A 56,397-nucleotide genomic window follows, 5' to 3' on the forward strand; every position below is an offset into this window, starting at 1 on the left:
AGGGGGTAAACGACACAAAAAACGCACCACCATGAAGCATTCTCTGCTCCCAGTTATTCACTGCCCCTGACATCAATTACAAAATATAGGGACCGACACATGACTCCTCTGCGATCACTCTTCGCTGCGTTGCTGTTGCCACTGTGCGCCACTGCTGCCCACGCCCAGGACTGGAAAGAAATCCGGTTTGGCGTGTTCCCCGAATACCCGCCCTTCGAATCTGTCGCCGCCGACGGCAGCCTGCAAGGGTTCGATATCGAACTGGGCAACGCTATCTGCGCCAAGCTCGAAGTGAAATGCACCTGGGTGCACAACGAATTCGACGGCATGATCCCGGCCCTGCGTGCGCGCAAGTTCGACGCGATCATGTCCTCCATGGCCGTGACCCCGGCTCGTGAGAAAGTCATCGACTTCACCGACCGCCTGTTCCTCAGCCCCACCTCGGTGATCACCCGCAAAAACGCCACCTTCGGTGACACCCCCGAGTCGCTGAACGGCAAGCACGTTGGCGTGCTGCAAGGCTCGTTGCAGGAAGCCTATGCCCGCGCACACCTGGCCAAGCTCGGTGCACAGATCAAGGCATACCAGTCCCAGGAACAGAACTACGCCGACCTGCAAAACGGCCGCCTCGACGCCACCCTGACGGACAAGCTCGAAGCCCAGCTCAACTTCCTGTCCAAGCCCGAAGGCGCCGACTTCAAGACCGGCCCGGCCTTCAAGGACCCGACCCTGCCTCTGGACATCGCCATGGGCCTGCGCAAAAACGACCAGGCGTTGCGTGAGCTGATCAACAAGGGCATCGCCGCCGTCCAGGCCGATGGCACTTACGCACAGATCCAGAAGAAATACTTTGGCGATCAGGACATCTACAACGAGTAACCGGCAACCCGTGCCCCTGTGGGAGCGGGCTTGTTGTGACGAGGGAGCTAGCTCCCGCTGGGGTGCGAAGCGCCCCCAAAAAGCCGGCGCCAGCTGCGCTGTCGAACGGGAGCAAGCTCCCTCGCCACAACAAGCCAGCTCCCACAGTAAATCCGTGCACTCCTTCGAGATCTTCCCCATGAACGACCTCCTCAACCTGCAAGGCTACGGCCCCATGCTGGCCCAGGGTGCCTGGATGACGCTCAAGCTGGCGTTCCTCGCCCTGGCCCTGAGCCTTACCCTGGGCCTGGTCGCCGCGGGCGCCAAACTCTCCAGCGCCAAATGGCTGCGCGTGCCGGCCACGCTCTACACCACGTTGATCCGCAGCGTGCCGGACTTGGTGCTGATCCTGTTGATCTTCTACAGCCTGCAACTGTGGCTCAACGACCTGACCGAAGCGTTCGGCTGGGACTACGTTGAAATCGACCCGTTTACCGCCGGAGTGATCACCCTGGGCTTTATTTACGGCGCGTATTTCACCGAAAACTTCCGAGGCGCGATCCTCAGTGTGCCGGCCGGCCAACTGGAAGCCGCCACCGCCTACGGCTTGAGCCGCTGGCAGCGCTTTCACCTGGTGCTGTTCCCGCAACTGATGCGCTTTGCCCTGCCGGGCCTGGGCAATAACTGGCTGGTGCTGCTCAAGTCCACGGCGCTGGTGTCAATCATCGGCCTGTCAGACCTGGTCAAGGCCGCGCAGAACGCCGGCAAGTCCACCAGCGAGCCGCTGTACTTCCTGATCCTCGCGGGCCTGGTGTACCTGGTGATTACCACCCTCTCCAACCGCATCTTCAAGCGCCTGGAACGGCGCTATAACCTGGGCATCAAGGGGATGGCGCGATGATCGAACTGTTCCAGCAATACGGCCTGGCCTACCTGTTCAGCGATGGCAGCGGCTTGTCCGGTGTCGCCATGACCTTGTGGCTGTTCATTATCTCGGTAGTGCTGGGCTTTGGCCTGTCGATCCCACTGGCGCTGGCACGCGTCTCAGAGCATTTCTGGCTGCGCTGGCCGGTGGAGGTTTACACCTACCTGTTCCGTGGCACGCCCCTGTATATCCAACTGCTGATTTGCTACACCGGGCTGTACAGCCTGGAAGTGGTGCAGGACAACGCCCTGCTCAACCAGTTTTTCCGCAATGCGCTGAACTGCACACTGTTGGCGTTTGTGCTCAACACCTGCGCCTACACCGTGGAAATCTTCGCCGGGGCAATCCGCAACATTCCCCATGGCGAGATCGAAGCGGCACGCGCCTATGGCCTGCACGGCTGGCGGCTGAACCTGTTTGTGATCGTGCCCGCCGCATTGCGTCGCGCCCTGCCGGCCTACAGCAATGAAATGATCCTGATGCTGCACGCCACGTCACTGGCGTTTACCGCCACCGTCGCCGACATCCTCAAGGTCGCCCGCGATGCCAATGCCGAGACGTTCCTGACCTTCCAGGCCTTCGGCATCGCCGCCCTGCTCTACATGCTGCTGTCCTTTGCACTGGTGGGCCTGTTCAGGCTGGCCGAACGTCGCTGGATGCGCTTTCTTGTTCCTACCCGAGGCTAACCCATGAATCAGTCCGCGCAGGCCCTGGCCGCTTATCCAATGGATATACCCGTCGGCAAAACCGCCACGGCGGCCATCAAGCTGCAAGTCGAAGGTATCCATAAACGCTACGGCGAACACGAAGTGCTCAAGGGCGTGTCCCTCAACGCACGCCAGGGCGATGTGATCAGCTTGATCGGCGCCAGCGGCTCGGGCAAAAGCACGATGCTGCGGTGCATCAACTTTCTGGAACAGCCTGACGCCGGGGTGATCACCCTGGACGGCATCAGCATCGAAATGCAACCAGGCCGCGCCGGCACCCGTGCGCCGCACCAGGCGCAACTGCAAAACCTGCGCACGCGCCTGGCCATGGTGTTCCAGCACTTCAACCTGTGGAGCCACATGACCGTGCTGGAAAACATCACCATGGCCCCGCGCCGGGTGCTGAACGTGAGCGCCGCCGAAGCCGAGAAACGTGCGCGGCTGTACCTGGACAAGGTCGGCCTGCCGAGCCGCGTGGCGGACCAATACCCGGCGTTCCTGTCCGGTGGCCAGCAGCAGCGCGTGGCCATTGCGCGGGCGCTGGCAATGGAACCGGAGATTATCCTGTTCGATGAACCCACCTCGGCCCTGGACCCGGAACTTGTAGGAGAAGTGCTCAAAGTCATACAGACGTTGGCCGAGGAAGGTCGTACCATGCTGATGGTCACCCACGAAATGGGCTTTGCCCGCCAGGTGTCCAGCCAAGTGCTGTTCCTGCACCAGGGCCGAGTCGAAGAACACGGCGGCGCCGAGATCCTCGACCATCCCACCAGCGAACGCTTGCAGCAATTTCTTTCCAACCGTTTGAAGTGAACTCATGGATACCAAGGCCCACGGACCCCATTCTTCCCCTACGCTGGATCGCATCGACGAAGCGATCATCGACGTACTCAGGCATCAGGGGCGTATTACCTACGAAAAGCTCTCGTCGCTGGTACACCTCACCCCCAGGCCCTGCCTGGAACGGGTGCGCAAGCTGGAACGACGCGGGGTGATCCGTGGGTATGGGGCGATCATCGATGTGCAGATGGTCTCACCGGGGCTGTCACTGCTGGTGCTGGTGGCCTTGTCCAACCAAAGCGGGCGCTCGGCGCAAAAGGCCTTCGAAGCCTGCGTGAAAGCCTGCCCGCAGGTATTCGAATGCCAGTTGATCAGCGGGCCATTCGACTACAGCCTGCGCATGCGCTGCCGGGATATGGAACATTACCGGGTGCTGACCGAGACCTGGTTGAACAATGATGAGTTGCACATTGATAAGCTGGTGGCGCATCCGGAGTTGGCGGTGGTCAAGAACACCGCGACCGAACTGGCCTGAACCAGCTAGCTCGTTCCCACGCTCTGCGTGGGAATGCATCCAATGACGCTCCGCGTCACAACTTCAAGAGCAGACGCGGAGCGTCCAGGGGTGGCATTCCCACGCAGAGCGTGGGAACGATCAATCAGTCACCCCACATCTGACGGGTCGACCGCTATCGCAGGCAAGCCAGCTCCCACATTGACCGGGTTTGCAATTCTTTTGCCTGGCTTGGCACCCACCAGCTTCGCCTGCCCATCCTTCTGCTTGCCCATACGCGCCTCGCTGATCAGCCCCGGGATCAACTTGCCCTCCGGCAAATTCTTCCAGAAGCGGCTGGGCAAATGCCCTTCCATCACCTTGGGATTCAGCCGCGCCGGGTTGAAGATGTGGCTGTAGTAGGTCAACCACATCGCACTGTGGGGATCTTCAACATTCTGCGCCAGTTGCTGCCAGGCCTCGGGGCACTGGCGCTGATGAATCAATTGCTCGCCGTCGTAATACACCCCGTCCAGGGGCGTGGCGATCATCCAGCGATGGCGACCCATGCGCCCGATAAAATGCTCGCTGGCGCTCTTGAGAATGTCATGGGCCGGCTCATGCCAGGCCACGTACTCCGGCAGTTCCGGCCCTGCCTCGGCCGGCAGCGCGATGAAGCGCACAAACGCGTGCAAGTGGTGGGCCTCCCGGCTGACTTGCTTGATGCGCCGCTGCAACTCGCTGCCAAGCTTGTCACCTGCCAGCATGGCCGTGCGATCACCGTGGCTGACCCGCCATAGTACTTCATACAACAGGCTCCAGCGCTGATCACCTTGATAACAGGCAGCGGACTCCAACAATTGCAACAACGCCTTGGGTATGCGCGCCTGAAACGGCCCCATCCCTGGTGGGATAGGTTCATCGGTAGCGAACAGGTCCGCCGCCTGCACCTCGCCCCAGCTGACCTGGCTGGGGTCGACCTGATGGCTGAGCAACCAGCGGGCCTGTTCGCGCCAGGTGCTGAACAGGTTGTCGCACTCCAGGCTGATCATCCCCACAACCCCATCTGTTGCGGCTGCGGACGGTCCCGCAATTGTTCGCGCAACAACACACTGGTGCTGTCGGCCTGTTGCGGGTGGTAGTCGCTGGTGATGAAAAACGGCTTGGCCTTGGCCAGCACGCAGCGCATGCGCGCCAGGTCTTCGAAGCGGATCTTGCGCTCACGGCGCAGGTCGACCAGGCGCTGGGTGGTGCGCAGGCCGATGCCGGGGATACGTGCGATCAGGGTCGGCTCGGCGCGGTTGAGGTCCAGGGGGAACACCTCGCGATGCTCCAGGGCCCACGCCAGCTTGGGGTCGATATCCAGTGCCAGGTCACCGGGGCCGGCGAACAGCTCATTGGCGCTGAAACCGTAGCTGCGCAGCAGGAAATCAGCCTGGTACAAGCGGTGCTCGCGCATCAAGGGCGGCGCGGCCAGGGGTACGCTTTTCGGGCTGTTGGGGATGGGGCTGAACGCCGAGTAATACACGCGGCGCAGCTTGAAATTACCGTACAACGCCTCGGCACCGTGCAGGATGGTGCTGTCGTCGGTGTCGTCGGCACCGACGATCATCTGCGTGCTCTGCCCGGCCGGGGCAAACCGTGGCGCACGGGGTTCGTTGAGCACCGTCTGTTCGCCGGTGTAGATGGTCTGCATGGCCTGCTTGATCGAGCCGATCTGCTTCTCGGGCGCCAGGGTCTGCAGGCTGGCGTCGGTGGGCAGTTCGATATTCACACTGAGGCGATCGGCATAACGGCCAGCCTCGGCGATCAGGGCCGGGTCGGCATCGGGGATGGTCTTGAGGTGGATATAACCGCGAAAGTCATGCTCTTCGCGCAGCAGTTTGGCGACCCGCACCAGTTGCTCCATGGTGTAGTCCGACGAACGGATGATGCCGGAACTGAGGAACAGCCCACTGACGCAATTGCGCTTGTAGAAATCCAGGGTCAGGGTGACCACCTCCTCCGGGCTGAAGCGCGCACGGGGCACGTCGCTGGAGCGGCGGTTGACGCAGTATTGGCAGTCGTAGAGGCAGAAGTTGGTGAGCAACACCTTGAGCAACGACACGCAACGGCCATCGGGCGTGTAGCTGTGGCAGATGCCCATGCCATTGGTGGAACCCAGCCCCGCCTTGCCCTCGGAACTGCGCTTGGGCGCGCCACTGCTGGCGCAGGACGCATCGTACTTGGCGGCGTCGGCGAGGATGCTGAGTTTTTCGATCAACTGCATGGAGGGCTACCGATACTGGTTTTTTGTACAGTACCAATAGCCACACTTTGTCACAAGTGCCGTCTGTAGGAGCAAGCTCTGGCCACAATAAGCGGATCGGTCAGCTGGCGGTGGCCAGGAGCAGGTCCTGCACCGAACGCGCCTTGCCACGGTGATGGTCCAGCGCATACAACGACGCCGCAATCTCATCCGCCCGAATCGGCAACACCGACAGCAAGGTATCGCTCAAGCCATGGCTGGCCTGGCTGAAGCCCTGGATGTAGATGCCAGCCTTGCAGCGCTCGTCGGTGACGATGCGGTAGTCGCGGGCCACTTCAAAGTCGCCCATGTAGGCTTGCAGCGGCGCCAGCAGTTCACGGTGCATCTGGCGCTCGTAGCCGGTGGCCAGGATTACCGCGTCGTAATGGTTGAGGCTGGTTTCGCCGGTGGCGGTATTGCGCAGGGCCAGTTCGATGCCCAGCGGGCCGGCGGTGGCCTTCTCCACTACGGTCAGGGTGCGGAACGCCTGGCGGGCGATGCCGGAGACTTTCTGGCGGTAGAAAATCCCGTAGATGCGCTCGATCAGGTCCAGGTCCACCACCGAGTAGTTGGTGTTCTGGTACTCGGCGACCAAACGCTCACGCTCGGCACCGACTTGCTGGAACACCAGGTCAGTAAAGGCCGGCGAGAACACTTCGTTGACGAACGGGCTGTCGTCGGCCGGCTTGAGCGCCGAGCCGCGCAGGATCATGTCGACCTGCACCGACGGGAAGCTGTCATTGAGGTCGATAAAGGCTTCGGCCGCGCTCTGGCCACCGCCGATCACGGCGATGCGCATCGGCTTGCCGTCTACGCACGGCTGGCTGGCCATGCGCTCCAGGTACTGGGAATGGTGAAACACCCGGCTATCGCCCTTGAGCGCCTTGAATGCCTCGGGGATGCGCGGTGTGCCGCCGGCGCTGACCACCACCGAACGGGTGGTGCGCACATGCTGCTCGCCCTGGGCATCACGGGAGATCACGCGCAACGCCTCGACCTGCTGCTGATGCAGGATCGGCTCGATGGCCAGCACTTCCTCGCCGTAGTTGGCCTGGGCCTGGAACTGCCCCGCCACCCAGCGCAGGTAGTCGTTGTACTCCATGCGGCAGGGATAGAAGGTGCCCAGGTTGATGAAGTCCACCAAGCGTTCGTGGGCCTTGAGGTAGTTGACGAAGGAGTACGGGCTGGTGGGGTTGCGCAGGGTCACCAGGTCCTTGAGGAAGGAAATCTGCAGTTCGCTCTGGGTCACCAGGGTATTGCCGTGCCAGCGGTAGTCGGCTTGTTTGTCGAGAAACAGCACGTCCAGCTTGCCCTGGGCCTTTTCACGCTCCTGCAGGGCGATGGCCAGCGCCAGGTTCGAAGGGCCGAAACCGATCCCGATCAGGTCATGAACCGCGGGCGAAGCAATTGCCTGTGTCATTCCAGTGTCCTCTGGATAAGCCCCATGGCGGTGGGGCGGGAATACCTTCATGGCCTGAACAACAGGCCGTGTGTTGATAGGAAACGAGGACAGTGAAATAAAATTTAACTAACAGCCGATCAGTGCGCTTCCCACTCGCGCATGCGCACCCGGCAGTGCTTCATCGCATTGACGATGTGTTTTTCCACCAGGCTGCGGGAAATGCACAGGCGTTCGGCGATTTGCACGTGGGACAGGCCTTCGAGTTTGCGCAACAGGAAACTGTCGCGACAGGCCGCCGGCAACTCGGCCAAGGCGCGCTCGAGCATCTCCAGGCGCTGGCCCTGGTGGTGGCTGGTGTGGGGGGAACAGGCGGCGAAGCGCTCTTCGCTGTCTAGCACCTCAAGAGGCTCGGACTGACGCAAGGCATTACGCCGATGGCCGTCGATCACCAGGTTCAGTGCCGTGCGGTAAAGAAACGCGCGAGGCTGCTCGATTGGCGTATCGCTTACGCGCTCCAGCACCCGCACATAGGCGTCATGCACCACATCTTCGGCCACCTGGCGGTTACCCAGCTTGGCGTTCAGGAAACACACCAGCTCGCGATAGTAGTTTTCCAACATGACTCCTGAGCACCTCCCGGTGGTGTTGATCCTGTAGGAGCGTGCTTGCTCGCCAAGAACCTGAGGGCACATCGTTTTATCTGGATGCACGCGTTATCGTTGACGTTTTCGCGAGCGAACTTGCTCCCAACAGACAGCCATCGATGATGGCAGTTTGAGTATGTGCAATTTATAGTAATTCTCATCTACTTTTAAAGAAGTCTTGCTCCCACGTATGGTTTTTTTCGCCGACGCAGCTGTTACTGCGTATGTAAACGCCTAAATATTCGCGCAATTTTCTCGTATAACAGTCAGCTCTTCGCCACTCGGCCCCCTTTCCCTGGCTGGAACCAAAGCATGAAACGCCCTCGCCCCGCCCGCCTCGCCCTGCTTGCTGTGGTGTGCCTGATCCCCCTCCTTGCAGTGGCAGCCTGGCAGCTGTTGCCGCCAGGTCGAGATAGCTTGCCCACGGTCACTGTCGTGCGCGGCGACATTGAGAACAGTGTCACCGCCCTGGGCACCCTGCAACCGCGACGCTACGTAGACGTCGGCGCCCAGGCCTCCGGACAGATCCGCAAGATCCATGTCGAGGCCGGTGACCAGGTCACGCAAGGCCAGCTACTGGTAGAGATCGACCCTGCCACGCAGCAGGCCAAACTCGACGCCAGCCGCTACGCCATCGAAAACCTCGAGGCCCAGTTGCAGGAGCAAAAAGCCCAGCACGAGCTGGCGCGCCAGAAGTATCAGCGCCAGCAGCGCCTGAGCGCCGGGAATGCCACCCGCGAAGAAGATGTGCAAACCGCCAAGGCCGAACTGAGTGCGACCCAGGCGCGGGTGGACATGTTCAAGGCCCAGATCCGCCAGGCCCAGGCCAGCCTGCGCAGTGACGAGGCCGAACTGGGCTATACGCGGATTTACGCGCCGATGAGCGGCACCGTAGTGGCGGTAGATGCGCGAGTCGGCCAGACGCTCAACGCCCAGCAACAGACGCCGTTGATCCTGCGCATCGCCAAACTGTCGCCGATGACCGTATGGGCCGAAGTGTCCGAAGCCGATATCGGCCACGTCAAACCGGGCATGAGCGCCTATTTCACCACCCTCGCCGGCGGCACCCGGCGCTGGACCAGCACCGTGCGCCAGATCCTGCCGATCCCGCCCAAGCCCCTGAACGAAACCAGCCAAGGCAGTGGCAGCCCCAGCAGTACCAGCAAAACCGGCAGTGGCCGGGTAGTGCTATACACCGTACTGCTGGATGTGGACAACGCTGACAATGCGTTAATGGCCGAAATGACCACCCAGGTGTTTTTCGTCGCCAGCCAGGCCAGGGACGCTCTCACCATCCCGGTCGCAGCGCTGCTCGGCAGCCAAGGCACCGACAAGCAGATCGCGCGGGTCGTGACCAAAAACGGCGCCATCAAGGAGCGAGAAGTACAGCTGGGTATCAGTGACCGCCTGCGGGTTGAAGTGTTGGATGGCCTGGACGAAGGCGATCACCTGTTGATCGGCCCAGCCAGCGGCAGCGGGGGTTGATGTGACCACGCCACTGATCGAACTCAAGAACATCCGCAAATCCTACGGCGGCGGCGACAGCCCGCAGGTCGACGTATTGCGTGGGATCGACCTGTCGATCCATGCAGGAGAGTTCGTTGCCATCGTCGGCGCCTCCGGCTCCGGCAAATCCACACTGATGAACATCCTCGGCTGCCTCGACCGCCCCACCGTGGGCGACTACCTGTTCGCAGGGGAAAACGTCGCGCACCTGGACAGCGACGCACTGGCCTGGCTGCGCCGCGAAGCCTTTGGTTTCGTGTTCCAGGGCTACCACCTGATCCCGTCCGGCTCGGCCCAGGAAAACGTTGAGATGCCGGCGATCTATGCGGGTATCAGCGCTGCCGAACGCCATGCCCGTGCCAAGGCTCTGCTGACCCGCCTGGGCCTGGCCGATCGCACCAACAACCGCCCGCACCAGCTCTCCGGTGGTCAGCAACAGCGCGTCTCGATTGCCCGGGCGTTGATGAACGGCGGGCATATAATCCTTGCCGACGAACCCACCGGGGCCCTCGACAGCCACAGCGGTGCCGAGGTGATGGTGCTGCTGGATGAATTGGCGAGCCAGGGCCATGTGGTTATCCTCATTACCCACGACCGCGAAGTCGCGGCGCATGCCAACCGCATCATTGAGATCAGCGACGGCCGGATCATCAGCGATTCGGCGTTGAGTACCCCCCACGTGCCCGTCACGGCCGGCAGCGACGCATTGCAAGCCGTGGATCTGCGCCAGCGCCTGGCCGACGGTGCCGAACACAATGGTGCCTGGAAAGCCGAGCTGCTGGACGCGGTGCAGGCAGCCTGGCGGGTCATGTGGATCAACCGCTTCCGCACCGCGCTGACGCTGCTGGGGATCATCATCGGCGTGGCGTCGGTGGTAGTGATGCTGGCGGTGGGCGAAGGCAGCAAGCGTCAGGTCATGGCGCAGATGGCGGCCTTCGGCTCCAACATCATCTATCTGAGCGGCTTTTCGCCTAACCCGCGCACACCGGCAGGTATCGTGACCCTCAATGATGTGGCGGCATTGGCTACATTGCCCCAGGTCAAGCGCATCATGCCGGTGAACGGCACCTACGCCGGCGTGCGCTTCGGCAACGTCGACTACATGGCCTATGTGGGCGGCAACGACACCAACTTCCCGGACATCTTCAACTGGCCAGTGGCCCAAGGTAGCTACTTTACCGAAGCCGACGAACGCGCCGGGGCCACGGTGGCGGTGATCGGCCATCGCGTGCGCGAAAAACTGTTCAAAGGCCAGCTAGACCCCATCGGCCAATACATCCTGATCGAAAACGTGCCCTTCCAGGTGATTGGCGTGTTGGCGGAAAAAGGCTCCAGCTCCGGGATGCAAGACAGCGACGACCGTGTCGCCATTCCCTATACCGCCGCCAGCGTGCGCCTGTTCGGCACCTATAATCCCGAATACGTTGTCATTGCCGCCGCCGATGCACGCAAGGTGCAAGAGGCCGAGCAAGCCATCAGTCAGCTTATGCAAAAGCTGCACGGCGGCAAACGCGACTTCCACCTGACCAACGACGCAGCGATGATCCAGGCCGAAGCACGGACCCAGAACACCCTGTCGCTGATGCTCGGCTCGATTGCAGCGATTTCCCTGCTGGTGGGCGGCATCGGCGTGATGAACATCATGTTGATGACCGTGCGCGAACGCACCCGTGAAATCGGCATCCGCATGGCCACCGGGGCACGCCAGCGCGACATCCTGCGCCAGTTTCTCACCGAGGCGGTGATGCTCTCGGTGGTCGGCGGCCTGTTTGGTATTGCCCTGGCATTGCTGGTAGGCGGCGTGCTGGTGCTGGCTGAAGTGGCGGTACAGTTTTCCCTGGTGGCGGTGCTCGGCGCGTTTGGCTGTGCGCTGGTCACCGGCGTCGTATTCGGCTTCATGCCGGCCCGTAAAGCTGCCCGGCTTGATCCGGTTAAGGCGTTGACCAGTGAATAAACGATCTCTCACTCCACAACTGTCAGCGCTCAGTGTGTGCCTGTTGCTCACGGCCTGCGGCACTAACCCGCCCGCCATCGACAGTGGCCTTGCTGCGCCCGCCGCCTGGCATTTTGCCGAACGCGAAGCGACCCAAGCCATCAACCAACGTTGGTGGACGCAGTTTGGCAGCCCGGCGCTGAACCGCCTGATCGACCAGGCCCGCCGTGACAGCTTCGACGTGGCGGCGGCCATGGCGCGTGTCCGCCAGGCCCAGGCCACGGCGGTAATTGCCGGTGCACCATTGTTGCCGGAACTGAAGTTCAACCTCAGCGCCAGCCGTCAACGGCTGTTGCGCGGCAGCGGCAACTCGGAGCTGGACGCCACCGAGAGCAACAGGACTGTCAACAACTATGACGCCAACCTCACGGCCAGCTACGAAATCGACTTCTGGGGTGGCCGCGCCGCTGCCCGCGACAGCGCCGTGCACAGCTTGCACGCCAGTGAGTTCGATCAGGCCAACGTGGAGCTGACCCTGCTCAGCAACGTCGCCGACCGCTACGCGCAAACCCTGGCCGCACGCCAGCGCCTGCAGATTGCCGAGCTCAACCTGGCGAATGCGCGCAATGTGCTGAACCTGGTGCAGACCCGCCACGACGCAGGTTCCGCCACGGCCCTGGAACTGGCACAACAGAAAAGCCTGGTGGCCGGTCAGCAACGGCAACTGCCGCTGATCGAGCAATCGGCCGAAGAATCGCAGATCACCCTCGCCGCCTTGCTCGGCCAACCCGTGCAGGCCCTGGAGCTAGGCACAGAACCCTTTCAGGCATTGACTTGGCCAAGTATCGGGCCTGGCGTGCCCAGCCAGTTATTGAGCCGGCGCCCCGACCTCGCCCAGGCTGAGGCCCAGTTGGCGGCGGCCAGCGCCGACGTCACGGTGGCCCGTGCGGCCATGCTACCGACGGTGACGTTGGGCGCAACGCTCGGCTCAGGCGCGTCCAAGGCTGAAGAGATCCTGCGCAGTCCCTTCTACACCCTGACCTCGGGCCTGATGGCGCCGATTTTCAATAATGGCCGGCTGAGCGCCGAGCGCGACAAGGCTCGGGCACGCCAGGATGAACTGCTGCAAACCTACCGTGGGGCGATCATCAACGGCTTTGCCGATGTGGAAAAAGCCCTCAGCAGCATCACCCGCCTGGACCAGCAACGCCAGTGGCAAACCGAAGAGCTGCAACAGGCGCAGGCCGCCTTCCAGATTGCCCAAAGCCGCTATGAAGCCGGCGCCGAAGACCTGCTCACGGTACTGCAAACCCAGCGCACCCTGTACGACGCCCAAGACCAGAACGTGCTACTGCGCCTGTCGCGCCTGCAAGCCAGCATCGCCCTGTACAAGGCATTGGGCGGTGGCTGGAACACCGATATCTGATAAACGAAACTCATATTTCTTACACGAGTTGTTTCTTCACCTTACATTTTCCACCCCAAGGTCCTTGGTAAAAAAGCCGTTATCACACGGATGCCCAGGACCTCATGATGAAACCCAGCGCTTTTGTAAACGGCCTGGTCTGCATCGGCTTTTGGCTGATACCAAACCTGGCGTTGGCCGAGCCCTTGATCGCCCCCACCGCGATCGACTGGTTGCTGGACTGCCCACTCACTGCAACAGCGCGCCTGGACCCCGAAGTGGTTGGCCGCACCCAATGCGGCCTGGTCAGCATGCCCCGCGACCATGCCGCCCCCCAGCGCGGCCGCATTCGCCTGAGCGTGACACGGGTAGGCGCACGGCAGCCGCTCAACCGTGAAGGCGTGGTGTTCATCCAGGCCGGCGACCCCCAGCGGGTCAAAGGCGCACCTTTCGTCCTTCACTTGGCCAGCCGCTGGGAGTCGCTTGCCACCACCGCCTATCGCACCCTGGTCGACCGCTACGACGTGATCGAGCTGAGCACCCGCGACCTGCGTCAGGGCAATGCCGTGGAACAGGCCGCCCGGGACATGGAGTACGTGCGCGGGCAATTGGGCGAGGCGCGCCTCAACTACCTGGGCAACGCCGCTGCCACGCGCCTGGGCAACCGCTATGGCACGCTGTTTCCCGAGCGCGTCGGGCGCATGGTGCTGATCAATACCGAGCCAGGCGAAGCGCTCGCCGCTGGTGTCGAGCAGCTCTTGCTCAAGGAGTCGGCACACGCAGGCGCTGACGGCTGTGTGAGCCGCTGGCTAGGGGATTTTCTCGCTTATGGCAAACAGCCGCCGGCGACCGCACGCTGCCTGGATTTGGGCGCCTGGGAATAACCTGCGCATTTACGACCCCTATTCACCGAAAACGACCCCTTGCGTTGACGCACCTGCCCAATCGTTATTAAGTGCTATTTATCCGCATTAATACGATAAATCACCGCCATGCTGAGTCGTCCGTTACGCCGCAAACGCCAGAAGCTGTCCGATGTGATTGTCGAGTCGGTCAAGCGCTCGATCGTCACCGACGCCTTGAAGCCCGGCGATCGCCTGCCCACCGAACGCGAGCTGATGGAAAGCTTCCAGTGTTCCAAGGGTTCGGCACGCGAAGCGCTCAAGGCGTTGGAAGTGGAGGGCCTGGTGAGCACGCGCACCGGCCCCAGTGGCGGGGCGTACTTGAACCAGGCCGGCACCGAGCCGGCCAGCCGCGCCCTGCGCAATTACCTGCATTTCCAGCACCTGGACGGCGAGCAGGTCTACCAACTGCGCAAGGTCATCGAAGTGGAGTTGGCGGTGTCGGTGCTGGGGCGTTTGAGCGAAGACGACTACCTGGCCCTGCAAGCCAACGTGGATTTTTGCAGCGCCCCCGAAGACAGCGAAGCCGGCCAGCGCGAACAACGCCTGGCGGAACTGGAGTTCCACAACCTGCTGGCCCGGGCCTGCCCCAACCCGCTGCTGAGTTTCATGGCGCAGTTCCTCAATGACTTGCTGCGCGACCTGGTGGTGCTGAAAAAGGCCTACAAGCCCAAGCGCAAGCAGTTCGATGCGGCCAACCTCGACTATCACAAGCAACTGCTGATCGCCTTTCGTGCCGGGGATGAAAGCGCGGTGCGCAGCTTGATGCATGAACACATGTGCGATGCCGAACACCACATGACCGCGCTGGAAGGCCAGGTGAGCCCGCACTTCCTCTTGGAGTTCGACCACTCTTAAACACACCAACCATTCAATGTGGGAACCCGTTCAATGTGGGAGCTGGCTTGCCTGCGATGCGGGCGCCTCGGTGTTACAGAGGGACCGAGTAGATGCCATCGCAGGCAAGCCAGCTCCCACATTTGACCCCGTTCCCCCGCGAAATCGAGTTATCCAATAACAAGCCTGCCCACAGGCCCTTGCTCCACCGTATCGCCCTTGCCGCTCCTGCCAATAACTAAACCAGGGAGTCACCCCATGCAGCGTCGTACGTTATTGAAAGCCAGCCTCACCGCCGCCGCCGCCCTCAGCCTTCCGCTGAGCGTGCGTTCGGCATTCGCCGCCGAGCCCTTTACCTTTTACGGCCTCAAGTCCATGTCTGGCGCCTTTGCCAGCTATGGCAAATTTGCCGACATGGGTTCACGCCTGGCGGTGCAACAACACCCCGACTTGCTCGGCCGCCCGCTGAACTACAAGGTCATCGATACCGAAGGCAACGCCGGCAAGGCGGTGCGCAAGGTGCAAGAGGCCATCGCGCAGGACGGCGCACGGTTCTTCCAGGGCTGCACGCTGTCGTCTTCCGCCCTGGCGGTAGCCAAGGAAGTGGACAAGGTCGGCGGCGTGTTCATGACCCCGGTGGGCGCCGATGAAGTCACAGGCAAGGACTGCAACAAGGCGACCTTCCGCTGGTCAGTGCCCACCTACGGTGCGATCCGCGAAACCATGGTGCCGCTGATCAAGTTGCTGCCGGACGCCAAGCGCTGGTACACCATCACCCCGCAATACGTGTTCGGCGAAGCCTTGCTCGAAGGGGCCAAAAACGTGCTCAAGGAACATAGCCTGGAACACGTGGGCAACAGCTACCACTCACTGCAGGAACAGGAGTTTTCCGGTTACCTGACCAACGCCATTTCCACCAAGCCCGATGTGCTGGTGCTGCTCAACTTTGGCAGCCAATCGTCCAACACCCTGCGCCAGGCCGTGAACTTCGGCATCAAGGAGCGCATGAAGGTATTGCTGGTGTGGTCTGCCGGCCTGGATCAGTTCCAGGAACTGGGCAGCGATGTGCTCGAAGGCGTGTACCTGGGCGCACAGTACTGGCACCAGGTCGACACCCCGCTCAATCGTGAGTTGGTCAAGCTGACCCAGGCCACCTACGGCATCAACCCCACCTACCCGCTGGCCGCCGACTACATCAGCACCAAAGTCATGCTCGACACCATCATCGCCACCGGCAGTTTCGACGGCCCGACCGTAGCCAAGGCCCTGCAAGGCTTGAGCTACGAAGGCCCGACCGGCAAAGAGTCGATCCGCGCCGGCGACCACCAGGTGATCAAGGATTACTACCTGCTGATCGGCAAGGCCAGCGGCGACATGGCCGACAAGGACGACCTGGCCAAAGTGCTCAGCGCTGGCCAGTCGTTCCCCGCAGTCGAGGCGACGGGCTGCACACTCGGCTGACCGCTTAACTTTTGTCGCGCAGGGCCGCGCAAGCGGCCACCTGCGGAGGGTGCCTGCATGCTTAATCTGTACCTGTTCCAGATCCTCAACGGCCTTGGGTTAGGGATGATCTACTTCCTGATCGCGGTGGGGCTGACGATCATTTTCGGCCTGCTCAACTTCGTCAACTTCGCCCACGGCGCGTTCTTCCTGCTCGGCGCCTACATCTGCTACACCGCGGTAAGCCTCACCGGCAGCTTCTGGCTGGCGTTGCTGATCGCGCCGTTGGTGGTGGCTGCGTTGGCCTGGGTGATTGAGCGCTTGTTGATCCAGCGTATCTACCACTTGCCGCACATGTTCCAGATTCTGGTGACCTTGGGGATCGCTCTGATCATCCAGGAAGCCAGCGTGATGATCTGGGGCCCGGTGGGCAAAAGCGTCGCCGTGCCGGAACTGTTGCGCGGCGTGCTGGTAGTGGGTGATTTTGTCTATCCCTACTACCGCCTGTTCCTCATCGTGTTTTCCGGGCTGGTGGGCCTGGGCCTGTGGCTGCTGCTGGAGCGCACGCGCTTCGGTGCTCTGGTGCGCGCCGGCAGTGAAAGCACCGAAACCGTGTCGCTACTGGGCACCAATATCTTCCGCCTGTTCTCCATGACCTTCGCCCTCGGCGTCGCCCTGGCCGGTGTCGCCGGGGTGTTGTTCGCGCCCTTGCGCGGCGCCCAGCCCTTCGTCGGCCCGGAGATTCTCGGCATCGCCTTCGTGGTGGTGGTGATCGGCGGCATGGGCTCGTTCAGCGGTGCGCTGGTCGGCGGTTTGCTGGTGGGCGTGGTGCAAAGCCTGATGACCACACTCTGGCCCCAGGGTGCGAGCCTGATGATCTACGGCGCCATGGCCGTGGTGATCCTGGTACGCCCTTACGGCCTGTTCGGGAGAGCCTGACATGAGCGAGAAAAACCCCCTGCCGTTTGCCAAGACCCAATCCAGAGCCATGTTGCTGTGGGTGCTGGCCGTGCTGATCGGCCTGCCGCTGGTGTTGCCCTCGGCGACCCTGGCCACCGAGATCCTGATCTTTGCCATGGCCGCCCTGGCCTGCAACCTGCTGCTGGGCTATACCGGGCTGCTGTCCTTCGGCCAAGGCATCTTCTTTGGTGCCGGTGCTTATTGTGCGGCGCTGTTGATGATCCACCTGCAACTGGGCCTGTTCATGGCGTTGCTGGGCGCGGCGCTGGCCGGTGGCGTGCTGGCTTTGCTGGTGGGTGCCCTGGCGATTCGGCGAACGGGCATTTACTTCGTGATGCTCACGTTGGCGTTCAGCCAGATGGCCTACTTCGTCGCCTACACCCTGAGCGACTGGACCGGCGGCGACAACGGCCTGCTCAGCGTGCCACGCCCGGAAATTCGTGTGGGTGACACCGTGCTGCTGTCCCTGGCCGATGCCCGCGCCTTCTACGGTTTTGTCGCGGTGCTGTTCCTGCTGATTTTCATCGGCGCACGCCGGGTGATCGCCTCGCCGTTCGGCAGCACGCTGATGGCGATCCGCGAGAATGAAACCCGCGCCTCGGCCATCGGCTACGACACGCGTCACTTCAAGATCCTGGTGTTCGTGCTGTCCGGCGCGGTCACCGGGATTGCCGGGGCGCTGTACGCCATGCTGTTGCACTTTGTGCCGCTGTCGAATATCGACCTGGCGATGTCCGAGAACATCCTGATCATGACCATCGTCGGCGGCACCGGCTCGCTGTTCGGCTCACTGCTGGGCGCCGGTTCCATCGTGCTGCTGGGTGACTTTCTCTCCGATCTGTGGCCGCGCTGGCTGATGCTGCTGGGGGTGATCCTGATCCTGGTGGTGATCTTCATGCGCGGCGGTTTGTGGGGCGGCTTGGCGTCGCTGTTCGAAAAGCTGCGCGGCACGCGCAAACCCGCAGTCGTCGCCAAGGAGGACGGGCTATGAGTATCTTGCTGGAAACCCAGAACCTGGAGCTGGCCTACGGCGCGTTCCATGCGGTCAATGGCGTCAACCTCAAGGTCGAAGCCGGCACCATCCACACCATCATCGGCCCCAATGGCGCCGGCAAGACTAGCCTGTTTCATTGCCTGACGGGCGAACGCCAGGCCACCGCCGGAGCGATCCATTTCGACGGCAAGAACCTGATGCGCAAGCCCGCCCACGGCCGCGTCGGCCTGGGCATGGCGCGTTCGTTCCAGCTCACCAGCCTGTTCCAGAACCTCAGCGTGCGCGAAAACCTGCGCCTGGCCGCCCAGGGCCGCGATGGCTCGCGTGCCTTGAACTTCTGGCGTCGGGTGGACAGCCAGCGCGAACACCTGGAGATGGCCGACCAGGTGCTGGAACGCCTGCAACTCACGGCCCGCGCCGACACCCTGGCCGGTGAGTTGTCCCACGGCCAGCAACGGGTACTGGAGGTGGGCATGTCGATCTGCTCCAAACCCAAACTGTTGATGCTCGACGAGCCCACCTCGGGCATGGGCATCGACGATATCCCGATCATGACCCAACTGATCAGCGACCTTGGGCGCGACCATACGGTGCTGTTGATCGAACACAACATGAGCATCGTCATGTCCATCAGCCAACGCATCACGGTGATGAGCCATGGGCAGATTCTGGTGGAAGGCACGCCGGAGTTCGTGCGCGCCGATGAACGTGTGCGTACTGCCTATCTTGGGGAGGCTGCCTGATGCTGATCGTCGAGAATATCCATTCCTACTACGACAAGAGCCATGTGCTGGAGGGCGTGTCGCTGAGCGTCAATCCTGGCGAACTGGTGACCCTGCTGGGCCGTAACGGTGCCGGCAAGACCACCACCCTGCGTAGCATCCTCGGCATCATCTGCCCGCGCCAGGGCCAGATCCACTTCAACGGCCAGGCGTTGGTGGGGCAGAAGATTTTCGAAATTGCGCGCCAGGGCTTGGCGCTGGTGCCGGAAAACCGCGGGATTTTCCGCCTGCTGACGGTGGAAGAAAACCTGCGCATCGCCGCCCGCAAACACAGCCGCTGGCAACTGGAAGACGTGTACGCCATGTTCCCGCGCCTCAAGGAGCGGCGCAAAAACGCCGGCCATGCGTTGTCCGGCGGCGAACAACAGATGCTCGCCATCGCCCGCGCCCTGCTGAACGACCCCAAGCTGCTGATCCTCGACGAACCCACTGAAGGCCTGGCCCCGGTGATCGTTGACGAGCTGGTGAAGATCCTGCGCAAGGTCAAGGACGAGGGCCTGCCGGTGTTGCTGGTGGAACAGAACCTGATGGTCTGCGACAAGCTCGCCGACCGCCATTACGTGCTCGAACAGGGCCGCGTGGTGTACGAAGGCAGCGCCGCTGACTTCCGCGCCGACCCGACGATCAAAAACCGTTACCTGGCCTTGAGTGCCTGAGTGGAGATTCCTGATGAATAGTCTTGCGCAACCGCTCCAGAGCAATGCCCCGCTGATCAACCGCGACCGCTTGTGGCAGTCGCTGATGGACCTGGCCCGGCTCGGCGCCACGGCCAAGGGCGGCGTGTGTCGCCTGGCCCTCACCGACCTGGACCGCCGGGCCCGCGACCTGTTTGTGCAGTGGTGCGAGGCCGCCGGGTGCAGCATCAGTGTGGATGCCATCGGCAATATCTTCGCCCGCCGTCCTGGCCGCAACCCCGCCCTGCCCCCGGTCATGACCGGCAGCCATATCGACACCCAGCCCACCGGCGGCAAGTTCGACGGTTGCTACGGGGTAATGGCCGGGCTGGAAGTGATCCGCACGCTCAATGACTTGCAGATCGAAACCCAGGCGCCCATCGAAGTGGTGGTGTGGACCAACGAAGAAGGCTCGCGCTTCCCGCCGTGCATGATGGGCTCCGGGGTATTTGCCGGGAAGTTCGACCTGCAGGACACCCTCGACAAGCGCGACGACCAGGGCCTGTCGGTAGGCAGCGAATTGCAGCGCATCGGCTATGCCGGTTCGCGTGCGGTGCTGGGCCATCCGGTGGGCGCTTATTTCGAAGCGCATATCGAGCAAGGCCCGGTGCTGGAGGACCAGGCCATTACCCTGGGCGTGGTGATGGGCTGCCTGGGCCAGAAGTGGTTCGACCTGACTCTCACCGGCGTAGAGGCGCATGCGGGCCCTACGCCCATGCACCTGCGCAAGGATGCCCTGGTGGGCGCTGCCGAGGTGGTCAGCGCGGTCAACCGTATCGCCCATCAGCATCAGCCTCACGCCTGCGGCACCGTCGGCTGCCTGAACCTGCACCCTGGCTCGCGCAACGTGATCCCCGGCCAGGTGCACATGACCATCGACCTGCGTCACCTGCACGCCGACAAGCTGCAAGCCATGGTCGATGAAGTGCGTAGCGTGATCGAGGACTCCACTGCCCGCAACGGCTTGACGTTTGAACTGACGCCCACCGCCGACTTCCCGCCGCTGGACTTTCACCCGACCTGCGTCAACGCCGTGCGCGAGGCTGCCCAGGCATTGGGCTTGAGCCATATGGACATTGTCAGCGGTGCCGGGCATGACGCGATCTTCGTCGCTGAACTGGGCCCGGCCGGGATGATCTTTGTGCCGTGCGAAGGCGGCATCAGCCATAACGAAATCGAAAACGCCGCGCCGGATGACCTGGCGGCGGGTTGCGCGGTGTTGCTGCGCGCCATGGTCAAGGCGGCACAGGGGGATGTGGCATGAGCGAGATTGGCCAACTGACAGCGGTGCAACTGTTGCAGCACTTTCGCGACAAGACCTTGTCGCCCGTGGAGGTCACCGAAGACGCGTTGCTGCGCATCGAGCGCTATAACCCGGTGGTGAATGCCTACTGCCATGTCGACCCGCAAGGCGCCTTGGACGCTGCGCGGGCGTCGGAACAACGCTGGCTCAAGGGCGAACCCTGCGGGGCGCTGGATGGCGTGCCGGCGTCGATCAAAGACCTAACGCTGACGGTCGGTATGCCCACGCGCAAAGGCTCGCGCACCTCCAGTGCCGAGGGCCCGTGGGACGTGGACGCGCCCTTCTCGGCCTTCATGCGCAAGGCCGGCGCGGTGCTGCTGGGCAAGACCACCACCCCGGAATTCGGCTGGAAAGGCGTCACCGATAACCCGCTGTATGGCATCACCCGCAACCCGTGGGACACGCGCACCACCGCCGGTGGCTCGTCCGGGGGCGCCGCTGCGGCGGCGGCATTGAACCTGGGCGTGCTGCACCAGGGCAGCGACGCCGGCGGCTCGATCCGTATTCCCTGTGCGTTTACTGGCACCTTCGGGATCAAGCCGACTTTCGGCTATGTACCGCAATGGCCGGCCAGTTCCATGACGATTCTGTCGCACCTGGGGCCGATGACGCGCACCGTGGAAGACAGCGTGCTGATGCTGCAAGCCGTGGCGCAGCCGGATGCGCGAGATGGCTTGATCGGCGCGCCAAGGACCAGGCCCTGGCTCGCTCCAGGAACGGACTTGAAGGGGTTGCGTATCGCCTATAGCCCCACGTTCGGCTATGTGAAAGTCGACCCGCAAGTTGCCCAGGTAGTGGATCGGGCTGTGCAGGGCCTGGTGCAACTGGGCGCCCATGTCGAGCAGATCGACCCCGGTTTCAGCGACCCGCTGGAGGTGTTCAGCACCCTATGGGCTGCCGGCGCAGCACGCCTGACCGGCACGATGAGCGAGGCGCAAAGGCAACTTCTGGACCCAGGGCTGCTACGCATTGCACAACGGGGCGAGCGCTTGAGCCTGGATGATTTCAACGCAGCCCTGGAAGCCCGGGCGGCGCTGGTCGCACGGATGGCGGCTTTCCATGAGCATTACGATGTGCTGGTGTCACCGATGATGCCGATCACCGCGTTCGAAGCCGGGCACAACGTACCGCCGGGTTCGGGAATGACTGAGTGGATGGAATGGACGCCGTTCACCTACCCGTTCAACCTCACCCAGCAACCGGCGGCGTCAGTGCCCTGCGGGTTGGCGGCAAATGGCTTGCCAGTGGGCTTGCATGTGGTGGGCGCGCGGTTTGCCGATGAACAGGTACTTAGGGTGTGTCACGCGTATGCACAGGCATTCCCCACAGCGCACTTGCACACACCGAAAATCCCGACCTGAAATACCTACAACTGTGGGAGCTGGCTTGCCTGCGATAGCGCTGGTTCAATCAGCACATTGACCTCTGACACACCGCCGTCGCAGCTTCTACACAATTTTGTAGGTTGTAGCAGCCAACGGTAACCACGATGCGAAGCGAGCCGCTCTTGATCTGCTTTTGATCTTGATCTCAGGCGCCCCGTTAAACCACGCTGGCCGGAATTCGACAGGGATTTGGGGGGTAAACCGGCAGGGATGCCGGTTTAGCCGCCGTCAGGGCGGAACCCTAAGTGGCCGTTACCGCAGCAATGGATATGTACACCATCCAACTGTGTTGACTGCCAGGCCGTCTTCGCGAGCAAGCCCGCTCCCACAGTTTGACTGCGGGGTGTCAGGTAGATAAGCGTCGGCGTTCAGGTCGCTATCGCAGGCAAGCCAGCTCCCACAGGTTTGACCGCATTCCTTTACACTGTCTTCCATTCATCCCCGGGGGCTTCATGGACATCGAACTGGCACGCACCTTCCTCGAAATCACCCGCTGCGGCAGCCTGGCCGCAGCGGCCGAGAAACTGCACGTCACCCAGACCGCTATCACCGCTCGTGTCAAAAACCTTGAGAACCAGCTCGGCTGCACGCTGTTTGTGCGCAACCGTGCCGGTGCGCGGCTGACCGCCGACGGCGAGGCCTTCGTGGTGTACGCCAACCAGTTGCTGCAGACCTGGGAAGCGGCGCGACGCGACCTGCCGTTGCCCGATGGCTATCGCAATGTGCTGCATATCGGCGGAGAGGTCAGCCTGTGCAACCCATTGATGCTCGGCTGGGCCAAGGCGCTGCGCGAGCACATTCCGGGGCACGCGCTGCGCACCGAGGTGCGTGAAGGCGAGTACCTGCTGCGCCAACTGGAGTTGGGTGTGCTCGACGCCGCCTTGGTGTTCCAGCCGCAATACTGGCCGGGCTTGCAGGTGGAGCAGGTGCTGGAAGAAAAACTGATCCTGGTGCAATTGGCGAGCAAACCCTCGCCTTACGTGTATATCGACTGGGGCCAGGGTTTTCGCCAGCAACACGACGCCGCCCTGCCCGACCGTGCGCGTGCCGCGCTGAGTTTCAACCTGGGGCCGCTGGCGTTGCAGTACATTCTGGAAAACGGCGGTGCCGGCTACTTCCGCACACGGGTGGTGCAAAGCTACCTGGACAGCGGCGTGATGCAGCGCGTGCCCAAGGCGCCGGAATTCAGCTTTCCGACCTACCTGGTGTACTCGCGGGCGCGGGATTCGGCGGTGTTGCAGCAAGCCCTGGAACTGCTACGCGCGGTGGTGAAGGTCGAAGGCGACTGGTCGCAACGCTGGGATCCGCTGATTTGAATCACTCTACATCTGCGCACATGCTAGCCTGCTGGTGTTTCCTCTCGCAGCCTTACCGATGAACAAGAAAAAGTCCGTCACCATCAGCGACATTGCCAAACGGGTCGGCATGACCACCATTACGGTGTCCCGGGCCCTGAGCAAACCCGACCTGGTCAAACCCGCCACCCTGGCGCGCATTCTTGAAGTGGCTCGCGAGCTCGACTACGTGCCCAACGCCTTCGCCCGTGGGCTCAAGCGCAGTGAAAGCCTGATCCTCGGGGTCATCACCGCATCGGTAGACAACCCGTTCTACAGCGAGATGATCAAGGCCATTTCCCGCGAGGCGAAAAAGCACGGCTACACCATCATGCTGGTGGACACCGATGAACTTGAAGAACTCGAAAGCAAGGCAGTCGATACCCTCCTGGGCTACCGCGTGGCGGGGATCATCCTGTCGCCGGTTTCCGACGAGCCAAGCTACCAGCCCGACTACCTGGAGCGCCTGGGCAACGGCAAGACCCCGGTGGTACTGCTCGATCGCACGATCCACGACAGCCCGTTCAGCCGTGTTGTGCTCGACAACTACCACAGCGGCCTGCAAGCCGCGCACTACCTGTTACGCCAAACCCCGAACCTCAAGCGCCTGCTGGTGCTGACCGGCCCCGAGCACTCGCGCATCAGCGTGGAGCGCCTCAAGGGCCTGCGCGAAGTGCTGGCCGAGCACCCCGACATTCAGGTCGAGGTGCAGGCGGGCGACTACACGCTGATGCCGGCTTATTTACATACTCTCGACTACCTGGCCGCACACTCGGCGCCGGATGCGATCATGGGCTTCAACCAGTTGATCACCCTGGGCGCCCTGCGCGCCTTGCGCATGCACAACATCGCCCATGACAGCCTGACCATCTGTGGCATCGACCGCCTGCCCTTTGCCGATATCTTCGGCGTGCCCATCGCTTGCGTAGCCCATGATGCATCCCTGGCCGGCAGCAGTGCCGTGCGCCTGCTACTTGACCGCCTGCAAGACCCGCACAAGCCACGGGACAAAGTGGTCATCGCCGGGCAGTTGGAAAACGGCTAGCGGCTGGTGTAGCCGCCGTCCACCGGCAGGCTGACGCCACTGATCATGCTCGCCGCGTCGCTAAGCAAAAACAGCACCGGTAGCGCCACTTCCGCCGGTTGCGCAAAACGCCCCAAAGGAATCGCTGCCAGCGCCGGGTCGCGCTTGGCCGGGTCGGACCAGGCCATGGCCGCCATCGGCGTCAAGGTCACGGTGGGGTTGACGCTGTTGACGCGTATGCGAAAACGGCCCCACTCGGCGCATTGCACGCGGGTGATCGCATCCAGTGCAGCCTTGGAGGCGCAGTAGCTCAGGTGATCGTCCAGCGCCACCAACGACGCCTGACTGGAGACGTTGACGATGCTGCCCGCCATGTTCGCTTCGATCATCTTTGCCGCGACCCGGCTGGCCACTTGCGCAGCGGCGCGGGCGTTGACGCTCATCACCTGGTCGAAGGCGCTGGCGCTGATGGCCGCGGCAGGCTCCAGGCGTGAGATACCGGCGCAGTTGACCAGACCGTGCAGAGGCGGCAAATCTTGCAGGGTTTTGTCGAGGGCGACGCTGTCAGCGATATCTACGCACAGGGTGTGGCACCCCAATGCAGCCAACGCCTGGGCATCGCGACCGAGAGCGAAGACTTCAGCGCCGCTGGCGATCAGTTGCTGGGCAATTTCGCGACCGATGCCGCTGCTGGCACCAGTGACGAGGATGCGCTGGTGCGAGAAGTCGAAGGTGGTGGTCATAAATAAAGATCTCAAAACCAATGAAGACCCACTGTGGGAGCTGGCTTGCCTGCGATAGCGGTGTATCAGCTCCCGATAAGGAGACTGACACTCCGCTATCGCAGGCAAGCCAGCTCCCACATTTTTGGACTGTGTTGAATCAGGTGGCTTGCAGGTTGTGCATGACCGGTTTCAGGGCCGGATACAGCTTCAGGTACTCGGCAAACGCCCGGTCATAGGTCATGACATTCTCCCGCTTGGGCTGCGCCCGCAGTTGCAACTGCACCCAACCCGTGTCCATCTGCCCATCACTCACCAGCCCCACCGTATGCGCCGCCAACAACGCCGCGCCCAGGGCCGCTTCTACCTCTTGCACGATGGTGTACACCGGATAGCGTGTGACGTCGGCGATGATCTGCATCCACAGGTCCGAATGGCTCGCCCCGCCCACCACAATCAAGCGCGGGTCCAGGGAATGCGCGCCCTGGCTGCCCGCTTCGATATTGTGGCGCAGGGCAAAACTCACGCCCTCCAGCACCGCGCGGTACAGGTGAAAGCGGCTGTGGTAGAGGTTGAGCCCGACAAAACTGCCGCTGGCGCGGTCATCCCACACCGGGCTGCGCTCGCCCATCAAGTAAGGCAAAAACACCACGCCTTCGCTGCCTGCCGGAATCTTCATCGCGCTCTGCTCCAGCAGCGCCAGGCTGTCTTGCCCCGTGGCCTGGGCCTGCTGTTCTTCGGCCTGGCAGAACTGCTCGCGAAACCAGCTGACCGAGGCCCCGGCGGTGATCGCACCGCCGAAGATGTACAGGTCGCGGTGGCCGTTGTAGACGTGGGGCATGCTCACCAAACCGTGACGTGCATCCACCTGCTGGTTCAGATAGCCCCAGCACATGCTGGTGCCGATCATCGCCACATGATTGCCTGGCTGAGTGACACCCGCCGCCAGGGTCGCCATGGCCGCGTCCACGCCCCCAGCGAGGATCGGCGTGCCCGCCTGCAAGCCAAGGCGTGCGGCCCAGTCTGCAAGCAAACCACCCACCACCTCGCCGGAATACAGCAACCGCTGGGGCATCATCGACAGCGCGATACCCAACGCCTCCAGCATCTCGCCTGACCAGTTGCGCGCCGCCACGTCGTAGACACCACCGATATTCCCGGCGCTGCTGTGGTCCACCGCCAACTCGCCGGTCAGGCACCAATTGATGTAGCTGTTGGGCGGCAACAGGTAACGGGTATCCGCCCACACCTGAGGCTGGTGCTGCTTGAGCCAGAGCATCTTGGTGAAGCCGTAGTAGCTGTCCACCGAGTTGCCGGTGATGGCGAACAAGCGCTCCAGGTCCACATGCTCACGCACCCAGGCCACCTGCTCGCCGGCGCGGCGGTCCATCCAGATCAGGCACGGGTACAGCGGCGTCATCTGCGCATCCACAGCAATGCCCGAACCACCGTACAAACTGCTGATGCACAGCGCCTTGACCAGCGGCGCCGGCACCCCGGCCTTGGCCATGCACTGGGCCACGCAAGTTTCGACAGCATCCAGCCACACCTGCGGCCACTGCTCGGCCCAGCGCACTTTCGGGGTGTCCACCCGGTAGCCGTGGCTATGCTGGGCGATGATCGTGCCTTGGGCATCCACCAGCAGCGCCTTGGTGCTCTGGGTGCCAATGTCTACACCGATGACGTAGTCCATCTCAGAGCACCGGCTTCAACAGCACCTTGATCGACTTGGTCGAATTGGCCAGTTCAAACGCCTCGGCCCAGTCGTCCAGCGGGAAATCATGGGTGACGATGCCTTGGGAGGTGACCAGGCCACGCTCGAACAGGTCGATGGCGATCGGGTAGCAATACGGGCCCAGGTGCGCGCCGCGCACGTCGAGCTCCTTGCGGTCGCCGATGATCGACCAGTCCACACTGGTCTCGGCGCCAAACACGCTGAACTCGACAAAGCGCCCGAGCTTGCGGATCAGGTCCAGGCCCTGGGTGACGCCGGCCGGTACGCCGGTGGTTTCGATATAGACGTCACAGCCGTAGTTGTCCGTCAGCCCGTTGATGATCTCGCGAGCGTTGTCACGGGCGGGGTTGATCACCACATCGGCGCCGAACTTTTTCGCCAGTTCCAGGCGCTCGTCGACCATGTCGATCACCACCAGTTTTTTCGGGGTCTTCAGCGCGGCGACCTGGACCATGCACAGGCCAAGGGTACCCGCGCCGGCAATCACCACCACGTCGTCGAGCTGGATATCGCCACGGTTGACGGTATGGATCGAGCAGGCCATCGGCTCCACCAGCGCCGAGTCTTCAAGGGACACCGATTCGGGGATCTTGTGCACGATGGCGGTCTTGGGAATGCGCATGTACTGGGCCATGCCGCCTTCGGCCACTTCGCGCTGGAAGCCGAAGATGTTGTGCACTTCGCACATCCAGTATTTGCCTGATTTGCAGAAGCGGCATTTGCCACACGGCACGATCTGTTCGGCGATGACCTTGTCACCGACCTTGACCTCAAAGTGCTCCTCGGCGCCCTCGCCGGCTTCGACCACGTAGCCGAAAAATTCGTGGCCCGGTACTACCGGCGCCTTGACCCAGGGGTTGTCGCCGCCCCAGAACATCGCCGCGCCCGAGTGGCACTTGCAGTCACTGGCGCAGATGCCGCAGGCGGCGATACGGATCACCAGCTCATTGGTACGCGCCTGGGGTTTGCCGATGCGCTCCAGGCGGTAGTCTTTCGGGCCGTGGCAGACGACGGCTTGCATGTGAGTGTGCTTGTCCATGTGTTCGGTCCTGTGTAGTGAGGTATTAACGATGGCGCTGACGGCTGATGAAAATCGCCAGCAAGATGATCCCGCCCTTGATCACGCTCTGGACGTAGGGCGACACGCCAAGCATGTTCAAACCGTTGTTCAACACGCCCAGCAGCATGGCGCCGAGCAAGGTGCCGATGATCACTCCGCGGCCGCCGGCAATCGACGCACCACCCAGTACCACGGCGGCAATCGCATCCAGCTCGAACGACACGCCGGCATTCGGCTGGCCGCTCATCAAGCGCGAGGTGAGCACCAGCCCGGCAATCGCGGCGGTGAAGCCGCTGATGCCATACACCAGCAGCTTGAAACGCGCCGCTCGCACCCCGGACAAGCGCACCGCTTCTTCATTGCCGCCGATGGCGTAGATGTAGCGGCCGATGCGGGTGTGTTGCAGCAGCACATAGGCCGCCAGGTAGGTGATCAGCATGATCAGGATCGGCACCTGCAGGCCAAACACACTGGCGCGACCGAAGAATGCGAACCACTCTGGCAAGCCGGAAATCGGATAGCCGTCGGTGTACATCAGCCCGAACCCACGGGCGATGCCCATGGTCGCCAGGGTGACGATGATCGGCGGCATATGCAGGTACGCCACGAACAGCCCGTTGCCGATGCCGAAGGCCACGCCCACCAGCAGCCCCATGCCAATCGCCAGGCCCGGCGGCAACCCGGCGACCATCAGCCCGGCGGTCAAGGTGCCGGACAACGCCATCACCGGCCCCACCGACAAGTCGATACCGCCGGTGAGAATCACGCAGGTCATGCCCACCGCGATGATGGCGTTGATCGACACCTGGCGGGCGATGTTGGAGAGATTGCTGGCAGTGAGGAAGGTGTCACTGGCGAGGATCATCACCAGGGTCACCACCACCAGCCCGACAAAGGGATAAAACGCCGGCGAACGCAGCAGCCGCGCCAGGTTCAGGCGCAAGCGGCCGGTGCCGACGGTGTTAATGGACGTATTCACTTGAGCCCCCTGTTGCATGGCGCATGACCTCTTGAGGATTGACGGCGGACGCTTCCAGTACCTTGACGATGGCGCCCTTGTGGAACACGGCGACGCGGTCGCACATGCCGATGACTTCGGGCAGCTCGGAGGAAATCATGATGATCGCGTAGCCCTGTTCGGTGAGGCTGCGCATCAACGCGTAGATCTGCGCCTTGGCCCCCACGTCGATGCCGCGTGTGGGTTCGTCGAACACCAGCACGTCGCAGTGGTGGTTGATCCAGCGGGCGATCACGACTTTTTGCTGGTTGCCGCCGCTGAGGTTCACCACAAGGCTTTCGCCACTGGGCGCCTTGATCGACAGCTGGCGCATCAGCGCTTCGACGCTGGCGCACTCGCGGGCCTTGTCGATCAGGCCCGAGGCGTGCTGATACTTGGGCAAATTGTTCAGGGAGATATTTTCGCGAATGCTGAAGGCGGTGATCAGCCCTTCGCTCTTGCGGCTTTCGGGGAGCAGGCCGATGCCGTGGGCCAGGGCTTGAGCCGGGTCATCGAGGCTGACTTTTTCCCCGCGCAGCCACACGTCTTTGCTCATCGTGGGCAGCGCGCCCATCATGCCCAGGGCCAGCTCGGTGCGGCCCGAGCCCACCAGGCCGGCGAAGCCCAGGATCTCGCCTTTGTGCAAATTGAAACGGTTGTGGGGGCCGTTGCGCACCAGCTGGATATCCTTGACCTCCAGCAGCAAGGGGCCGCGTTCGCTGCTGGGTTTGGGCGGGAAACTGCATTCCAGTCGGCGGCCGACCATCATCTCGACCAAGTGATCGATATCGCTGTCGGCCACTTCGGTAACGCCTGCATTGCTGCCGTCGCGCAGGACGCTGATGCGGTCGCAGACCTGGAAAATCTCTTCCAGATGGTGCGAGATAAAAATCACCGCCACGCCTTGGCGCTTGAGTTCGCGCATGATCTCGAACAGCAACTCGGCCTCACTGGGAGTCAGTGTCGCGGTCGGCTCATCGAGCACCAGCAGGCGTGCATCCAGGGCCAGGGCCTTGGCGATTTCGACAAACTGCTGCTCGGCCACGCTCAGGTGCTTGACCGCGCAGTGCAGGTCAATGCTGACCCCGAGGCGCTGGAACAACGCCTGCGCGGCCTCGGCCATTTCGCGTTTGCGCAACAGGCCGAAGCGGTTGCTCAGCTCATGGCCAAGGAAGATATTTTCTACCGCCGTGAGGTAGGGAATCAGGCTGAATTCCTGGAACACAATGCCAATCCCGGCGGCAATCGCATCCCGATAGGTCGCAAATTGTCGGGCCTGCCCATCGATAAGGATCTGCCCTTCGTCCTGGTGCTCGACCCCGCCCAGAATCTTCATCAGGGTGGATTTGCCCGCGCCATTTTCCCCGAGCAAGGCGTGGATTTCGCCGCGCTCCACTTGCAGGTTGATGGCCTTGAGGGCCTGCACCCCAGGGTAACGCTTACAGATGTTTTCCAGCTTCAGAAGACTGCTCATACCGCCGACCTCGCACTCAGAAGGAAGACCTGGGCCCCACGAACTACGCGGGGCCTGGGGGGTTTACCAGCTGAAGTCCTTGGCCTTGGCCTGGTCGATCAGGGTGATGTCCACCGGCACGCTGGCCGGTACTTGGGCGCCCCACTTCTTGGCCAGGGCAATGCCCAGGGCGAGGCTGATCTGGTCGCGGGGGTATTGGGCCGAGGTGGCGATGAAATGGCTGCCGGGTTTCTGGATCGCCTTGATCGCTTCCGGCGCACCGTCGACGCTGACCAGCTTCACGTCCATACCGCTGGCTTCGATGGCCGACAGCGCGCCGAGGGAGCCATTGTCATTCACGCTGAAAATGCCCTTGAGGGTAGGCTGGGCCTGCAACATGTTTTCGGTGACGGTCAGGGCCTGATCGCGTTCCTGTTTGCCGTTCTGGATGCTGACAATCTTGATGTCCGGGTGCTTGGCCACCGCCTCTTTGCAGCCGCGCACACGTTCGAGGATCGGCACCACGGCGATGCCGTCAAGGATAGCGATATTGCCTTTGTCACCGATGGTTTTAGCCAGGTACTCACAGGCCTGGAAACCAGCGTCGAAGTTCTTCGAGCCCACGAACGAATCCAACGGGCCATCTGCCTGGGCATCCACCGCCACCACTACGACGCCGGCAGCATGGGCCGACTTGACGGCCGATTGCACGCCGACGGAGTCAGTGGGGTTGATCAACAGGATATCGATGCCCTTTTGCAGCATGTCTTCGACATCACTGACCTGCTTGGACACGTCGTGGCGGGCGTCAGTGATGATCAACTTGGCACCGATGGTCGCGCCGGCTTCTTCCAGGGCGTTTTTCATGGTGACGAAATAGGGGTTGTTGATTTCCTGGAACGAGGCGCCGATGCGGATGGGCTTGGCGGCGTCGGCAAACGCGGGGGTCGCGCTGCCCAGGGTGATGCTGGCAGCCAGTAAACACAGGGTTTTTGGGAGCATTTTCATGGCGTGGGTCTCTGTTTTGTTTTTATTTTTAGAGCAAATGTTATCGTTAACATTTTGCCAGAAGCTAACAATTAATTCAGACCTGTGCAAGCCTCCACTGGTCGGTCTCGGGCAAAAATATGTGAGCTGGCTTGCCTGCGATAGCGCAGTGTCAGTCTACTGATCTGGCCCTGATACACCGCCATCGCAGGCAAGCCAGCTCCCACAGGGCGATGAGGTGGTCAGTAAAAACTCGCACATCCGCTTACGCCAACTAAGCTCAGCCTCAAATAAAAACACAGCGAGCAGCCGGCCATGCCCCACCCGACCGAGACTTTCCGCGACCGTTACCGCGCAAGCGTCAACCCGCGTTACAACCCCTGGCTGCACGCCGCATTCGTGCTTGGCTACGGCATCGCCTGCATCACGCTGGCCTGGTCCTCCACCGCCGATATCACCGCCCTCCAGTGGCTGACCGTGCCCTTGAGCCTGCTGTTTTTCAACCTGTGTATCTATCTCGTGCACCGCCACCTGGGCCATCACAAACATGCCTTCGCCCGGCTGTTCTACGCACGCCACACTGGCGACCACCACAGCTTCTTCACCCCTGATCACATGACTTACGACAGCCCCCGGGACTGGCGTGTCATCCTGTTTCCAGCCTGGCTGATCGTGCTGCACAGCCTGGCCATCACCCTCCCCGCCTGGTGGCTGCTCAGCCAACTGAGCGCCAACGTTGCCGGGTTGTTTGCCGGGTGCATGATCCTCGGTTACCTGCTCTACGAAGTGTTCCACGCCTGCGAACACCTGCCTGCCGAACACCCGGTGGCGCGCCTGCCTTGGATTCGCCAGATGCACCGCCTGCACGCCTTGCACCACCGTCGTGAGCTGATGCAGGGACGTAACTTCAACATCGTGCTGCCGTTGATGGACTATCTATTTGGCACTTTGCATTGGGAACCCGCGGTAAAAAAAAGGGGCAGTCCAACTGGACTGCCCCCCGCTTCACACACATAGATCAATCAGCGCACGATAGTCTGGCTGCAGATGTGGCCGAGGCTGACGTATTGGACGGTATTGCCACCCACGCCCACACCAGGGAACTCCCTGAGCTCGATGCGCCAGCCGCCCTCGTTGAACCAGGTTTCCCAGTTGTAGGTCTGGCCCGAGGCGCTGTCCGGGTAGCGCACTTTGTAGTCCCCAGAGCAGGTGCCCAGCGCGACATTCCCCGAGGCCGCGCCGGTGATGCCAGTCTTGGCCTCATAGTCGACCCAGTTGTAAGTGGCGCCAAAATGCTTGTCGACCCGCAGTACAGGAGTGACGCCGCGCAGGGGCTCGCCAGTGCTGTCTGACCACTGGGTGCTCCAGCTCAGATTGCGAGCCGCCTGGGTGGCCAGTTGGAAGATCGAGCTGGGAATCCGCACCACGTTATCGCCGTTCACATTGTGCTGGTTCAGGCGTGGCGCCGAGCCGAGGGTCAGCTTGTATTGAGCCTGAGGGTTCAATGCCACCGCCGGGTTGGCCCGCACGCGCACCTTGACCGTGTAGCCCGGCGTCAGGTTGGGATAGGTAGAAGTAGAGCCCTGCGGGACTTCCACCCACTGGGTGCCATCGAACCGTTCGAAGATCCACTGGTTACGCGTGCCCGCACCGTCATCGCCCAGGAACATGCCCACACCTTGGCCACGCAACGAGACGAAGGAGAAGTAATCCACGTCATTGACGCTGTCGAGGTTACCGGTCACCTGGTTCAAGGCATCCGGCAGCGCGAACGCGGTTTGCTCAGTGTCGTTGGGCTCGTAGGCATCAATATTGCTGTCCACTGCCACACCGAAACTGAACTGCGAGTTGCTCGCGGCATTGGCCACCATGAACCAGTAGTAGTCACCAGCCGGCAACACGCCGTTGAGGTATTCATCGGCACTGCCGGGGTTATCCGAGGTGCCCAACGGCGTCAGGTTGCCTTGGCCGTCGTCATGGAACAGCGTCAACGACATATCCGTGCCGGCACTCTGGTTCAGCAGCTGCACCTGGATTCGCGCGTTTTTCGGCAGGTTGAAGTGGTAAGCGATTTGCGCGCCGGTCTCCACACCGGTGAGAGTGTAAAGCGTGTTGATATCCAAGGTGGGAAACAACGGCGTGAAGGCTGCAACCGCGGCCTGTTTCATGTGCGCCGAGTCAGGTTTTTCCAGCTGGCCAACCGGGGAGTCGATCGCCACATTACCGACGGCTGCCTTGCTTTTTTTGACGACGTTGGACTGCCCGGTCTTGGCGGCATTGAGCTTTTGCTTGAGCTCGCCCGAGACGCTGGCCTTTTCCAGCGTACCGCCAGGTTTCAACGCTTTGTCCACGGCCTGCTTGACCGCCTGCGCGCTGAGTTTTGCCGGGGTTTGCTCGGCCAGGGCAAAGGCCGAAACGAAGCAAGAGGCCGCCATGGCCGCGCCCAGAATGAAGGCTTTTTTCGATTTCATTTTTTATCCATCCATAGTTAAAAAATTGAAGCTCAGGTAACCGGTGACATCCGGTCACCTGGGATGGACTGTAGGACAATACTGTATGCATGTACAGTATTTTTTAAAAAATCTGTGGGAGTATTACCCGTCGAGTCGTAGGGAAAAATTAACTCAGCTGTAGCCTCCTAGTAGCCCGTCATCTCCAAATACCCCACCCCACCCTCAAACCGCACCGGCCCTTCCCAGTACGGAATACCCAGGTCCATCCACGCCTTCGGGTTGACGGCTTCGGTGGTGATGTCCAGCTGTTTGCCGGGAATTTTCAGCGACCAGCGTGTGGGAATGTTGCGCCCGTCGATGGCCGTGGTGGTCAGCGGTGTGAGTTGGATGTCGCTGTTGTGCAAGGTCTGGGTGTGGCCCTGGGCGTCGATCCAGGTGCCGGTGAGGTAACCGTCGCTGTCTTTCTGCCGCACGCGAAACAGCATCAGTTGCGCGCCGCGGTCCAGGTGCAGGGAGAACCAGTCCCAGCCGGTCTGGCTGGCGGCCAGGGGTTGGCTGCTCCACTCGCGGTCGAGCCAGGCTGGGCCGCTGACCTGGTAGGTATGGCCGTCGAGGCTGACGCTGCCGTTGGCAGTGAAAAACGGCTGGCTGTAGTAGTACGACGCCTGGCCCTGGTCGGATTTGCGGCTGTAGCCATGGTCGCCTTGCAGCACCAGCGGGCGGCTGGAGGTCAGGTGCAGATCGTAGGCAAATTGCGCGCCACTGGCCTTGAGTCGCATGTCGGCCAAGGGGCTGGCGGTGCCGGGGCGGCTGGCGAAGTTCCAGTCGTCGATCCAGGCGTTGAATGGCTCTGCCTGAGCCCCAGCCTGGCCGACGCCACCCCGAGCCAGGCGTTCGGCGGCGTAGTGCCGGGTGGCCGAGGTGACGGCGGCGTGGCCGAGCCACACGGTTGAATCGCGCCAGCCCGGTTGGACGGGACCGGCCTTCAATGCGTTGCGAAACAGCGTCCATTGCACGCCGAAGACATTGCCTTCGTCATCCTTGAGGTTGGCCGTGACGTACCACCATTCGATACGAAAGCCGTCATGGGGCCCGTGGTCCTCGGGAAAGCTGAAGACTTTGCCGGGCACCACCTGGGCAAAGTCCGCCGCATCGCTGCCCAGCCCGGCGAAACTGTCCTCGGGTGCGGGCGCCTGGTCGCAGCCGCTCAGCAGTAACCAGGCGATGCACGCCAATGCCTTAATCTTCATGGGCGAACGTCCTCAACAAATCCGCCGGGCGGCTGCGGTACAGCTGCCAGAGGGGCCAGGCCGACGCGAGCAAGGTGGCAAGCATCGCCAGCCCCAGCAATTGCGCAAGCTGCCCGGGGAATACTTGCAACGGCAGGCGCCAGCCGAAGGCCTGCACGTTGATCACCGCATCCAGGCACCACGCCAGCAACAGCCCCAGCGGCAACGCCAGGATCAATGTGAGTACCGCCAGCAGCCAGGTCTGGCCGAGGTTGAGCAGCATCAATTGTCGGCGCGTCACGCCCAGCGCCCACAGCGGCGCGAGTTGGCCGAGGCGGCTTTGGCTCTGGGTCAGCAAGCTGATGAACAATGCCACGCCGGCGACGCCAAGGGTCAGGCTGTTCAACGCCGCGGTGGCGGCGAAGGTGCGTTCGAAGACTTGGCTGGACCACCCTTTGAGTTGCTGTTGATCGACGATGCGGCTGTCTTCCAGGGCGAACTCACGCTGCACTTCACGAATCAGCGGCGGCACGTCAGCGGGCGCCACCCGCAGGTTGAAGCGCGCCGGTGAGAGCGTCGGCCAATGCGCCAACAGGTGCTGGACATTGACCAGCAGATGGCCCTTGGGGTTGCCGTAGTCGGCATAGATGCCGACGATCTTCGGCGCCCAGGTGCCCTGCGGAGTGGGGATGGACACCGTGTCGCCCAGTTGCACCTTCAGGCGTCGCGCCAGTTGTTCGCTGAGCATCAGGCTGTCGTCTTGCAGCAAGCGGTCCCAGGGCGCGTCCACCGCCTCCAGCAGCGGCCAGTGTTGACGATAAGTGGGGTTGTCGACCACGCCGAACACCTCCGCGGGCCAGCCTTGCAGTTGCACCGCCACCTGCCAGGCGGGCAATACGGCCTGCACCAGGGGCTGACGGGTCAACCACGTTTTCAGTTGCTCGGCCTGCTGCGGATTTTGCGGGTTGAGGTACAGCTCGGCGGTGAGGCGTTGCTCCAGCCAATGGGTGAAGGTCTGGCGAAAGCCCGAGGTCATGGAGCCGGCGCCGATATTCGCCGCCAGGGCCAACAGCAACGCCATCAGCGCCAGGCTCAAGGCCGGCAGTTGTTGGCGGCAATCGGCCAGGAACCACTGGCCCAGTACCGAGCGACTACGCCCCAGCACGGCTTTCAATAACCCATTGAGCAGCACCGGTAGTGCCAACGCCGCGCCCAACAGCAAGGCCGCCATCAGCACAAACCCGGCGGCCAGGCTATCGCCCAGCCACAGTGCCAGCAACGCGATCAGCAAGGCGGCGGATGCCACCCAGCCCTGGCGCCGCAGCCAGCGCCCATGGGCTTGATGCCAGGCTTGGGCGTTGGCCAGCGCGAGTAACGGCAAACGCGCTGCGCGCCACAGGCTGCTGGCTCCGGCGAGCAACGCGCCGAGCAGGCTCACGCCCAGGCCGGCCAGCCACCACCAGGGGCTCAAGTTCAATTGGCCAGCGACTTCGGCGCCGTACAGGCCACGCAAACTGGCGGCGACATCCGGCAGCAACAGGCTGGCCAGCAGGTAGCCGCTGGCGATACCGAGCACACCGCTCAACACCGCCAAACACCCCAATTCAATGCCCAGGCTCAGGATCAACATGCGTGCGCTGACCCCACAGGCGCGCAAGGTTCGCAGCAGGCCACGGCGCTGTTCCAGGGCCAGGCCGATGGCCGCATGCACGATAAACAACCCCACCACAAAGGATAAAAAACCCACCGCATCCAGGTTCAGGTGAAAGCTCTCGGTGAGGCGTGACAGGTTGTTGTCCTCGCCCTGCTTGAGTTGCAACGCGGCGGGTGGCGCGGGGTGGCGGGCGGCGAAGGTGTTGTCCAACAGTAAGCGCGACAGGCGCCCGGGCATGTTGAGCAGGGGTTGGGCAAAGCCGATATCGGTCAGCAGCAGGCCGGGCGCCATATCGGCCTGTACATGCAACGGTGGCAGGCGTTGCCCGGTGGACGTCAGCGGCTGCTCGCCCGCCTGCAACCCCAGCGCCTCTAACGTTTGCGCAGCGACCCAGGTACGCCCCGGCGGCTCGAAAAACGCCAGCATCTGCGCCTGGCTCAAGCGTTGCCCCGCCACGCTGCCGCTGCCGGGCAACGACACAGGGTCGATGCCCATCAATTGCAGACGCTGTTGCTCATGTCCCTTGAGCACCACCCGCCCCTGCACCACCGGGGATACCGGCCAGCCGGCGCGGCGCAGCTCGGCAAACAGTGCCTGGGGGAAACTGGCGGCGTCCGGCGCAACCAGGCTGGCTTGGGGTTCGCCACCGATCAATTGGCTGGCGCGTGCGTAGCTGTCCCGCGCCTGGCTGTTGAGGGCCTGCACGCCGGTCAGTAGCGCGGTGGCCAGCCACAAGCCGGTGAGCACGCTGAAAAATTGCACCGGATGGCGCCGCCAGTGGCTCAGCAATGCGCGTAGCGTCCAGTAAAACAGCGCCATTTCAGCGCGCGTCCATTGGCACGACACGGCCACGGTGCAGCACCACTTGCCGGTCAAGCCGTGCGGCCAGGCGCGGGCTGTGGGTGACCATCAGCAGGCTGGTGGGGCTGTCCCGCAGCAGGTCCAACAGCAGTTGCAGCACTTCATCGCTGGTGGCTTCGTCGAGGTTGCCGGTGGGCTCATCGGCCAGCAACAAACCCGGTCGCGAGGCCAGCGCCCGCCCGACGGCAACCCGTTGCTGCTGGCCACCGGAGAGTTGCTCGGGGTAACGCCGGAGCAAGTCGCCCAGTCCCAGGCGCTCCACCAATTGCGCTTGCCAGTGCGGGTCGAAACGCCCCGCCAGCCGCGCCTGGAACGCCAGGTTGTCTTCCACGCGCAAGCTGCCGATGAGGTTGAACTGCTGGAAGACCAGACCGATTTGCGTGCGGCGCCAATGGGCCAGTTGCCCTTCGTTGAGTTGGTCGAGGCGCTGCTCGCCGATGCGGATGCTGCCGGCGTCCACTCGGTCCAGCCCGGCTACCAGGTGCAGCAAGGTGCTTTTGCCACTGCCCGATTCGCCCATCAGCGCCAGGCTGCTGCGCTCACCCAGGTGCAGGTCGACGCCGGCCAGGACGGTCAGCGGGCCTTGCGGGGTCGCGTAGTTTTTAACAACACCTTGCACCTGCAACATAAGAACGCTCATCTGAAGGACCAGCAACGAGAATAACGGCTGACGCTCCTGCCCACGCAAATTTTTCACATGGATTTCACCGTCTGCCCATCCACCGAACTTTAAAGTGCCCGCCAACTCGTGGTGACTCACAACTTATTAGTTAATCCAAGTGACACTCCTAACATGCAAGTGTTCAGCAAAAAGACAGCGGCGCTGTGACAGTCTCCTGCCTCACCAAGGGCAACTGCCCAATCGTGCAGCCTTTTTATAAACACAATAAACAGTGCCGAGGATGAACCGCGTGGCAGACATGATCCTGGCCAACCCCCAACCCAAAAGGTCAAGGTTAAAACGCCTGAGAAAATACCGCCTGCACCTGCTTGGCATCAGCGTCACCGCCTTGTTGTTGACGGGCTTTTTATTCTGGCCCAGCTCGCCCCTGGACCTGGGCGTGGGCAATCGCCTGCTGACCTCCGGGGTGCTCGCCAGTTGGCGCGAGGGTGAGCTGGTGGTGCTGGTGCGCCATGAGGAGCGCTGCGACCGCTCTGCCAACCCCTGCTTCGGCCCTGCCGATGGCCTGACCATCAACGGTACTGAACGCGCCGTCGAACTGGGCAAAGCCTTTGATTCATTGGGCATGGCCCTGACCGACGTACTCAGCAGCCCCACCACGCGAACCGCCCAGACGTCACTGTTCATGTTCGGCAAGACCGAACTGTCCCCCGGCCCGCTGGCCATCTGCGGCGACGCCATGGGCGATGAAATCCTCGGCCACAAACAGCCGGGACGCAACCTGATGCTGATCACCCACAGCGCCTGCATGAGCGACTTCCAGACCAGCCTGGGCTTCCCCCACGCAGCCGCCGCCGAGTACGGCAGCGCACTGTTCGTCAAGGTGCTGCCCAACGGCACCTTCAAGGCCATGGGCACCATGAACAGCGAAGAGTGGACCGCCGCACTCAAACAACTTTAATTACACTTGTTTACATATTAAGCCACAACGTGTTCAGCAAAACGACAGCCCTGTTCTGGCATGTTTAGTCGCGCCTGTTAGTTATGTTTTCCTACAACTACTTAGTGACCCTTACGATGCTTCACCCTATTAAGTTAATACCGCCATTGCCCGTACTTGAACGTTATGGAGCGATGTGCGCATGCCCCGCGTAAACCCTCTGGCCTGGCTATTGCTGGGCGTTGCCGTGTTCATCTTGTTGCCCCTGGGCTTTCACGGTTTATGGACGCCAGACGAAACCCGCTACGCCCAGGTCAGCCAGGAAATGCTGATGAGCGGCAACTGGGTGGCGCCGCACTTCATGGGCGTGCGTTATTTCGAGAAGCCCGCCGCCGGCTATTGGCTCATCGCCCTCGGCCAGACGGTGTTCGGTGAAAACCTGTTCGGTGTGCGCATCGCCTCAGTGCTGAGCACGGGTCTGAGCGTGGTGCTGGCTTACCTGCTCGCCCGTCGCGTGTGGAACGAGCCGCGCAAGAGCTTTGCCTGCGCCCTGCTCTATCTGAGTTTTGGCCTGGTAGCCGGGCAAGCCGGGTATGCCAACCTCGACCCGCAATTCACCCTGTGGGTGAACCTGAGCCTGGTGGCGTTGTGGTTTGCCCTGGACTGCCGCACGCCACGGGAACGCCTGGGTGCCTGGGCGGTGTTGGGCGTGGCCTGCGCCATGGGATTCATGACCAAGGGGTTCCTGGCCTGGCTGTTGCCGGTGTTGATCGCCGTGCCCTACCTGGTCTGGCAGCGGCGCGTCGGCGAGTTGATGCGCTACGGGCCGTTGGCGGTGCTGGTTGCCGTGCTGGTGTGCCTGCCATGGGCCCTGGCGATCCACCTGCAGGAACCAGATTACTGGCATTTCTTTTTCTGGCATGAGCACATCCGCCGCTTTGCCGCCGACAACGCACAGCATGCGCGGCCGCTGTGGTTCTTCCTGCCGATCATGGTGGTGGCGTGCCTGCCGTGGGCTGCCTTGTTACCCGGCACCCTGCTAAAAACCTGGCAGGAAAAGCGCCAGCCGGTGATTGCCTTTCTCGCCCTGTGGCTGTTGCTGCCCCTGGGCTTTTTCAGCCTGAGCAAAGGCAAATTGCCGACCTACATCATGCCGTGCCTGTTGCCCCTGGCCTTGTTGATGGGCCACGGTTTGATCGACCTGATCAAGCAAGGCAAGGCGCGCCCACTGGTCATCAACGGCGCGCTCAATTTCGTGCTCGGCATGACGGCCATGGTGGCGCTGATTTACCTGCAAATCACCCGCCCGCTGTACGGCAATAGCCATGCGCAGATGTTCAACCTGTCCCTGACGTTTATCGTGCTGCTGGGCTGGATCCTCGCCAACCTGCTGCAAGCGGTGCGCCCGTTGACGTTGTGGGCGATGCCCGCCCTGGGCATTGGCTTGCTGGTGGCCCTGCTACCGGCGGGCATGCCGGCCCTGATCGAAGATAACGAGATGCCCGACCAATTCGTGCTGGAACATCTGGACGAACTGCAACCTACCCGTGCTTTGCTGAGCAATGACCTGGGCCTGGCATCGGCCTTGACCTGGCGCCTGCGCCGGCCCGATGTGGCGTTTTATAACACCCAGGGCGAGCTGCGCTACGGCTTGAACTACGAAGACGCGGCACAGCGCAAGGTCACGCCGGACAGCGTCCAGGCCTGGCTGGTCGAGGCACGCCAACACGGGCCGGTCGGCGTGCTGATGCAGGTCAAGAGCACCAGCGAACATCGCGAAGAAGGGCAATTGCCCCCCGGCGGCAAACGCTATCGCAAGGGCAACCTGGTGCTGACGATTTACCCCCAACAACCTTGAATGCAGCGCCTGCCACAGGGACCACCCCATGAGCTTCTGGAAAACCGAACGCGGCGCCCTGGTGTTACTGCTGGGCACCTCGGCCTTGCTGCTCTTGCTGGGCCTGGGCAGCCGCGACCTGTGGGGGCCGGAAACGCGCTGGGCGAATATCGCCTTGCAGATGCTGCAAAGCGGTGACTACTTCGACCCGTATCTCAAAGGCACGCCGTATTACGACAAACCCCTGCCCTCCTATTGGCTGATTACCGGGTTTGCCCACCTGCTGGGCGGCCTCGGCCCCTGGTCGCTGCGCCTGTCATCGGTGGTTGCCGCATGGTTGAGCATCTGGCTGGTGTACCTGATCGGTGAACGCCTGTTTCGCAGAGGCACCGGGCTGATCGCCGGGTGGATGCTCGCCACCACCTTCTATTTCCTGTTCTGGGCTCGCGTGGCCACCGCCGATGTACTCACCGTGTGTGGCGTACTGGCAGCGGTGTGGTGGTATTGGCGTGGGCCGGATGACACGCGGCTGGGGCGCTACACGGTGTTTTTCCTGTTGCTGGCCGCCACCTCGCTGTTCAAGGGTTTGATCGGTGTGGTGCTGCCGGCGCTGGTGCTGTTGCCACACTTGCTCAGCGAACACCGCTACAAACGCCACCTCAACCTGCGCCTGGTGCTGGCCCTGCTCATCGCAGGCATCGTGTACGCGATTCCCTTTGTACTGTCCCACCGCTACGGCGCCCCCACTTACGGCGAGAGCGGCCTGGAGCTGGTGTTCCGCGAAAACGTGGTGCGTTTCTTCGACCCCTTCGACCATATGGGGCCGATCTACACCTACCTGATTTACCTGCCGGTCTACACCCTGCCCTGGGCACCCTGCTGGATACTTGGCCTGTGGCTGGCCGTGCGCAACTGGCGCAGAGCGCCGCCCAACGTACGCTGGCTGGTGTGGGGCCTGGGCCTGTTGTTTGTATTCTTCACCGCCAGCGGCAGCCGCCGCAGCTACTACGTGTTGCCGCTGGTACCCTTTGCCCAACTGCTCGCCGCCTGGTGGCTGAGTGAACGCCTGCGCAAAAAACCGATGAGCTGGCCGCGCTGGCAAACAGGCTTTGGCCTCAGCGCAGGCCTGCTCTTGCTGGTGCTGGGCGTGATCTACCCTTGGACAAATGGCAACGGCGGCGTTACCCGCTTCGCCGCCGACCTGCAAGCCCAGGCGGAGAAAAGCGCGCCCTGGAACCAATGGCAACTGGTGCTGGTAGAGGTCGACAACAAGCTGCCCATGTACCTGCAAAACCACGGTAAACCTTTCTACTACGTCAGCGAAAGCCAGGACTTCCCGCGCCAGGGCGACAGCGTCGCGTTCATGGCGTGGTTGGAAAAAACCAGCGGCCAGGGATTTGATCCGCAACGCACGATTATCGTCACGCAGTATTCCAAGGACGAGCCGACGCCGTTGGCGTTTTTAGGGGTGGACCATCAGGTGGTGACGACCCAGCCGGATAATGGGGAGCGGTTGTTCAGGGCGCGTGAGGGAGGGAGTGTGGCGTTTGTTCCGGGGATACGCTGAGGCACTGTACTTGCTGGCTTTTGTCATGGTTTGTAAAGGGCCAGCCAGCCGTGTCCCTGGTTCTGCTGGGTCAGGATGGCAACCGGTGCGCTATCGTGCAGCAGATACTCCAGGCGTTCGGCGGGATGGGCCGGGTCCAGCGGCACGTAGCAGGCCTCGGACTTGAGGATCGCCAACAACCCCGCCAGGGTGTCGAGACCACGCCGGGCCAGGATTGCGACTCGCCCACGCGCAGTTGGTCGAGCCAAATGTCTTGTTGGGCGCCAGTGAGGGAGAAGCGGGCCGGCAGGCTGGAGGAATGCTGCATAAGATCCTTCTCATGGGGGGTCAGGCACTCGCCGCGCAGAGGTGGCTCATTACGCCGAAGTTGCCGGATGGGAGCATGGCCGCCGGGGGGGCTGTCACCCGAAACCCGGACATTCAAACGGAGGGATAGGCCTTGGCCGACGGTGCATGGCTGAAATGATTAAAGCGCTGTAGGAGATTGGCTACATCTGATCGATAGTGGCGTTTTTGATACCTCCTGTTTTTTCTATTTTCCTAATGATTTTCAGTAAGTTAAGCAAAACTAAAAATAACTTATGCCTGTACGTAGCCGGCTCAACTCATGAGAAACGTCGGTTTAATGGCGCAGTTTTTATGGCAGCTTGTGTCCCTCGTTCCCGCTACATACGTAGGACAAAGCCCCATGGCTAAATGAAATTTCGAACGCCGAGTTACGTTCAAGCAGTACGGAGCGCCCTGCACAGGCCTTGGGCAACCGTTGACGGTTTTCGACATCAAGGATGAGATGGCTATGAGTCTGACCCCCAGTATTGGCGGCACCTGCGGCCCGCATTTTTTCTATGCCGAAATGGGCGAGTTGATTTCAAACAGCGGCGACGAACATTTCGCCGCCACGATGTTGCAGTTGGTGGGCAAGTGGGTACCGATTCACCTGGTAGACCTCAGCGAATGGACCCTGGATGAACTGCGCGACCGCGTGCTGGGCATCAAGTTACTGGGCAGCGCCGGGGTGAAAAAGGATTTGTCGGTGCCCCAGACCTTGCATGCGCTGAACGACCACCCGCTGTTGCGGCAGATGCTGCACATGCAAGACCCGCTGCTGATCCAGATGAACGCCAAGGCCAACAGCGCGCATCCGCGCGGCACTTCCCACCAATGCAACCTGGTATCGCGCCAGGGCAATCGACGTTGTGTGATTTCGTTCTACCGTCCGCCGACCCAGCAGGGGTTTTCCCTGGCTGAGTTGTCGTTTCTCAAGCGCCTGTCGGACACACTGTTGCCGTTGATGGAGCGGCACGCCCAGAGCCTGCGCCAGGCTCCACGCGCCGAAACTGAGCCGGCCCATACCCTGCTGGAACAATCGCAGTTGCAGCGTGAATTCTACAAACGCTTGTCTTTGAGCGACATCACCCTTTCGGCGCGGGAACAGGAGGTGTGCCTCGGTCTGCTGACCGGCGGTACCGTGCCGCAAATCGCGGAGAAACTCAGTGTCAAAAACAGCTCGATCGAGACCTACCTCAAGCGCGCAGCCGCCAAGCTGGGCGTGAGCGGCCGGCATGGCCTGGCCAAATGGATGGTGGGCGCCTGATAAACACACGACGTTAGAGTAACTTGAGCCCAACCGCGGCACGCCGGTTTGCATCGCCGCTTTCCAGTGGTTGTTTGTGCCCGTATTTGTCCAGGAAGCCGCCCACCACGGCCATCGAATGAAAGCCGCTGGTGACCGTGCCGATAGCGCCGTTCAGGAAGTCCTGGAGGGTTGCGGGCGCCACGAAGTCTTTCAAGCCCAGGCGACGCAAGGCCTGTCCCGGATACTCGCCATCATTGAGGCTGCGTATGGCTGCGGCAAAACTCTTATTAGCCTCCCCGTCATTATTTTCGAGGTAGGCGCGTTTGGCACTGACGGCATATAGAAAGTGTGCATTGACCAGAACATCGTTGGGCCGGTCGGAGCCGAAGTTGGCGCCGGCCGTGGCCTGCTTCAGTTCGTCATGGGTGATGTGCAGCTTGAACCCATCGCGCGTGACAATACGATAGCCGGTGTCGGTGACCACGATGGATTTGTAAATACCGTAAGGGTTATGGCCGAATCTCATCATCACGGCCTTAATGGCGGATATCGTCACGCAATTACCTTCGGTCAATTGGTAAAAGCTTTTGAAAATATCAGTGGGCTTGATGCCCGTATTCGCAGGCGTACCTTTCAAGAATTCGTCACGATTGACGGTGCGGTTATCGGTGACACTCGCAGGCAAAGGTACTGAATCAACGTCGGGGTTCAACCGAGCGGATAACGTGGCCAACAGACGTTCCAACTCGCCTACCAGGCTACTCAGTTGTTTGGCTTCGCTGGCTGGCGCAGGCGGATTGGAAGAAGATAAAACAACTGGAGAAGTTACAGCATCGCTCGCCCTGGCATGACCAAGAGCAACAGCATTAACGCAAGACACTAACATGTTGGATAACCTCCTGACACTTACCGAACACTTCAAATTACCCGCGAAGGGTGACTACCTTCAATGACGGTGAAACCGGCGTGTTGTATAACTGGCCCTCCATCACGCCCTCAATAATCACGCCGTTCTTGTTTCTCCCGCCCTTGTCCAACGGCACCCCGACCTGCGCCCCCATAGCACTGGCCTCGATGACCTGCATATGTTCTTTCAGCCCCAGATAGGACAGCGCCGTGTCACCGTCGATGCCGCCTCCGGCCCCCACCAGTACACCCGGATAACTAGCCTCGGCATGGTACGCGCTGTCTTTTTCATAGTGGCTGAAGAAACGGTCCGCGGCCCTCTCGCGCGCCAGCTCAATGTGCTGGCGCTTGCTCATCACGCCAAACAGAAATTGCGCATCCTTGACCATGCCTTCATCGCCGCCACTGAACTTTGCCGCCCTGGCCGCCAGTTCAAGTTCTTCAACGGTGATTATCAGCTTGAAGCCGTCTCGCATCGTCACGTCATAGTGGTCGCCATGTTTGACGACGTGCTTGAAAATCCCGATAGGGCTTTGCCCGAATGTAGCCATGACAACCTTGATCGCGGCCACGTGCTCCTCTCGGCCCAAGATGCCCAGGTAAGGAAAGTTCTCATACGTGGCACGCAACCCATTGCGCAGGTCGTCAGGCTTTTGCCCTTTGGGTTTTTCAGACATAAACGTAGTGATTGGCTCATAGTTTTTATCTGAAAACATCTCAGCGAGTTCGGTATCAAACGCGCTACGGGTCTTGGCCAGGTTCGGCCGGTTCATGAAGGGCGCCAATTGTTCTTTCCATACACTTTTAACGGTTGGCACGGTGTCAGGTGCAGTCTGCGTATTCATCAGTGGTCTGTGCGGCGAACTCACAACAGGGGTTGGGTAAGCCACAACGGGTGGCTGGGGTTTCGGCGCCTCATTCTCCCTGCTCATCCATGTTTTAAGTGCCACGACTAATGTACCCAACAACCTCAACAGCTCCCCCAGCTCTGCGTCACGGTTTGAGTTAACGCTTGGGCCAATCGGATAATGTGCCGGTGATTGACCCAAGGGATTGGGTCGATCTGTAACGGGTTGATCAAGGGTTTTATCAGGCTGTGTAAACGTTGAGTGCGCAGGTGAGTAAGCAGGCTGAGTGTGCGTGAGCATTGTAGGAAGTCTCATTTAATTGAAGGAGGACAAGCGAAAACTATCAGGCGCTACTTGCTCACCGCCGCTGCCGAAAGCCTGCACTGAACAAGTACTCATGCGTGGCCAGGCGGTCGGAAAAGTTCCTGCCAGACAGGTAACAACATCCTTCTCGTTCAACGAACCGCTATCAGAAAATTCCTCAGCGTTGCGCTTTTTCTCCGAACAATCCTCAGCGTATCGCCGACTGACGCACCCGATATTCCCCCGGCGTCATCTGCGCGTACCGCAAGAAAAACCGACTGAAATACGCTGGGTCCTTGAACCCCAGTTGGTAGCAGATTTCATTCGCGGAACTGCCGGTAAACAACAGCAGGCGCTTGGCCTCCTGCATCAGCCGTTCAAGGATCAGGCGCTTGGAGGGCAGGTCGGCGATGCGCCGGCACACTTCATTGAGCCGCGCCTGGGTCACGCCAATACCTTGGGCATAACGCGCCAACGGCCAATGTTCCAGATAGTGGGCTTCGATCAGTTCGTTGAAGCGATGGAAGATACGCAGGTCTTCATGGGCTGTCGGACGTGCGGGCTGGGCGTGGGCGCACAGGCGCAGCAGGCGGATCATGATCAGCCTTGTGAGGCTGTCGAGGGCGGCGGCGCGCCCTGCCCGTTCGGCGTTGATCTCACTGCACAGCGCCTCGAAGAGTGGCTCCAGACCCTCGGCGTCGCCAGTCAAGGCCACACATGCGGCACCGCAAGCAAGGCTGGGGTCGGCGTCGATCAAGCTCCACACCAGTTGCTGGCGCACCGTCAACACATGCCCGTCGGCATCGGCCTCGGTGACAAAAGCGTGGGCCACCGTGGGCGGCGTGAGAAAAAACATCGGCCCCGATTCAACGTATTGGTGGTCATCCAGATATACCCGCACCGCGCCACTCTTGACGTAATGCACCTGGAAAAACCGGTCATGGCGATGCACGGCCATATTGCGCCCGAAAAAACCTGCCAGGTTGCCGAGCTTGTCGTAATGCACCTCGGCGTCGCTGTAGCGCTGGTCGTAGACCTGCCCGATGTTGATGTTGGGAATCGGCTTCACGGGGCTCTCTTCTTGTTGTTGTGAGGCCAGCGCAGTGTGCCACGCTTGACGGTAGTTAACATATTAATTATAACGTTAACAACTTAACGAACGGCCTGTGCAGCCGTCGTCACCGCCAGGAGAAACGCATGAGTCGTACCCTGCATGATGTTGCCAGCGGCACCCTGTTCGGCGTTGCGCTGAACTACCAAGGCCTGCTGGACCAGCATCTCGCCGCCTTCCAGCAGGCGCCCTACCAGCAGCCACCGACCAAGCCGGTGCTGTTTATCAAAACCCCCAACACGCGCAATGGGCACGACGGCGTGGTGTTACACCCGCACGGCGAGCGCCTGCAACCGGGCCCGGCGCTGGGCGTGGTGATCGGCCAGCGCGCCAGCCGTGTCAGCCCGGAGAACGCCATGGCCCATGTGGCCGGGTATGTGGTGGTGAATGAATTCAGCCTGCCGGAAGACAGCTACTACCGCCCTGCCGTCAAAGCTAAATGCCGCGATGGGTTTTGCGCCCTGGGCCCCCGGCTGGTTGCGCGGGATCAAGTGGCCAACCCCAATCAACTGAGCCTCAAGCTGTTCGTCAATGGCGAGCTGCGCCAGGAAAGCTCTACCGCCCATTGGGTACGCGACATCCCGCAATTGATCGCCGAGATCAGCGAGTTCATGACCCTGTACCCCGGCGATGTGCTGATCACCGGCACTCCGCAAGGCCGCGTGGATGTGCAGCCAGGCGACCAGGTTGAGGTCGACATCACCGGCATAGGCCGACTGAGCAACACCATTGCAGCAGAGGCATCGGCATGAAACGCGCACGTATCCGCTTTGAAGGTGCAACCCACAACGTATTGGTGCAAGCCGACTGCAGCGTGCGCCTGGAGGATGGGCGGTTGCTGGCCGAAGACCAGGTGCAATGGCTACCACCCGCCACCGGCAACATGTTCGCCCTGGGTTTGAACTACGCCGACCACGCCGCCGAACTGGCCTTTACGCCGCCGACCGAACCGCTGGCATTCATCAAATCGGTGGGCACCTACACCGGCCACCGCCAAGTCACCTGGCGCCCGGACAACGTCGCCTACATGCACTACGAGTGCGAGCTGGTGGCGGTGATCGGCAAGACCGCGCGCAACGTCAAACGCGCCGACGCCCTGGACTACCTGGCCGGTTACACGGTGTGCAATGACTATGCGATCCGCGACTACCTCGAGAATTACTACCGCCCCAACCTACGCGTGAAAAACCGCGACGCCACCACCCCGGTCGGCCCATGGATCGTCGACGTGGCCGATGTGCCCGACCCAGGCAACCTGAAATTGCGCACCTGGATCAACGGCGAACTGCGCCAGGAAGGCAGCACGAAAGACATGATTTTCGATATCCCCTACCTCATCGAATACCTGTCCAGCTTCATGACCCTGCAACCGGGCGACATGATCGCCACCGGCACGCCCGAGGGCCTGGCCGATGTGGTACCGGGGGATGAAGTGGTGGTGGAAGTCGAAGGCGTGGGCCGCCTGGTCAACCGTATTGTCAGTGAAACGGAGTTTTTCTCCGCGCGCAAAGAGGCTTGAGCACCATGATCAAACACTGGATCAACGGCCGTGAGGTCGAAAGCAAAGACACCTTTATCAACTACAACCCGGCCACCGGCGAGGCCATCGGTGAAGTGGCCAGCGGCGGTGCCGAAGAAGTCGCGCAGGCCGTGGCGGCGGCCAAGGCCGCGTTCCCCAAGTGGGCCAATACGCCGGCCAAAGAGCGCGCGCGCTTGATGCGCAAGCTGGGCGAGCTGATCGAACAGAACGTGCCACACCTGGCCGAGCTGGAAACCCTGGACACCGGCCTGCCGATCCACCAGACCAAGAATGTGTTGATCCCGCGTGCCTCGCACAACTTCGATTTCTTCGCTGAAGTCTGCACCCGCATGGACGGCCACACCTACCCGGTGGACGACCAGATGCTCAATTACACCCTGTACCAGCCAGTGGGCGTGTGCGGACTGGTGTCGCCCTGGAACGTGCCGTTCATGACCGCCACCTGGAAGACCGCGCCGTGCCTGGCGCTGGGCAATACGGCGGTGTTGAAGATGTCGGAACTGTCGCCGCTGACCGCCAATGAACTGGGGCGCCTGGCGGTGGAAGCCGGGATTCCCAATGGCGTGCTCAATGTGATCCAGGGCTACGGCGCCACCGCTGGCGATGCACTGGTGCGCCACCCGGACGTGCGGGCGATTTCCTTTACCGGCGGCACCGCCACCGGCAAGAAAATCATGCAGAGCGCCGGCCTGAAAAAGTACTCCATGGAACTGGGGGGCAAGTCGCCGGTGCTGATTTTCGAAGACGCCGACCTGGAACGCGCCCTCGACGCCGCACTCTTCACGATCTTCTCCCTCAACGGCGAGCGTTGCACCGCTGGCAGCCGGATCTTTATCCAGGAAAGCGTCTACCCGCAATTTGTCGCCGAATTCGCGGCGCGGGCCAAGCGCCTGATCGTGGGCGACCCCCAGGACCCGAAGACCCAGGTCGGCTCGATGATCACCCAGGCCCATTACGACAAGGTCACCGGCTATATCAAGATCGGTCTGGAGGAAGGCGCCACGCTGCTGGCCGGTGGCCTGGAGCGTCCTGCCAACCTGCCGGCGCACCTGAGCCGCGGCCAGTTTATCCAGCCGACGGTGTTTGCCGACGTGAATAACCGGATGCGCATCGCCCAGGAGGAAATCTTCGGGCCGGTGGTGTGCCTGATTCCGTTCAAGGATGAAGCCGAGGCACTGCAATTGGCCAACGACACCGAATACGGGCTGGCCTCCTACATCTGGACCCAGGACATCGGCAAGGCCCACCGCCTGGCGCGCGGTATCGAAGCGGGCATGGTATTTATCAACAGCCAGAACGTACGGGATTTGCGCCAGCCGTTCGGCGGGGTCAAAGGCTCGGGCACCGGGCGTGAAGGCGGCCAGTACAGCTTCGAAGTGTTTGCCGAGATCAAGAACGTGTGTATTTCCATGGGCAGTCATCACATTCCGCGCTGGGGCGTATAGCCCAGGCTCAAACAAGCCTCCTGCGGGAGCCGGGCTTGCCCGCGATGCAGGCACCGCGGTCCTTCAGCCGTACCGAGCCGATGCCATCGCAGGCAAGCCAGCCCCCACAGGGACCTCACAGGCCATACAAGAATAATTATTCAGGAGAGTCATCATGGGCGAAGTGGTTCTGGCAGCGAAGATCTGCCACGTACCGTCGATGTACCTGTCGGAACTGCCCGGCAAACATCACGGCTGTCGCGAAGCGGCGATTGCCGGGCACAAGGAAATCGGCCGGCGCGCCCGCGAACTGGGGGCCGACACCGCGGTGGTGTTCGACGTGCACTGGCTGGTCAACAGCGGCTACCACGTCAACTGCGGCGAACAGTTCCAGGGTACCTACACCAGCAACGAACTGCCGCACTTCATCAAGAACATGGACTACGCCTACCCCGGTTGCCCCGAGCTGGGCGAGCTGATCGCCGCCGAAGCCAACCTGGCTGGCGTGCGCAGCATGGCCCACAACATCCCGAGCCTGGAGCTGGAATACGGCACCCTGGTGCCCATGCGCTACATGCATATGGGCGTGTCCGACGCAGAAAAATTCAAAGTCATTTCCATCGCTGCCTGGTGCGCCTGGCATCGCCTGGAAGACAGTTTTGCCTTCGGCGCCGCCGTGCGCCGGGCGATTGAAAAGAGCGATCGCAAGGTACTGGTGCTGGCGTCCGGCTCGCTGTCCCATCGGTTCTCGGACGACCGCGAGGCTGAGGCGAATATCCACAACTGGACCCGCGAATTCGACAAGCAGGTGGACCTGCATGTCGTGCAAATGTGGAAGCAAGGCCGCTTCAAGGAGTTCTGCGCCATGTTGCCCGACTACGCCGAACACTGTTTTGGCGAAGGCAAGATGCACGACACCGCCATGCTCCTGGGCCTGCTGGGTGGGCCGGACTATGCCAAGCCTGCCGAGATCATCACGCCGCCGTTCGGCAGTTCGGGCACCGGCCAGATCAACGCGATTTTCCCGCTTTAACCCTGGGAGAGCCCCATGCCGCACTTTATCGCTGAGTACACCGACAACCTCGAACAGCAGGCCGACTTGCCCGGCCTGTTTGAAAAAGTCCACCGCGTGCTGGGCGACAGCGGTGTGTTTCCGCTGGGCGGCATTCGCAGTCGCGGCGTACGCCTGGACACCTGGCGCATGGCCGACGGCAAGCATGACTATGCCTTTGTGCACATGACCCTCAAGGTCGGCCATGGCCGCGACCTGACCACGCGCGAGGCCGTCGCCCAAGCGGTGTTCGCGGTGATCATCGCGCACTTCGCCGAGCTGCAGGCACAGCGCTTGCTCGCGTTGTCGTTCGAGATGATCGAGCTGCACCCGCAGCTCAACTTCAAGCAGAACAATGTGCACGCGTTCCTGAACAACGCGGCGAGCTGAAACGACCCCGGCTCCTACAACTACAAGAAGAACACCATCATGAGCACAGCCCATTCCACTGCAAGCCTGCGGCTTGCCGAGCACGACCGCACCCATCGTTTGGTGACCTGGCGCCTGATGCCCTTGTTGCTGGTGTGTTACCTGTTCGCCCATCTGGACCGCATCAACATCGGCTTTGCCAAGATGCAGATGAGCAGCGACCTGCACTTCAGCGACACCGTGTATGGCTTTGGCGCCGGTCTGTTCTTCATCGCCTATGCACTGTTCGGCGTGCCCAGCAACATTGCCCTGGACCGCGTCGGGCCACGGCGCTGGATCGCCTGCCTGATGGTGGTGTGGGGCCTGCTCTCCACCGGCATGTTGTGGGTGGAGAGCGCGCGCGGGTTCTACGTGCTGCGCTTTCTACTGGGGGTGGCCGAGGCTGGGTTTTTCCCGGGGATCCTGGTATTCCTGAACCGCTGGTACCCGGCGCGCCGTCGCGCCCAGGTCACCGCCTTGTTTGCCATTGCCGTGCCTATGGCCGGGGTGTTGGGCGGGCCGATTTCCGGGGCGATCCTGGAGAACTTCCACGACGTCGGCAGCCTGCGCGGCTGGCAATGGATGTTCCTGATCGAAGGCGCGCCCGTGGTGCTGCTGGGCCTGGTGGTGCTCAAGTGGTTGCCGGACAGTTTCGAGTCGGTGCACTGGCTGACTGCCGAGCAAAAACAGCAACTGCGCACCCAACTGAGCAACGAGGAACAGCGCAAGACCATCACCTCGTTCGGCGGCATCCTGCGTGACCCGCAGGTGTGGCTGCTGGTAGCCGTGTACTTTGCGGTGATGCTGGCGGTCAACACCCTGGCGTTCTGGATGCCCACCCTGATCCACGGCGCCGGCATCGGCCGCGACAGCCAGGTCGGCTTGCTCAGCGCCGTGCCGTACCTGGCCGGTTGCTTCTTTATGCTCGGCTGTGGGCGCTCGTCCGACCGCCACCGCGAGCGCCGCTGGCACCTCTGCGTGCCATTGCTGATGGCGGCGTTCGGTATCGCCGTGGCGGGCCTGGCGCCCGCCAATGCGCTGCTGGTGATGAGCGGGCTGGTGGTCGCCGGCATGGGCGCCAGTGCCGCCCTGCCGATGTTCTGGCAACTGCCGCCGGCGTTTCTCTCCCACACCACCCAGGCCGCGGGCATCGCCATGATCAGTTCGTTCGGCAGCATCGCGGCGTTCCTCGCGCCCTACCTGATCGGCTGGATGCGCGACGCCACCCAGAGCGCCAGCCTGGCCCTGTACGTACTCGCGCTGTTTATCGCCCTCGGTGGCTTGCTGGTGCTGCGCACCCAGGCCGCCATCGTCAACCCACACTAGAGACCGTTGCCATGCTCGACTCCCAGCAAATCCTCGCGGCCGCCGCCCACCTGGACCGTGCCGAACGCAGCCGCGAACAGGTGCGCCAGTTTTCCCTCGACTACCCCGATATGACGATCGAGGACGCCTACGCCATCCAGCGTGAATGGGTCGCGCAGAAGATCAAGGACGGGCGCACGCTCAAGGGCCACAAGATCGGCCTCACGTCACGGGCCATGCAGGTGTCGTCGAATATCACCGAACCCGATTACGGTGCCCTGCTCGACGACATGTTTTTCGACGAAGGCAGCGACATTCCCTTCGAGCGTTTTATCGTGCCGCGCGTGGAGGTGGAACTGGCTTTCATCCTCGGCAAGCCGCTCAAAGGCCCCAACTGCACGGTGTTCGATGTGCTCGACGCCACCGAATGGGTAATCCCCGCGCTGGAAATCATCGACGCCCGCATCCAGCAGGTCGACCCGCACACCAACGCCACGCGCAAGGTATTCGACACCATCTCCGACAACGCCGCCAACGCCGGTGTGGTGCTCGGTGGCCGTGCGGTGCGCCCCACCGAGATCGACCTGCGCAAAGTGCCGGCGGTACTGTATCGCAATGGCGTGATCGAAGAGTCCGGCGTCTCGGCGGCAGTGCTCAACCACCCGGCCAAGGGCGTGGCGTGGCTGGCCAACAAGCTGGCGCCCTATGACGTCACCCTGCTGCCCGGCCAAGTGATTCTCGGCGGTTCGTTTACCCGCCCGGTGGCGGCCCGCCCTGGCGATACCTTCCACGTCGACTACGACCTGCTCGGCTCGATTGCCTGCCGCTTCGTCTGAACCCAGGAGTGCTGTCATGGACATGCCTGTCAACCGCTTCAAGCAACGCCTGCACAACCACGAAGTACAGATCGGCCTGTGGCTCGGCCTTGCCAACGCCTACTGCGCGGAACTGGCGGCCAACGCCGGTTTCGACTGGCTGCTGATCGACGGCGAACATGCGCCCAACCACCTGCCGGGGATGCTCGCGCAATTACAGGCCATCGCGCCCTACCCCAGCCAGGCGTTGATTCGCCCGGTGATCGGCGACACGGCGCTGATCAAACAACTGCTGGATATCGGCGCCCAGACGCTGCTGGTGCCCATGGTCGAAAACGCTGCCCAGGCCCAAGAACGGGTGCGCGCCCTGCGCTACCCGCCCCAGGGTATTCGCGGGGTCGGCAGCGCCCTGGCCCGCGCCTCGCGCTGGAACAGCATCGCCGATTACCTCGACCAGGCCGACGCGCAGATGTGCCTGCTGGTGCAGATTGAGAATGCCGAGGGCCTGGCCAATCTGGACGCCATTGCCGCCGTCGAAGGCGTGGACGGTGTGTTTATCGGCCCGGCAGATTTGAGCGCGTCCATGGGCCATCGGGGTAACCCGGGGCATCCGCAGGTACAGGCGGCGATTGAGGACGCCATCGTGCGTATCGTCAAGGCGGGTAAGGCCGCAGGGATTCTCAGTGCAGATGAAAATCTCGCACGACGCTATATCGAGTTGGGGGCGACGTTCGTGGCGGTGGGGGTGGATACCACGGTGTTGATGCGGGGGCTGCAAAGCCTGGCCGGGAAGTTCAAAGACGTACCGGTGGCTGCCAATACCGGTGGTGTCTACTGAAATCCATGTGGGAGCTGGCTTGCCTGCTCCCACCGTTGACCGGTGGTGGTTCAGTCACTAGGTCAGCGCTTGATGTTCTTCAAGTCATCCAGCAACCCCAACAAGGTCTGGAATTTCTCTTCGCCAAACTGATCCTGCAAGCGCTGGTAGTTGGCCTCCATGCACTGGCTCATGGACTCAAAACTCGCTTTGCCCTTGTCCGCCAGGGTAATCAGCACCCGGCGCTGGTCCTGTTCGGCCTTTCGCCGGTGCACCATGCCGGCCGCTTCCATGCGCACCAGCACGCCGGTCATGCTCGGCTTGAGGATGCAGGCCAGTTCCGCCAGTTGGTAGATCTCCAACTCACCATGCTGTTCAAGGATGCGGATGATGCGCCATTGCTGTTCGGTCAGGCCGTGTTCATTCAGGGATGGACGGAAAAAACTCATCGCGGCCTCGCGCGCTTGCAGCAAGGCCAGGGTCAGGGATTGTCGAGGTGTGGACATAGGGCTCAGGGTCACGAAGTATTTAGTTAATAGTTTAACGAAACTCTAACATTCCCGGCCGGCGAGCGCGCTATAACTTGTAGGTGCCCTCGCCCGTGGCGCGCTGAATCAAAAAACCGGGCACGCAGGATCAAGACTTCCAGCCCGCCAGGGGCCCTAATGGAGGCATCCGCTTTAGCGCCTTCCTTCACTTTCTCAGGCTGCGCCATGATCAACATCGAAACCCCCACGTACTACACCGCCACAAAGAAATACAACCTCAGCTTCCCCACCCTGGAACAGGATATCGACGCAGACGTCGTGGTCATCGGCGGCGGCTTTTCCGGGATCAACACGGCCCTTGAGCTGGCGGAAAAAGGCATCACTAACATTGTGGTGCTCGAAGCGCGCTACCTGGGCTTTGGCGGCACGGGCCGCAACGGTGGGCAGATCATGGCGGGCATCGGCCATGACCTGGAGAAGATCAAGAAGGACGTGGGCGAAGACGGGCTGCGCCAAGTGTTCGAGATCAGCGACCTGGGCGCCGACATCATCAAGAACCGCATCGCCAAGTACAACATCGATGCAGACTTTTGCCACGGCTACGGCTACATGGGCTTCAACGCCCGCCAGGAAAAAACCCTGCGCGCCTGGGAGAAAGACTTCAAGTCGATCAACAGCCAGCACGAAATCCGCTTTCTCGGCGGCTCCGATGTGCAGCAGATCATCGGCTCCACCGCCTACACCAGCGCCCTGTTGCACATGGGTGGCGGGCATGTGCACTCGCTGAACCTGCTGCTGGGCGAAGCTACCGCACTGGCCAGCCATGGCGTGAAGATCTTCGAGAACAGCCCGGCGCTGGAAGTCAGCTACGGCGAGCGCATCACCGTGCGCACCGGTCGCGGTTCGGTACGCGCCAGCAAGTTGCTGTGGGCCTGTGACAGCTTTCTCAACAAGCTGGAGCCAGAACTGCACCGCTCGACCATCAACACCTACGCGTTCCAGATGATGACCGAGCCGTTGTCCGAGGAGTTGATCCAGCGCATCAGCCCGATCCGTGGGGCCTACAGCGATATCCGCCCGGTGATCGACTACTACCGCGTGACTAACGAAAAC

The 56,397-nt window shown here is 61.9% G+C and carries 52 protein-coding genes (1 of these 52 cut by a window edge); 33 read left to right on the plus strand and 19 right to left on the minus strand.

From position 1 onward, the window contains the following. The first annotated feature begins 99 nt into the window (after positions 1 to 99). The 5 genes from MHH62_RS13400 (at position 100) to MHH62_RS13420 (ending at position 3,805) form a co-directional block, all read left to right on the plus strand. The gene (locus tag MHH62_RS13400) at positions 100 to 879 is read left to right on the plus strand and encodes an ABC transporter substrate-binding protein (protein ID WP_014719022.1); all 780 of its coding nucleotides are present in this window, start codon (positions 100 to 102) and stop codon (positions 877 to 879) included. Between the two features lie 178 nt (positions 880 to 1,057). After that, positions 1,058 to 1,759, plus strand: coding sequence for an ABC transporter permease (locus tag MHH62_RS13405; RefSeq protein WP_014719023.1), 702 nt, complete (start codon positions 1,058 to 1,060; stop codon positions 1,757 to 1,759). After that, entirely contained in the window at positions 1,756 to 2,469 is a 714-nt protein-coding gene (locus tag MHH62_RS13410; protein WP_014719024.1) for an ABC transporter permease, read from the plus strand. The genes MHH62_RS13405 and MHH62_RS13410 overlap by 4 nt, the downstream gene beginning before the upstream one ends. 3 nt (positions 2,470 to 2,472) lie before the next feature. Beyond that, complete coding sequence (locus MHH62_RS13415; protein ID WP_272949497.1) at positions 2,473 to 3,303, plus strand: ATP-binding cassette domain-containing protein; 831 nt, start codon at positions 2,473 to 2,475, stop codon at positions 3,301 to 3,303. Positions 3,304 to 3,307: 4 nt separating this feature from the next. After that, positions 3,308 to 3,805, plus strand: a complete 498-nt coding sequence (locus tag MHH62_RS13420) for an Lrp/AsnC family transcriptional regulator (RefSeq protein WP_014719026.1) — start codon at positions 3,308 to 3,310, stop codon at positions 3,803 to 3,805. Positions 3,806 to 3,933: 128 nt separating this feature from the next. On the opposite strand, the gene MHH62_RS13425 is transcribed toward MHH62_RS13420, so the two are convergent. The 4 genes from MHH62_RS13425 to MHH62_RS13440 all read right to left on the minus strand — a co-directional run bounded on the left by MHH62_RS13425 (position 3,934) and on the right by MHH62_RS13440 (position 8,072). Further along, positions 3,934 to 4,815 carry a TIGR03915 family putative DNA repair protein gene (locus tag MHH62_RS13425; RefSeq protein WP_339233021.1) on the minus strand — a complete coding sequence of 294 codons (882 nt, stop codon included), beginning with the start codon at positions 4,813 to 4,815 and terminating at the stop codon, positions 3,934 to 3,936. Further along, positions 4,812 to 6,032: a putative DNA modification/repair radical SAM protein gene (locus MHH62_RS13430; protein ID WP_014719028.1), complete on the minus strand. Its 1,221-nt coding sequence runs from the start codon at positions 6,030 to 6,032 to the stop codon at positions 4,812 to 4,814. Before MHH62_RS13430 ends, MHH62_RS13425 begins: the two co-directional genes overlap by 4 nt. A gap of 100 nt (positions 6,033 to 6,132) precedes the next feature. Next, complete coding sequence (locus MHH62_RS13435) at positions 6,133 to 7,470, minus strand: SidA/IucD/PvdA family monooxygenase (protein ID WP_014719029.1); 1,338 nt, start codon at positions 7,468 to 7,470, stop codon at positions 6,133 to 6,135. 119 nt (positions 7,471 to 7,589) lie between these two features. Then, positions 7,590 to 8,072 (minus strand): sigma-70 family RNA polymerase sigma factor, encoded by a 483-nt coding sequence (locus MHH62_RS13440; protein ID WP_014719030.1) that lies wholly within the window; start codon positions 8,070 to 8,072, stop codon positions 7,590 to 7,592. A 336-nt stretch (positions 8,073 to 8,408) separates the two neighbouring features. On the opposite strand from MHH62_RS13440, the gene MHH62_RS13445 reads away from it, so the two are divergent. The 14 genes from MHH62_RS13445 (at position 8,409) to MHH62_RS13510 (ending at position 24,596) form a co-directional block, all read left to right on the plus strand. After that, the gene (locus MHH62_RS13445; protein WP_014719031.1) at positions 8,409 to 9,581 is read left to right on the plus strand and encodes an efflux RND transporter periplasmic adaptor subunit; all 1,173 of its coding nucleotides are present in this window, start codon (positions 8,409 to 8,411) and stop codon (positions 9,579 to 9,581) included. Between the two features lies 1 nt (position 9,582). Continuing rightward, positions 9,583 to 11,556 carry a MacB family efflux pump subunit gene (locus tag MHH62_RS13450; RefSeq protein ID WP_058410696.1) on the plus strand — a complete coding sequence of 658 codons (1,974 nt, stop codon included), beginning with the start codon at positions 9,583 to 9,585 and terminating at the stop codon, positions 11,554 to 11,556. Further along, the gene (locus tag MHH62_RS13455) at positions 11,549 to 12,961 is read left to right on the plus strand and encodes an efflux transporter outer membrane subunit (RefSeq protein WP_060767048.1); all 1,413 of its coding nucleotides are present in this window, start codon (positions 11,549 to 11,551) and stop codon (positions 12,959 to 12,961) included. The genes MHH62_RS13450 and MHH62_RS13455 overlap by 8 nt, the downstream gene beginning before the upstream one ends. Positions 12,962 to 13,068: 107 nt before the next feature. Beyond that, positions 13,069 to 13,824 (plus strand): alpha/beta hydrolase, encoded by a 756-nt coding sequence (locus MHH62_RS13460; RefSeq protein WP_339233022.1) that lies wholly within the window; start codon positions 13,069 to 13,071, stop codon positions 13,822 to 13,824. Positions 13,825 to 13,932: 108 nt separating this feature from the next. Next, positions 13,933 to 14,700 carry an FCD domain-containing protein gene (locus tag MHH62_RS13465; protein ID WP_014719035.1) on the plus strand — a complete coding sequence of 256 codons (768 nt, stop codon included), beginning with the start codon at positions 13,933 to 13,935 and terminating at the stop codon, positions 14,698 to 14,700. Positions 14,701 to 14,937: 237 nt separating this feature from the next. Further along, on the plus strand, positions 14,938 to 16,140 hold the full coding sequence (locus tag MHH62_RS13470; protein ID WP_038450627.1) for an ABC transporter substrate-binding protein: 1,203 nt from the start codon (positions 14,938 to 14,940) through the stop codon (positions 16,138 to 16,140). A gap of 57 nt (positions 16,141 to 16,197) precedes the next feature. Beyond that, complete coding sequence (locus MHH62_RS13475) at positions 16,198 to 17,058, plus strand: branched-chain amino acid ABC transporter permease (protein WP_020301305.1); 861 nt, start codon at positions 16,198 to 16,200, stop codon at positions 17,056 to 17,058. Position 17,059: 1 nt separating this feature from the next. Then, a complete protein-coding gene (locus MHH62_RS13480; protein ID WP_032902364.1) occupies positions 17,060 to 18,070 on the plus strand; it encodes a branched-chain amino acid ABC transporter permease in 1,011 nt (336 codons plus the stop codon). Continuing rightward, entirely contained in the window at positions 18,067 to 18,816 is a 750-nt protein-coding gene (locus MHH62_RS13485; protein WP_014719039.1) for an ABC transporter ATP-binding protein, read from the plus strand. The genes MHH62_RS13480 and MHH62_RS13485 overlap by 4 nt, the downstream gene beginning before the upstream one ends. Further along, positions 18,816 to 19,511: an ABC transporter ATP-binding protein gene (locus tag MHH62_RS13490; RefSeq protein WP_003192343.1), complete on the plus strand. Its 696-nt coding sequence runs from the start codon at positions 18,816 to 18,818 to the stop codon at positions 19,509 to 19,511. Before MHH62_RS13485 ends, MHH62_RS13490 begins: the two co-directional genes overlap by 1 nt. A gap of 13 nt (positions 19,512 to 19,524) precedes the next feature. Further along, entirely contained in the window at positions 19,525 to 20,793 is a 1,269-nt protein-coding gene (locus tag MHH62_RS13495; RefSeq protein WP_339233023.1) for a Zn-dependent hydrolase, read from the plus strand. After that, the gene (locus tag MHH62_RS13500) at positions 20,790 to 22,193 is read left to right on the plus strand and encodes an amidase (RefSeq protein WP_339233024.1); all 1,404 of its coding nucleotides are present in this window, start codon (positions 20,790 to 20,792) and stop codon (positions 22,191 to 22,193) included. The genes MHH62_RS13495 and MHH62_RS13500 overlap by 4 nt, the downstream gene beginning before the upstream one ends. 476 nt (positions 22,194 to 22,669) lie before the next feature. Further along, positions 22,670 to 23,533 (plus strand): LysR family transcriptional regulator, encoded by an 864-nt coding sequence (locus tag MHH62_RS13505; protein ID WP_339230951.1) that lies wholly within the window; start codon positions 22,670 to 22,672, stop codon positions 23,531 to 23,533. A 58-nt stretch (positions 23,534 to 23,591) separates the two neighbouring features. Then, positions 23,592 to 24,596, plus strand: a complete 1,005-nt coding sequence (locus MHH62_RS13510; RefSeq protein WP_014719043.1) for a LacI family DNA-binding transcriptional regulator — start codon at positions 23,592 to 23,594, stop codon at positions 24,594 to 24,596. On the opposite strand, the gene MHH62_RS13515 is transcribed toward MHH62_RS13510, so the two are convergent. The 6 genes from MHH62_RS13515 to MHH62_RS13540 form a co-directional block, all read right to left on the minus strand. Further along, positions 24,593 to 25,318: an SDR family oxidoreductase gene (locus MHH62_RS13515; RefSeq protein ID WP_014719044.1), complete on the minus strand. Its 726-nt coding sequence runs from the start codon at positions 25,316 to 25,318 to the stop codon at positions 24,593 to 24,595. The genes MHH62_RS13510 and MHH62_RS13515 overlap by 4 nt on opposite strands. A 139-nt stretch (positions 25,319 to 25,457) precedes the next feature. After that, positions 25,458 to 26,990 carry an FGGY-family carbohydrate kinase gene (locus MHH62_RS13520; RefSeq protein ID WP_339230954.1) on the minus strand — a complete coding sequence of 511 codons (1,533 nt, stop codon included), beginning with the start codon at positions 26,988 to 26,990 and terminating at the stop codon, positions 25,458 to 25,460. Position 26,991: 1 nt separating this feature from the next. After that, the gene (locus MHH62_RS13525; RefSeq protein WP_014719046.1) at positions 26,992 to 28,071 is read right to left on the minus strand and encodes an erythritol/L-threitol dehydrogenase; all 1,080 of its coding nucleotides are present in this window, start codon (positions 28,069 to 28,071) and stop codon (positions 26,992 to 26,994) included. A 25-nt stretch (positions 28,072 to 28,096) separates the two neighbouring features. Beyond that, positions 28,097 to 29,089 carry a ribose ABC transporter permease gene (locus MHH62_RS13530; protein ID WP_339230957.1) on the minus strand — a complete coding sequence of 331 codons (993 nt, stop codon included), beginning with the start codon at positions 29,087 to 29,089 and terminating at the stop codon, positions 28,097 to 28,099. Beyond that, positions 29,055 to 30,563, minus strand: coding sequence for a sugar ABC transporter ATP-binding protein (locus MHH62_RS13535; RefSeq protein ID WP_019821216.1), 1,509 nt, complete (start codon positions 30,561 to 30,563; stop codon positions 29,055 to 29,057). Before MHH62_RS13535 ends, MHH62_RS13530 begins: the two co-directional genes overlap by 35 nt. A 63-nt stretch (positions 30,564 to 30,626) precedes the next feature. Beyond that, the gene (locus MHH62_RS13540; protein WP_339230960.1) at positions 30,627 to 31,550 is read right to left on the minus strand and encodes a substrate-binding domain-containing protein; all 924 of its coding nucleotides are present in this window, start codon (positions 31,548 to 31,550) and stop codon (positions 30,627 to 30,629) included. Positions 31,551 to 31,844: 294 nt separating this feature from the next. Here MHH62_RS13540 and MHH62_RS13545 point away from each other — a divergent pair, with 294 nt between their 5' ends. Further along, complete coding sequence (locus tag MHH62_RS13545; protein ID WP_339230962.1) at positions 31,845 to 32,546, plus strand: sterol desaturase family protein; 702 nt, start codon at positions 31,845 to 31,847, stop codon at positions 32,544 to 32,546. A 5-nt stretch (positions 32,547 to 32,551) separates the two neighbouring features. On the opposite strand, the gene MHH62_RS13550 is transcribed toward MHH62_RS13545, so the two are convergent. The 4 genes from MHH62_RS13550 to MHH62_RS13565 form a co-directional block, all read right to left on the minus strand. After that, the gene (locus tag MHH62_RS13550; RefSeq protein WP_020301315.1) at positions 32,552 to 34,000 is read right to left on the minus strand and encodes a hypothetical protein; all 1,449 of its coding nucleotides are present in this window, start codon (positions 33,998 to 34,000) and stop codon (positions 32,552 to 32,554) included. Positions 34,001 to 34,167: 167 nt separating this feature from the next. Next, positions 34,168 to 35,232, minus strand: coding sequence for a lipocalin-like domain-containing protein (locus tag MHH62_RS13555; RefSeq protein ID WP_020301316.1), 1,065 nt, complete (start codon positions 35,230 to 35,232; stop codon positions 34,168 to 34,170). Next, positions 35,222 to 37,684 (minus strand): FtsX-like permease family protein, encoded by a 2,463-nt coding sequence (locus tag MHH62_RS13560; protein ID WP_339230966.1) that lies wholly within the window; start codon positions 37,682 to 37,684, stop codon positions 35,222 to 35,224. The genes MHH62_RS13555 and MHH62_RS13560 overlap by 11 nt, the downstream gene beginning before the upstream one ends. A 1-nt stretch (position 37,685) precedes the next feature. Then, a complete protein-coding gene (locus MHH62_RS13565) occupies positions 37,686 to 38,354 on the minus strand; it encodes an ABC transporter ATP-binding protein (protein WP_020301318.1) in 669 nt (222 codons plus the stop codon). 274 nt (positions 38,355 to 38,628) lie between these two features. On the opposite strand from MHH62_RS13565, the gene MHH62_RS13570 reads away from it, so the two are divergent. From MHH62_RS13570 to MHH62_RS13580, 3 genes are all read left to right on the plus strand, one after another. After that, positions 38,629 to 39,309 carry a histidine phosphatase family protein gene (locus MHH62_RS13570; protein WP_019821204.1) on the plus strand — a complete coding sequence of 227 codons (681 nt, stop codon included), beginning with the start codon at positions 38,629 to 38,631 and terminating at the stop codon, positions 39,307 to 39,309. A 181-nt stretch (positions 39,310 to 39,490) separates the two neighbouring features. Then, positions 39,491 to 41,146: a lipid IV(A) 4-amino-4-deoxy-L-arabinosyltransferase gene (gene arnT, locus MHH62_RS13575; protein ID WP_339230969.1), complete on the plus strand. Its 1,656-nt coding sequence runs from the start codon at positions 39,491 to 39,493 to the stop codon at positions 41,144 to 41,146. A gap of 28 nt (positions 41,147 to 41,174) precedes the next feature. Next, positions 41,175 to 42,692 (plus strand): glycosyltransferase family 39 protein, encoded by a 1,518-nt coding sequence (locus MHH62_RS13580; protein WP_020301320.1) that lies wholly within the window; start codon positions 41,175 to 41,177, stop codon positions 42,690 to 42,692. A 23-nt stretch (positions 42,693 to 42,715) separates the two neighbouring features. On the opposite strand, the gene MHH62_RS13585 is transcribed toward MHH62_RS13580, so the two are convergent. After that, positions 42,716 to 42,940 (minus strand): AMP-binding protein, encoded by a 225-nt coding sequence (locus tag MHH62_RS13585; protein WP_173877530.1) that lies wholly within the window; start codon positions 42,938 to 42,940, stop codon positions 42,716 to 42,718. Between the two features lie 548 nt (positions 42,941 to 43,488). On the opposite strand from MHH62_RS13585, the gene MHH62_RS13590 reads away from it, so the two are divergent. Beyond that, a complete protein-coding gene (locus tag MHH62_RS13590) occupies positions 43,489 to 44,286 on the plus strand; it encodes a helix-turn-helix transcriptional regulator (RefSeq protein WP_020301322.1) in 798 nt (265 codons plus the stop codon). Positions 44,287 to 44,299: 13 nt separating this feature from the next. On the opposite strand, the gene MHH62_RS13595 is transcribed toward MHH62_RS13590, so the two are convergent. The 3 genes from MHH62_RS13595 to hpaA all read right to left on the minus strand — a co-directional run bounded on the left by MHH62_RS13595 (position 44,300) and on the right by hpaA (position 47,394). Next, a complete protein-coding gene (locus MHH62_RS13595; RefSeq protein ID WP_323556361.1) occupies positions 44,300 to 45,154 on the minus strand; it encodes a hypothetical protein in 855 nt (284 codons plus the stop codon). Between the two features lie 37 nt (positions 45,155 to 45,191). After that, the gene (locus MHH62_RS13600) at positions 45,192 to 46,019 is read right to left on the minus strand and encodes a type III secretion protein (RefSeq protein ID WP_339230974.1); all 828 of its coding nucleotides are present in this window, start codon (positions 46,017 to 46,019) and stop codon (positions 45,192 to 45,194) included. A gap of 514 nt (positions 46,020 to 46,533) precedes the next feature. After that, complete coding sequence (hpaA, locus tag MHH62_RS13605) at positions 46,534 to 47,394, minus strand: 4-hydroxyphenylacetate catabolism regulatory protein HpaA (protein ID WP_014719069.1); 861 nt, start codon at positions 47,392 to 47,394, stop codon at positions 46,534 to 46,536. Between the two features lie 128 nt (positions 47,395 to 47,522). Between hpaA and MHH62_RS13610 the strand changes: the two genes are divergently transcribed. The 8 genes from MHH62_RS13610 (at position 47,523) to hpaI (ending at position 54,817) form a co-directional block, all read left to right on the plus strand. Continuing rightward, on the plus strand, positions 47,523 to 48,188 hold the full coding sequence (locus tag MHH62_RS13610; RefSeq protein ID WP_014719070.1) for a fumarylacetoacetate hydrolase family protein: 666 nt from the start codon (positions 47,523 to 47,525) through the stop codon (positions 48,186 to 48,188). Beyond that, entirely contained in the window at positions 48,185 to 48,955 is a 771-nt protein-coding gene (locus tag MHH62_RS13615; protein WP_019821191.1) for a fumarylacetoacetate hydrolase family protein, read from the plus strand. Before MHH62_RS13610 ends, MHH62_RS13615 begins: the two co-directional genes overlap by 4 nt. A 5-nt stretch (positions 48,956 to 48,960) precedes the next feature. Further along, entirely contained in the window at positions 48,961 to 50,421 is a 1,461-nt protein-coding gene (gene hpaE, locus MHH62_RS13620; protein ID WP_014719072.1) for a 5-carboxymethyl-2-hydroxymuconate semialdehyde dehydrogenase, read from the plus strand. 154 nt (positions 50,422 to 50,575) lie between these two features. Then, entirely contained in the window at positions 50,576 to 51,433 is an 858-nt protein-coding gene (gene hpaD / locus MHH62_RS13625) for a 3,4-dihydroxyphenylacetate 2,3-dioxygenase (protein ID WP_137270587.1), read from the plus strand. A gap of 15 nt (positions 51,434 to 51,448) precedes the next feature. After that, a complete protein-coding gene (locus MHH62_RS13630) occupies positions 51,449 to 51,841 on the plus strand; it encodes a 5-carboxymethyl-2-hydroxymuconate Delta-isomerase (protein WP_014719074.1) in 393 nt (130 codons plus the stop codon). Positions 51,842 to 51,880: 39 nt separating this feature from the next. Next, positions 51,881 to 53,185 (plus strand): MFS transporter, encoded by a 1,305-nt coding sequence (locus MHH62_RS13635; protein ID WP_020301328.1) that lies wholly within the window; start codon positions 51,881 to 51,883, stop codon positions 53,183 to 53,185. Between the two features lie 11 nt (positions 53,186 to 53,196). After that, positions 53,197 to 54,000, plus strand: coding sequence for a 2-oxo-hept-4-ene-1,7-dioate hydratase (gene hpaH / locus MHH62_RS13640; protein WP_019821184.1), 804 nt, complete (start codon positions 53,197 to 53,199; stop codon positions 53,998 to 54,000). Positions 54,001 to 54,016: 16 nt separating this feature from the next. Continuing rightward, a complete protein-coding gene (hpaI, locus tag MHH62_RS13645) occupies positions 54,017 to 54,817 on the plus strand; it encodes a 4-hydroxy-2-oxoheptanedioate aldolase (protein WP_019821182.1) in 801 nt (266 codons plus the stop codon). A 62-nt stretch (positions 54,818 to 54,879) separates the two neighbouring features. On the opposite strand, the gene hpaR is transcribed toward hpaI, so the two are convergent. Beyond that, positions 54,880 to 55,302 carry a homoprotocatechuate degradation operon regulator HpaR gene (gene hpaR, locus MHH62_RS13650; RefSeq protein WP_014719078.1) on the minus strand — a complete coding sequence of 141 codons (423 nt, stop codon included), beginning with the start codon at positions 55,300 to 55,302 and terminating at the stop codon, positions 54,880 to 54,882. Positions 55,303 to 55,509: 207 nt separating this feature from the next. On the opposite strand from hpaR, the gene MHH62_RS13655 reads away from it, so the two are divergent. Continuing rightward, on the plus strand, positions 55,510 to 56,397 hold the 5' portion of the coding sequence (locus MHH62_RS13655) for an FAD-binding oxidoreductase (RefSeq protein ID WP_032902375.1). The gene runs 411 nt beyond the window's last position; the window shows 888 of its 1,299 coding nt (coding positions 1-888); its start codon is at positions 55,510 to 55,512; its stop codon lies beyond the right edge, outside the window.

This window comes from Pseudomonas sp. FSL L8-0168 (assembly GCF_037976155.1).
GTDB lineage: Bacteria > Pseudomonadota > Gammaproteobacteria > Pseudomonadales > Pseudomonadaceae > Aquipseudomonas > Aquipseudomonas paracarnis.

What these genes read in the sequence shown, in the direction of transcription:
- hpaI (WP_019821182.1), top strand. Translation starts at nt 54,017, where the DNA reads ATGGACATGCCTGTCAACCGCTTCAAGCAACGCCTGCACAACCACGAA.
- MHH62_RS13475 (WP_020301305.1), top strand. Translation starts at nt 16,198, where the DNA reads ATGCTTAATCTGTACCTGTTCCAGATCCTCAACGGCCTTGGGTTAGGG.
- MHH62_RS13515 (WP_014719044.1), bottom strand. Translation starts at nt 25,318, where the DNA reads ATGACCACCACCTTCGACTTCTCGCACCAGCGCATCCTCGTCACTGGT.
- MHH62_RS13520 (WP_339230954.1), bottom strand. Translation starts at nt 26,990, where the DNA reads ATGGACTACGTCATCGGTGTAGACATTGGCACCCAGAGCACCAAGGCG.
- arnT (WP_339230969.1), top strand. Translation starts at nt 39,491, where the DNA reads ATGCCCCGCGTAAACCCTCTGGCCTGGCTATTGCTGGGCGTTGCCGTG.
- MHH62_RS13525 (WP_014719046.1), bottom strand. Translation starts at nt 28,071, where the DNA reads ATGGACAAGCACACTCACATGCAAGCCGTCGTCTGCCACGGCCCGAAA.
- MHH62_RS13570 (WP_019821204.1), top strand. Translation starts at nt 38,629, where the DNA reads ATGAACCGCGTGGCAGACATGATCCTGGCCAACCCCCAACCCAAAAGG.
- MHH62_RS13580 (WP_020301320.1), top strand. Translation starts at nt 41,175, where the DNA reads ATGAGCTTCTGGAAAACCGAACGCGGCGCCCTGGTGTTACTGCTGGGC.
- hpaD (WP_137270587.1), top strand. Translation starts at nt 50,576, where the DNA reads ATGGGCGAAGTGGTTCTGGCAGCGAAGATCTGCCACGTACCGTCGATG.
- MHH62_RS13495 (WP_339233023.1), top strand. Translation starts at nt 19,525, where the DNA reads ATGAATAGTCTTGCGCAACCGCTCCAGAGCAATGCCCCGCTGATCAAC.
- MHH62_RS13465 (WP_014719035.1), top strand. Translation starts at nt 13,933, where the DNA reads ATGCTGAGTCGTCCGTTACGCCGCAAACGCCAGAAGCTGTCCGATGTG.
- MHH62_RS13420 (WP_014719026.1), top strand. Translation starts at nt 3,308, where the DNA reads ATGGATACCAAGGCCCACGGACCCCATTCTTCCCCTACGCTGGATCGC.
- MHH62_RS13560 (WP_339230966.1), bottom strand. Translation starts at nt 37,684, where the DNA reads ATGGCGCTGTTTTACTGGACGCTACGCGCATTGCTGAGCCACTGGCGG.
- MHH62_RS13535 (WP_019821216.1), bottom strand. Translation starts at nt 30,563, where the DNA reads ATGAGCAGTCTTCTGAAGCTGGAAAACATCTGTAAGCGTTACCCTGGG.
- MHH62_RS13435 (WP_014719029.1), bottom strand. Translation starts at nt 7,470, where the DNA reads ATGACACAGGCAATTGCTTCGCCCGCGGTTCATGACCTGATCGGGATC.
- MHH62_RS13550 (WP_020301315.1), bottom strand. Translation starts at nt 34,000, where the DNA reads ATGAAATCGAAAAAAGCCTTCATTCTGGGCGCGGCCATGGCGGCCTCT.
- MHH62_RS13555 (WP_020301316.1), bottom strand. Translation starts at nt 35,232, where the DNA reads ATGAAGATTAAGGCATTGGCGTGCATCGCCTGGTTACTGCTGAGCGGC.
- MHH62_RS13460 (WP_339233022.1), top strand. Translation starts at nt 13,069, where the DNA reads ATGAAACCCAGCGCTTTTGTAAACGGCCTGGTCTGCATCGGCTTTTGG.
- MHH62_RS13405 (WP_014719023.1), top strand. Translation starts at nt 1,058, where the DNA reads ATGAACGACCTCCTCAACCTGCAAGGCTACGGCCCCATGCTGGCCCAG.
- MHH62_RS13635 (WP_020301328.1), top strand. Translation starts at nt 51,881, where the DNA reads ATGAGCACAGCCCATTCCACTGCAAGCCTGCGGCTTGCCGAGCACGAC.
- MHH62_RS13500 (WP_339233024.1), top strand. Translation starts at nt 20,790, where the DNA reads ATGAGCGAGATTGGCCAACTGACAGCGGTGCAACTGTTGCAGCACTTT.
- MHH62_RS13630 (WP_014719074.1), top strand. Translation starts at nt 51,449, where the DNA reads ATGCCGCACTTTATCGCTGAGTACACCGACAACCTCGAACAGCAGGCC.
- MHH62_RS13430 (WP_014719028.1), bottom strand. Translation starts at nt 6,032, where the DNA reads ATGCAGTTGATCGAAAAACTCAGCATCCTCGCCGACGCCGCCAAGTAC.
- MHH62_RS13615 (WP_019821191.1), top strand. Translation starts at nt 48,185, where the DNA reads ATGAAACGCGCACGTATCCGCTTTGAAGGTGCAACCCACAACGTATTG.
- MHH62_RS13485 (WP_014719039.1), top strand. Translation starts at nt 18,067, where the DNA reads ATGAGTATCTTGCTGGAAACCCAGAACCTGGAGCTGGCCTACGGCGCG.
- MHH62_RS13440 (WP_014719030.1), bottom strand. Translation starts at nt 8,072, where the DNA reads ATGTTGGAAAACTACTATCGCGAGCTGGTGTGTTTCCTGAACGCCAAG.
- MHH62_RS13410 (WP_014719024.1), top strand. Translation starts at nt 1,756, where the DNA reads ATGATCGAACTGTTCCAGCAATACGGCCTGGCCTACCTGTTCAGCGAT.
- MHH62_RS13445 (WP_014719031.1), top strand. Translation starts at nt 8,409, where the DNA reads ATGAAACGCCCTCGCCCCGCCCGCCTCGCCCTGCTTGCTGTGGTGTGC.
- hpaE (WP_014719072.1), top strand. Translation starts at nt 48,961, where the DNA reads ATGATCAAACACTGGATCAACGGCCGTGAGGTCGAAAGCAAAGACACC.
- MHH62_RS13565 (WP_020301318.1), bottom strand. Translation starts at nt 38,354, where the DNA reads ATGTTGCAGGTGCAAGGTGTTGTTAAAAACTACGCGACCCCGCAAGGC.
- MHH62_RS13480 (WP_032902364.1), top strand. Translation starts at nt 17,060, where the DNA reads ATGAGCGAGAAAAACCCCCTGCCGTTTGCCAAGACCCAATCCAGAGCC.
- MHH62_RS13415 (WP_272949497.1), top strand. Translation starts at nt 2,473, where the DNA reads ATGAATCAGTCCGCGCAGGCCCTGGCCGCTTATCCAATGGATATACCC.
- MHH62_RS13490 (WP_003192343.1), top strand. Translation starts at nt 18,816, where the DNA reads ATGCTGATCGTCGAGAATATCCATTCCTACTACGACAAGAGCCATGTG.
- MHH62_RS13540 (WP_339230960.1), bottom strand. Translation starts at nt 31,550, where the DNA reads ATGAAAATGCTCCCAAAAACCCTGTGTTTACTGGCTGCCAGCATCACC.
- MHH62_RS13470 (WP_038450627.1), top strand. Translation starts at nt 14,938, where the DNA reads ATGCAGCGTCGTACGTTATTGAAAGCCAGCCTCACCGCCGCCGCCGCC.
- MHH62_RS13425 (WP_339233021.1), bottom strand. Translation starts at nt 4,815, where the DNA reads ATGATCAGCCTGGAGTGCGACAACCTGTTCAGCACCTGGCGCGAACAG.
- MHH62_RS13595 (WP_323556361.1), bottom strand. Translation starts at nt 45,154, where the DNA reads ATGTTAGTGTCTTGCGTTAATGCTGTTGCTCTTGGTCATGCCAGGGCG.
- MHH62_RS13610 (WP_014719070.1), top strand. Translation starts at nt 47,523, where the DNA reads ATGAGTCGTACCCTGCATGATGTTGCCAGCGGCACCCTGTTCGGCGTT.
- hpaR (WP_014719078.1), bottom strand. Translation starts at nt 55,302, where the DNA reads ATGTCCACACCTCGACAATCCCTGACCCTGGCCTTGCTGCAAGCGCGC.
- MHH62_RS13530 (WP_339230957.1), bottom strand. Translation starts at nt 29,089, where the DNA reads ATGCAACAGGGGGCTCAAGTGAATACGTCCATTAACACCGTCGGCACC.
- MHH62_RS13600 (WP_339230974.1), bottom strand. Translation starts at nt 46,019, where the DNA reads ATGAATACGCAGACTGCACCTGACACCGTGCCAACCGTTAAAAGTGTA.
- hpaH (WP_019821184.1), top strand. Translation starts at nt 53,197, where the DNA reads ATGCTCGACTCCCAGCAAATCCTCGCGGCCGCCGCCCACCTGGACCGT.
- MHH62_RS13590 (WP_020301322.1), top strand. Translation starts at nt 43,489, where the DNA reads ATGAGTCTGACCCCCAGTATTGGCGGCACCTGCGGCCCGCATTTTTTC.
- MHH62_RS13510 (WP_014719043.1), top strand. Translation starts at nt 23,592, where the DNA reads ATGAACAAGAAAAAGTCCGTCACCATCAGCGACATTGCCAAACGGGTC.
- MHH62_RS13505 (WP_339230951.1), top strand. Translation starts at nt 22,670, where the DNA reads ATGGACATCGAACTGGCACGCACCTTCCTCGAAATCACCCGCTGCGGC.
- MHH62_RS13545 (WP_339230962.1), top strand. Translation starts at nt 31,845, where the DNA reads ATGCCCCACCCGACCGAGACTTTCCGCGACCGTTACCGCGCAAGCGTC.
- MHH62_RS13400 (WP_014719022.1), top strand. Translation starts at nt 100, where the DNA reads ATGACTCCTCTGCGATCACTCTTCGCTGCGTTGCTGTTGCCACTGTGC.